Annotated in this window: 45 protein-coding genes and 2 pseudogenes; 28 read left to right on the forward strand and 19 right to left on the reverse strand. The window is 67.8% G+C overall.

The features are described from left to right. The 3 genes from KW83_RS17285 to KW83_RS17295 form a co-directional block, all read left to right on the forward strand. The coding region (locus KW83_RS17285) for an IS630 family transposase (RefSeq protein WP_036181455.1) at positions 1 to 295 on the forward strand (295 nt) is incomplete at its 5' end. A 125-nt stretch (positions 296 to 420) separates the two neighbouring features. After that, positions 421 to 744, forward strand: a complete 324-nt coding sequence (locus tag KW83_RS17290) for a 2Fe-2S iron-sulfur cluster-binding protein (RefSeq protein ID WP_036181457.1) — start codon at positions 421 to 423, stop codon at positions 742 to 744. Then, a complete protein-coding gene (locus tag KW83_RS17295; protein ID WP_036181458.1) occupies positions 744 to 1,427 on the forward strand; it encodes an FG-GAP repeat domain-containing protein in 684 nt (227 codons plus the stop codon). Before KW83_RS17290 ends, KW83_RS17295 begins: the two co-directional genes overlap by 1 nt. 2 nt (positions 1,428 to 1,429) lie before the next feature. Here the strand turns inward: KW83_RS17295 and KW83_RS17300 are convergent, their stop codons facing one another. The 4 genes from KW83_RS17300 to gloB all read right to left on the reverse strand — a co-directional run bounded on the left by KW83_RS17300 (position 1,430) and on the right by gloB (position 8,403). Continuing rightward, positions 1,430 to 3,334, reverse strand: a complete 1,905-nt coding sequence (locus KW83_RS17300) for an alpha-amylase family protein (protein WP_036181461.1) — start codon at positions 3,332 to 3,334, stop codon at positions 1,430 to 1,432. A 61-nt stretch (positions 3,335 to 3,395) separates the two neighbouring features. Beyond that, entirely contained in the window at positions 3,396 to 4,565 is a 1,170-nt protein-coding gene (locus KW83_RS17305; protein ID WP_036181463.1) for an alpha-hydroxy acid oxidase, read from the reverse strand. Between the two features lie 537 nt (positions 4,566 to 5,102). After that, positions 5,103 to 7,424, reverse strand: coding sequence for an ATP-dependent Clp protease ATP-binding subunit ClpA (gene clpA / locus KW83_RS17310; RefSeq protein ID WP_036181464.1), 2,322 nt, complete (start codon positions 7,422 to 7,424; stop codon positions 5,103 to 5,105). Positions 7,425 to 7,611: 187 nt separating this feature from the next. Further along, entirely contained in the window at positions 7,612 to 8,403 is a 792-nt protein-coding gene (gloB, locus tag KW83_RS17315) for a hydroxyacylglutathione hydrolase (RefSeq protein ID WP_036181465.1), read from the reverse strand. 67 nt (positions 8,404 to 8,470) lie between these two features. On the opposite strand from gloB, the gene KW83_RS17320 reads away from it, so the two are divergent. The 6 genes from KW83_RS17320 to KW83_RS17345 all read left to right on the forward strand — a co-directional run bounded on the left by KW83_RS17320 (position 8,471) and on the right by KW83_RS17345 (position 14,359). Beyond that, positions 8,471 to 9,214 (forward strand): methyltransferase domain-containing protein, encoded by a 744-nt coding sequence (locus tag KW83_RS17320; RefSeq protein ID WP_036181466.1) that lies wholly within the window; start codon positions 8,471 to 8,473, stop codon positions 9,212 to 9,214. A 188-nt stretch (positions 9,215 to 9,402) separates the two neighbouring features. After that, positions 9,403 to 9,969 carry a F0F1 ATP synthase subunit delta gene (locus KW83_RS17325; protein ID WP_081904680.1) on the forward strand — a complete coding sequence of 189 codons (567 nt, stop codon included), beginning with the start codon at positions 9,403 to 9,405 and terminating at the stop codon, positions 9,967 to 9,969. Beyond that, positions 9,969 to 11,507 (forward strand): F0F1 ATP synthase subunit alpha, encoded by a 1,539-nt coding sequence (gene atpA, locus KW83_RS17330; protein WP_036181469.1) that lies wholly within the window; start codon positions 9,969 to 9,971, stop codon positions 11,505 to 11,507. The genes KW83_RS17325 and atpA overlap by 1 nt, the downstream gene beginning before the upstream one ends. 28 nt (positions 11,508 to 11,535) lie before the next feature. Continuing rightward, the gene (locus tag KW83_RS17335) at positions 11,536 to 12,417 is read left to right on the forward strand and encodes a F0F1 ATP synthase subunit gamma (RefSeq protein ID WP_036181472.1); all 882 of its coding nucleotides are present in this window, start codon (positions 11,536 to 11,538) and stop codon (positions 12,415 to 12,417) included. Between the two features lie 19 nt (positions 12,418 to 12,436). Then, complete coding sequence (gene atpD, locus KW83_RS17340; protein ID WP_036181477.1) at positions 12,437 to 13,858, forward strand: F0F1 ATP synthase subunit beta; 1,422 nt, start codon at positions 12,437 to 12,439, stop codon at positions 13,856 to 13,858. 63 nt (positions 13,859 to 13,921) lie between these two features. Continuing rightward, a complete protein-coding gene (locus tag KW83_RS17345; protein ID WP_036181479.1) occupies positions 13,922 to 14,359 on the forward strand; it encodes a F0F1 ATP synthase subunit epsilon in 438 nt (145 codons plus the stop codon). 41 nt (positions 14,360 to 14,400) lie between these two features. Here the strand turns inward: KW83_RS17345 and KW83_RS17350 are convergent, their stop codons facing one another. Next, positions 14,401 to 15,210, reverse strand: coding sequence for a division plane positioning ATPase MipZ (locus KW83_RS17350; protein ID WP_036181487.1), 810 nt, complete (start codon positions 15,208 to 15,210; stop codon positions 14,401 to 14,403). A gap of 158 nt (positions 15,211 to 15,368) precedes the next feature. Continuing rightward, positions 15,369 to 15,521 (reverse strand): transposase, encoded by a 153-nt coding sequence (locus KW83_RS21040; RefSeq protein ID WP_161785524.1) that lies wholly within the window; start codon positions 15,519 to 15,521, stop codon positions 15,369 to 15,371. A 924-nt stretch (positions 15,522 to 16,445) separates the two neighbouring features. On the opposite strand from KW83_RS21040, the gene uppS reads away from it, so the two are divergent. The 10 genes from uppS to lpxB all read left to right on the forward strand — a co-directional run bounded on the left by uppS (position 16,446) and on the right by lpxB (position 27,002). Then, the gene (uppS, locus tag KW83_RS17360) at positions 16,446 to 17,171 is read left to right on the forward strand and encodes a polyprenyl diphosphate synthase (RefSeq protein ID WP_036181491.1); all 726 of its coding nucleotides are present in this window, start codon (positions 16,446 to 16,448) and stop codon (positions 17,169 to 17,171) included. Then, positions 17,168 to 17,953, forward strand: coding sequence for a phosphatidate cytidylyltransferase (locus KW83_RS17365; RefSeq protein WP_036181492.1), 786 nt, complete (start codon positions 17,168 to 17,170; stop codon positions 17,951 to 17,953). The genes uppS and KW83_RS17365 overlap by 4 nt, the downstream gene beginning before the upstream one ends. A gap of 3 nt (positions 17,954 to 17,956) precedes the next feature. Beyond that, positions 17,957 to 19,129 (forward strand): 1-deoxy-D-xylulose-5-phosphate reductoisomerase, encoded by a 1,173-nt coding sequence (gene dxr, locus KW83_RS17370; RefSeq protein WP_036181493.1) that lies wholly within the window; start codon positions 17,957 to 17,959, stop codon positions 19,127 to 19,129. A 10-nt stretch (positions 19,130 to 19,139) separates the two neighbouring features. Then, positions 19,140 to 20,489, forward strand: a complete 1,350-nt coding sequence (gene rseP / locus KW83_RS17375) for an RIP metalloprotease RseP (RefSeq protein WP_036181494.1) — start codon at positions 19,140 to 19,142, stop codon at positions 20,487 to 20,489. A 319-nt stretch (positions 20,490 to 20,808) separates the two neighbouring features. Continuing rightward, on the forward strand, positions 20,809 to 23,145 hold the full coding sequence (gene bamA / locus KW83_RS17380; protein WP_051928625.1) for an outer membrane protein assembly factor BamA: 2,337 nt from the start codon (positions 20,809 to 20,811) through the stop codon (positions 23,143 to 23,145). Further along, entirely contained in the window at positions 23,120 to 23,743 is a 624-nt protein-coding gene (locus KW83_RS17385) for an OmpH family outer membrane protein (RefSeq protein WP_081904681.1), read from the forward strand. Before bamA ends, KW83_RS17385 begins: the two co-directional genes overlap by 26 nt. A 61-nt stretch (positions 23,744 to 23,804) precedes the next feature. Next, positions 23,805 to 24,257, forward strand: a complete 453-nt coding sequence (gene fabZ, locus KW83_RS17390) for a 3-hydroxyacyl-ACP dehydratase FabZ (RefSeq protein WP_036181496.1) — start codon at positions 23,805 to 23,807, stop codon at positions 24,255 to 24,257. Beyond that, positions 24,254 to 25,048: an acyl-ACP--UDP-N-acetylglucosamine O-acyltransferase gene (gene lpxA, locus KW83_RS17395; protein ID WP_081904682.1), complete on the forward strand. Its 795-nt coding sequence runs from the start codon at positions 24,254 to 24,256 to the stop codon at positions 25,046 to 25,048. The genes fabZ and lpxA overlap by 4 nt, the downstream gene beginning before the upstream one ends. Further along, positions 25,045 to 25,857: an LpxI family protein gene (locus KW83_RS17400; RefSeq protein ID WP_235191460.1), complete on the forward strand. Its 813-nt coding sequence runs from the start codon at positions 25,045 to 25,047 to the stop codon at positions 25,855 to 25,857. Before lpxA ends, KW83_RS17400 begins: the two co-directional genes overlap by 4 nt. Next, positions 25,854 to 27,002, forward strand: a complete 1,149-nt coding sequence (lpxB, locus tag KW83_RS17405) for a lipid-A-disaccharide synthase (RefSeq protein ID WP_036181558.1) — start codon at positions 25,854 to 25,856, stop codon at positions 27,000 to 27,002. The genes KW83_RS17400 and lpxB overlap by 4 nt, the downstream gene beginning before the upstream one ends. Positions 27,003 to 27,170: 168 nt before the next feature. Here lpxB and mnmA read toward each other — a convergent pair whose 3' ends face one another. Next, positions 27,171 to 28,310, reverse strand: a complete 1,140-nt coding sequence (mnmA, locus tag KW83_RS17410) for a tRNA 2-thiouridine(34) synthase MnmA (RefSeq protein ID WP_036181499.1) — start codon at positions 28,308 to 28,310, stop codon at positions 27,171 to 27,173. 132 nt (positions 28,311 to 28,442) lie between these two features. Between mnmA and sciP the strand changes: the two genes are divergently transcribed. The 4 genes from sciP (at position 28,443) to recG (ending at position 33,818) form a co-directional block, all read left to right on the forward strand. After that, complete coding sequence (gene sciP, locus KW83_RS17415; protein WP_036181502.1) at positions 28,443 to 28,721, forward strand: CtrA inhibitor SciP; 279 nt, start codon at positions 28,443 to 28,445, stop codon at positions 28,719 to 28,721. A 100-nt stretch (positions 28,722 to 28,821) separates the two neighbouring features. Continuing rightward, a complete protein-coding gene (gene ctrA, locus KW83_RS17420) occupies positions 28,822 to 29,541 on the forward strand; it encodes a response regulator transcription factor CtrA (RefSeq protein WP_036181504.1) in 720 nt (239 codons plus the stop codon). A gap of 66 nt (positions 29,542 to 29,607) precedes the next feature. Next, positions 29,608 to 31,740 (forward strand): NAD-dependent DNA ligase LigA, encoded by a 2,133-nt coding sequence (gene ligA / locus KW83_RS17425; RefSeq protein ID WP_036181565.1) that lies wholly within the window; start codon positions 29,608 to 29,610, stop codon positions 31,738 to 31,740. Next, complete coding sequence (gene recG / locus KW83_RS17430) at positions 31,737 to 33,818, forward strand: ATP-dependent DNA helicase RecG (protein ID WP_036181505.1); 2,082 nt, start codon at positions 31,737 to 31,739, stop codon at positions 33,816 to 33,818. The genes ligA and recG overlap by 4 nt, the downstream gene beginning before the upstream one ends. A 343-nt stretch (positions 33,819 to 34,161) precedes the next feature. On the opposite strand, the gene KW83_RS17435 is transcribed toward recG, so the two are convergent. Further along, the gene (locus KW83_RS17435; protein ID WP_036181506.1) at positions 34,162 to 34,614 is read right to left on the reverse strand and encodes an iron-sulfur cluster assembly scaffold protein; all 453 of its coding nucleotides are present in this window, start codon (positions 34,612 to 34,614) and stop codon (positions 34,162 to 34,164) included. Positions 34,615 to 34,689: 75 nt separating this feature from the next. Here KW83_RS17435 and hisI point away from each other — a divergent pair, with 75 nt between their 5' ends. Next, positions 34,690 to 35,049 (forward strand): phosphoribosyl-AMP cyclohydrolase, encoded by a 360-nt coding sequence (hisI, locus tag KW83_RS17440; protein WP_036181567.1) that lies wholly within the window; start codon positions 34,690 to 34,692, stop codon positions 35,047 to 35,049. Here the strand turns inward: hisI and gluQRS are convergent. The 3 genes from gluQRS to gyrA form a co-directional block, all read right to left on the reverse strand. Further along, positions 35,030 to 35,869 (reverse strand): tRNA glutamyl-Q(34) synthetase GluQRS, encoded by an 840-nt coding sequence (gluQRS, locus tag KW83_RS17445; protein WP_036181507.1) that lies wholly within the window; start codon positions 35,867 to 35,869, stop codon positions 35,030 to 35,032. The genes hisI and gluQRS overlap by 20 nt on opposite strands. Next, a complete protein-coding gene (trmFO, locus tag KW83_RS17450) occupies positions 35,866 to 37,215 on the reverse strand; it encodes a methylenetetrahydrofolate--tRNA-(uracil(54)-C(5))-methyltransferase (FADH(2)-oxidizing) TrmFO (RefSeq protein WP_036181511.1) in 1,350 nt (449 codons plus the stop codon). The genes gluQRS and trmFO overlap by 4 nt, the downstream gene beginning before the upstream one ends. A 113-nt stretch (positions 37,216 to 37,328) precedes the next feature. Continuing rightward, entirely contained in the window at positions 37,329 to 40,100 is a 2,772-nt protein-coding gene (gene gyrA, locus KW83_RS17455) for a DNA gyrase subunit A (protein WP_081904684.1), read from the reverse strand. Between the two features lie 193 nt (positions 40,101 to 40,293). Here gyrA and KW83_RS17460 point away from each other — a divergent pair, with 193 nt between their 5' ends. Next, positions 40,294 to 40,557: an usg protein gene (locus KW83_RS17460; RefSeq protein ID WP_036181513.1), complete on the forward strand. Its 264-nt coding sequence runs from the start codon at positions 40,294 to 40,296 to the stop codon at positions 40,555 to 40,557. Between the two features lie 3 nt (positions 40,558 to 40,560). On the opposite strand, the pseudogene KW83_RS17465 reads toward KW83_RS17460, so the two are convergent. The 6 genes and pseudogenes from KW83_RS17465 to KW83_RS17490 all read right to left on the reverse strand — a co-directional run. Continuing rightward, a pseudogene (locus tag KW83_RS17465) lies at positions 40,561 to 40,755 on the reverse strand (septum formation initiator family protein); the annotation flags it as partial. A 6-nt stretch (positions 40,756 to 40,761) separates the two neighbouring features. Continuing rightward, positions 40,762 to 41,064: an FtsB family cell division protein gene (locus KW83_RS17470; RefSeq protein WP_036181519.1), complete on the reverse strand. Its 303-nt coding sequence runs from the start codon at positions 41,062 to 41,064 to the stop codon at positions 40,762 to 40,764. A gap of 153 nt (positions 41,065 to 41,217) precedes the next feature. Continuing rightward, complete coding sequence (locus tag KW83_RS17475; RefSeq protein ID WP_036181521.1) at positions 41,218 to 42,147, reverse strand: class I fructose-bisphosphate aldolase; 930 nt, start codon at positions 42,145 to 42,147, stop codon at positions 41,218 to 41,220. Between the two features lie 110 nt (positions 42,148 to 42,257). Further along, entirely contained in the window at positions 42,258 to 43,037 is a 780-nt protein-coding gene (locus KW83_RS17480; RefSeq protein WP_036181524.1) for an SDR family NAD(P)-dependent oxidoreductase, read from the reverse strand. Beyond that, on the reverse strand, positions 43,034 to 43,465 hold the full coding sequence (locus tag KW83_RS17485) for a nuclear transport factor 2 family protein (protein ID WP_200879709.1): 432 nt from the start codon (positions 43,463 to 43,465) through the stop codon (positions 43,034 to 43,036). The genes KW83_RS17480 and KW83_RS17485 overlap by 4 nt, the downstream gene beginning before the upstream one ends. Continuing rightward, on the reverse strand, positions 43,462 to 44,640 hold the full coding sequence (locus KW83_RS17490; RefSeq protein ID WP_036181527.1) for a phosphoglycerate kinase: 1,179 nt from the start codon (positions 44,638 to 44,640) through the stop codon (positions 43,462 to 43,464). Before KW83_RS17490 ends, KW83_RS17485 begins: the two co-directional genes overlap by 4 nt. Before the next feature lie 136 nt (positions 44,641 to 44,776). Here KW83_RS17490 and KW83_RS17495 point away from each other — a divergent pair, with 136 nt between their 5' ends. Next, positions 44,777 to 45,283 (forward strand): peptidylprolyl isomerase, encoded by a 507-nt coding sequence (locus KW83_RS17495; protein ID WP_036181530.1) that lies wholly within the window; start codon positions 44,777 to 44,779, stop codon positions 45,281 to 45,283. Next, complete coding sequence (locus tag KW83_RS17500) at positions 45,276 to 45,824, forward strand: peptidylprolyl isomerase (RefSeq protein ID WP_036181540.1); 549 nt, start codon at positions 45,276 to 45,278, stop codon at positions 45,822 to 45,824. Before KW83_RS17495 ends, KW83_RS17500 begins: the two co-directional genes overlap by 8 nt. A gap of 277 nt (positions 45,825 to 46,101) precedes the next feature. On the opposite strand, the gene KW83_RS17505 is transcribed toward KW83_RS17500, so the two are convergent. Continuing rightward, positions 46,102 to 47,526: a protein adenylyltransferase SelO gene (locus tag KW83_RS17505; RefSeq protein WP_036181541.1), complete on the reverse strand. Its 1,425-nt coding sequence runs from the start codon at positions 47,524 to 47,526 to the stop codon at positions 46,102 to 46,104. 233 nt (positions 47,527 to 47,759) lie between these two features. Next, on the reverse strand, positions 47,760 to 48,185 hold the full coding sequence (locus KW83_RS17510) for an acyltransferase family protein (protein ID WP_036181544.1): 426 nt from the start codon (positions 48,183 to 48,185) through the stop codon (positions 47,760 to 47,762). A 122-nt stretch (positions 48,186 to 48,307) separates the two neighbouring features. On the opposite strand from KW83_RS17510, the pseudogene KW83_RS17515 reads away from it, so the two are divergent. After that, positions 48,308 to 48,636 (forward strand): annotated as a pseudogene (locus KW83_RS17515) (IS481 family transposase); the annotation flags it as partial.

Genomic DNA, 48,636 nt, shown 5'->3' on the forward strand with positions numbered 1-48,636 from the left:
GAGACAGACCCTGCGCCCGGGCGATGTGGTGGTTATGGACAATCTGGGCAGCCACAAAGGGCAAGCCGTGCGGCAGGCGATCCGTAACGCGAAAGCGCATCTACTTTTTCTGCCGCCCTACAGCCCCGACCTGAACCCGATTGAACAGGTCTTCTCGAAGCTCAAACACATGCTCCGCAACGCAGCCGAGCGCACAATGGAGGCAACGTGGCGCAGGATCGGGACACTGCTCGACCGCTTCAGCCCACAGGAGTGCGCGAACTACCTCGCCAATACTGGATACGCTTCAAGCTAATCTCATCATGCTCTAGAGATAGGGCCGGAACCGTGGACGAAATGTCGCCGCGGTCCGGCCAATCCCGCTGGCATCCCCGGAGGATAGGCCCTAGCTAAGGCGCGGAGACGACAGAGGAACGTCAGATGGCCAAGATCACCTACATCGAACATGGCGGCACTGAACATGTGGTGGACGTGCCCAACGGGCTGACCGTCATGGAAGGCGCGCGCGACAACGGCATACCCGGGATCGAGGCCGATTGCGGCGGCGCCTGCGCGTGCTCTACGTGCCACGTCTATGTGGCCGAGGACTGGGTCGAGAAGCTTCCGGCGCGCGAGGAGATGGAAGAGGACATGCTCGACTTCGCCTATGAGCCGGACGCCACCCGGTCCCGCCTGACCTGCCAGCTGAAAGTGACGGACGCGCTGGACGGCCTGGTGGTGCAGATGCCCGAAAAGCAGATCTGATGCTGCGGCTGGCGGCGGCCATTTGGCTGGCGCTGGCCCTGCCTGCCGGGGCGGGGGTGGTCGCCGCGGACTATGCCGATCCGACCACGCGCTACGGTCACGGCGTTCTTGGCGATGCGGTGGAATGGGGGACGCTGACGCTGCGCGAGCGATCGGGGCGACAGCTGTCGATCCGCCTTCCGCAGACCCGCGTCTTCGAGGACACCGCCCCAAGGCTGGCGGATGTGGACGGCGACGGCGAGGCGGAGGTCATCACGGTCGAGACCGACCTGGCCCTTGGCGCGCGGCTGTCGATCTACGGGCCGCGCGGTCTGATCGCCGCGACACCCTTCATCGGCCGTCCCAACCGCTGGCTCGCCCCCGCCGGCGCGGCGGATCTCGATGGCGATGGCCGGGTCGAGATCGCCTATGTCGATCGGCCGCATCTGGTCAGGCGCCTGCGGATCTGGCGGCTGGAGGGCGCGGCGCTGCGCGAGATCGCCGCGCTGGATGGCGTGACCAATCACCGCATCGGCGACCCGCAGATCTCGGGCGGCGTGCGCGACTGCGGCGCCGGGCCGGAACTGGTGCTGCTGTCGGCCGACTGGACGCGTGTGGTCGCCGTAAGGATGCCGGGTCCGGTGTTGCGCGACCTGGGACCGAACGGACCGGGCGCGGTGGCACGGGCGCTGGATTGCGGCTGACCCTACCAGACCGGCCGGTGCAGCCAGAGCGGGGCATAGGGCGGCAGGACGATGCGATCGGCCTCTGTCACGGGCTGGTGGCCCGTCAACAGATCCACGGGTAGGTCGCGCGCGTCCATGTCGAGCCGGTGCGCCTCGATCTGCTGGAGATGGGCCGTCATGTTGCAGACCATGGTCAGCGTACCCTCCAGCCCCGGGCGCAGCACACAGAAGAGCCGGTCGTGTCCGGTTCGCAGGATCCGGGACGGCACATCGCCCCTGAGCGCGGGGGTCGCGGCGCGCACCGACAGGATATGGCGTGTGCCGCGCAGGATCCGGCCCGCTGGCGTCTCTGCCGTCGCGGCCCTCTCCGCAGCCTCCCAGTCCATCCGGGGCCGGTGCATCCAGCGCCCGTCCCCGGCAAGGTCCGGATCGTCCAGATAGCTGGGATCGTTGACCAGCCCCAACTCGTCGCCCATGTAGATGAGCGGCAGCCCCCCGAAGCCTGCAATCAGCGCATGACCCAGCAGGATTCGCTGCTCGGCCATGTCGATCAGGACCGGGTCGCGGGCCTCCAGCGCCGCTTCAAGCCCGGCCAGAGACGCGAACGACCCGTTCGTGCGCGCGTCGCCGGTGTCCGGGTTGACCTGGAAATCGGCACCGCGTGCGAAGCTGCCCTCGAACCGGCCGGCGAAGAAATCGCTGAGGAATGTCCGGTGTCCGGGGCCGGTGACGCCCGCCGCCTCAGCGTCCTCTTCGGTGATTGCCCAGCCGATGTCGTCATGACAGCGAATGTAGGTCGCCCATTGCGCGTCCTGGAACCGGTCGGGGAAATGCCGGGCCAGGGTGTCGGACATCAGATGCGTCCGGCCCGACGCCAGGGCTGACCAGAACTGCACCATCAGCGAGTTGTGATAGGCCAGGTTCGACACCTTTCCGGTATGCCGTCCCGCGCCCAGATAGGGCACAAGCTGATGCGGACCGACGATGGCCTCTGCCTTGAAGATCGTGGCCGGTGCCGCGACCGACGCGGACTGGTTGATGGCTTGCAGGATGTCGTGGACCTCCGGCTCGTTCTGGCACTGGGTGCCCATGCGCTTCCACATGAAGGCCACGGCATCCAGTCGCAGAACCTCTGCGCCCGCGTTGGCCAGGTCCAGAATGACCCCGAGGATCGCCAGAAACACCTCTGGATTCGCCCAGTTCAGGTCCCACTGGAATGTATTGAAGGTCGTCCAGACCCAGGACTGCATGTCGGCGTCCCAGGTGAAATTGCCCGGGGCCTGAGTCGGAAACACGTCCAGCAGAAAGCGTTCGTAGGCACGGGGAAGCGTCTCATCCTCGAAGATCAGGTAGAAGTCGCGATAGACGGGATCGCCGGCCCGCGCCTTTTCCGCCCAGGCGTGTTCGCGTGCGGTATGGTTCAGCACCATGTCGATGCAGGGGCTGATTTCGGCGGCGCGCATCTGCGCAGTGACGTCGCGGAAATCGTCCATCGTGCCCAGGCGCGGGTCGATCTGTCCGTAATCCATCACCGCATATCCGCCATCGGAGTCGCCGGGACGCGGCTTCAGGCAGGGCATGAAATGGGCGTAGGTGATCCCGAGGTCGGTGAGATACGGGATGCGCGCACTGACGCCGGCCATGGAGCCGGCGAAGCGGTCCACATAGAACACGTAGCCGGCCATCTTCTGGCTGAGGAACCAGGAGGGATCGAGATCGCGTGCCAGGTCGAGCCGCCGCAGATCCGCCGGCCGCTCCGCCCATTTCCGCGCCAGAAGGGCGCGGAGCCGGTCGCGCAGGACGGCAGCCTCGATGACCCCGCCGTAGAGCCGCATGAGCGGAGTCATCAGATCCGTTTCGGCCCGGGCCCAACGCATCTCGAACAGGTCGGCATCGGTGACCCCTGCGCCTTGGGTGCTGTCCATGGAAAGTCCTTCGTCGGGTTCGGGCGATTCTGGCCGGTGCGGTCCGGGTCGCAAGGGCCGGTCACGCATAGGGGCGATAGCGGCCGAATTCCGGCCCGACCAGCAGGATCTCCGGCCCCAGATCCTCTATCCGGCGGCGACCGCACAGCGCCATGGTGATGTCGAGCTCCCGGTGGACGATCTCCAGCGCGCGGGTCACGCCGGCCTCTCCCATCGCGCCCAGCCCATAGATATAGGCGCGCCCGATATAGGTGCCCTTGGCGCCCATCGCGACGGCCTTGAGCACGTCCTGCCCCGAGCGGATGCCGCCGTCCACGTGGATCTCGACCCGGTCGCCCACCGCGGCGACGATCTCCGGCAGGACCCGGATCGACGACAGCGCACCGTCGAGCTGCCGCCCGCCGTGGTTCGACACCACGATCGCATCGCAGCCGAGATCCGCGGCCCGGCGCGCGTCCTCGGCATCGAGGATCCCTTTCAGGATCAGCGTCCCGCCCCACATCTCCTTGATCTGTCGAACTTTCTCCCAGTCGAGCCGGGGGTCGAACTGTTCGGCGGTCCAGGCCAGCAGAGACGAAGCGTCGCCGACGCCCTTGGCATGGCCGACGATGTTGCCGAACCCGCGGCGCCGGGTGCGCAGCATCCCCAGACCCCAGCGCCATCGCCACGACAGGTCCGCGACCGTGGCGGGTGACAGTTTCGGAGGGGCAGAGAGCCCGTTCTTGAGGTCGCGATGGCGCTGTCCCAGAATTTGCAGATCCAGCGTCAGCACCAGCGCCGAACAGCCCGCCGCGCGCGCCCTTTCGACGATCGCCTCCAGGAACGCCTGGTCGCGCATGACGTAGAGCTGGAACCAGAACGGCCTGTCGGTGGCCGCGGCCACGTCCTCGATCGAGCAGATCGACATGGTGGACAGCGTGTAGGGCACGCCGAACCTTTCCGCCGCGCGGGCGGCCAGGATCTCTCCGTCGGCATGTTGCATCCCGGTCATCCCCACCGGGGCCAGCGCCACCGGCATCGCCACGTCCTGGCCGACCATGGTGGTCCGGGTGGAGCGGTCCTCCATGTCCACGGCCACCCGCTGGCGCAGCCGGATCAGGTCGAAGTCGTCGCTGTTGTCGCGGAACGTCTGCTCGGTCCAGGATCCGCTTTCGCAGTAGTCGTAGAACATCCGCGGCACGCGATTACGGTAGAGGCGCTTCAGATCCGCGATTTCGGCAATGACCGGCATGGGGGCTCCTGTCGTTCCGACCGATCTAGCAAGCGGCGGAGCGGGCGTCTATCCGGGTCGCCCGCCTGCTGCGATCGGCGTGTTTCGGTGGAACAGCACCGGTCCGGCAAAACGGATCCGGCGACGGGCACAGGCACATCCGCCGCAACCGAAAACCGGCGCAGGCTGTCTGGCCGGGTTCGGGTGGCATCCATCGCGCGATGGTGAGCCCGAAAGAATCGATATGGAGCGCGCCTGCCGATGGAACCGACCCGCCGTACCGGCGACGAGAACACCGCAATGTGCCAGGAGGGCGGAAGAAACTCTGACGGCGATCCCATCCGGCAAGGCGTTCGGTGCCGCCCGACCGTGGAGAGCCGAAGACGGTGGACCGACCCGCCGTACCGGCGACGAGAACACCGCAATGTGCCGGGAGGGTGGAAGAAACCCTGACGGCGATTCCATCTGGCAGGGCGTTCAGTTCCGCCCAACCTTGGAGCGCCGAAGACGGGCGGTTTGCCGTGGTCGCCGCCGGGCCCCGGGCCCGGCGGCGGAGACTCACTCCGCGGTGAGAAGAGGCGGCTTCTTGGAACTCAGGCGCCGCGTTTCGGGCGGGTCGATGCGCAGGTCGATCTTACCGTCCTTCACGCCGACCAGGACCACGCCGCCCTTGGCGAGCTTGCCGAACAGCAACTCCTCTGCCAGCGGTTTCTTGATGTACTCCTGAATGACCCGGCCGAGCGGGCGGGCCCCCATCTTGTCGTCATAGCCCTTGTCCGCCAGCCATTCCGCGGCGGGCTGCGTCAGCTCGATCGACACGTTGCGGTCCATCAGCTGCGCCTCGAGCTGCAGGACGAACTTTTCGACCACCTTCATGATGACGTCCTTGGGCAGCCCGCCGAAGGAAATCACCGCATCCAGCCGGTTGCGGAACTCAGGCGTGAAGGTGCGCTCGATGGCGGCGGTATCCTCACCCTCGCGCTTGTCGCGGCCGAAGCCGATGGCCTCCTTGGCCATGTCGGAGGCGCCCGCGTTGGAGGTCATGATCAGGATCACGTTGCGGAAATCCACCGCCCGGCCGTTATGGTCGGTCAGCTTCCCGTGGTCCATCACCTGCAGCAGGATGTTGAACACGTCCGGATGCGCCTTCTCGATCTCGTCGAGCAGCAGCACGCAATGGGGATGCTGGTCCACGCCGTCGGTGAGCATTCCGCCCTGGTCGAACCCCACATAGCCGGGAGGCGCGCCGATCAGCCGGCTGACCGCGTGCTTTTCCATGTATTCCGACATGTCGAAGCGCAAAAGTTCCACGCCCAGCGTATCGGCCAGCTGCTTGGCGACCTCGGTCTTGCCGACGCCGGTGGGTCCGGCGAACAGATAGTTGCCGATGGGCTTTTCCGGTTCGCGCAAGCCGGCGCGCGCCAGCTTGATCGCGGCCGAGAGCGCCTCGATCGCCTGGTCCTGACCGAACACGACGCGCTTGAGCGTGCCGTCGAGGTCCTTGAGCACCGCCGCGTCGTCCTTGGAGACGTTCTTGGGCGGGATCCGGGCGATCTTGGCCACGACGGTCTCGATCTCCTTGGTCCCGATGGTCTTGCGCCGCTTGGATTCCGACACGAGATGCTGGGCCGCCCCGGCCTCGTCGATGACGTCGATCGCCTTGTCCGGCAGCTTGCGGTCGTTGATGTAGCGCGCCGACAGCTCCACCGCGGTGCGGATCGCGTCATGGGTGTAGCGGATATCGTGGTGATCCTCGAAATAGGGCTTGAGACCCTGGAGGATCTTGACGCTGTCCTCGACCGAAGGCTCGTTCACGTCGATCTTCTGGAACCGGCGCGACAGGGCGCGATCCTTTTCGAAGTGCTGGCGGAACTCCTTGTAGGTGGTGCTTCCCATGCAGCGCAGCTTGCCGCCCTGGAGCGCGGGCTTGAGCAGGTTGGAGGCATCCATCGCGCCGCCGGAGGTTGCGCCGGCGCCGATCACGGTGTGGATTTCGTCGATGAACAGCACCGCGTCGTCATGCTCTTCCATCTCTGACATCACGGCCTTGAGCCGTTCCTCGAAATCGCCGCGATAGCGGGTGCCGGCCAGAAGCGCGCCCATGTCGAGCGAATAGATCGTGGTGCCGGCAAGGACCTCCGGCGTCTCGCCCTCGACGATCTTCTTGGCCAGGCCTTCCGCGATGGCAGTCTTGCCGACGCCGGGGTCGCCCACCAGAAGCGGGTTGTTCTTGCGACGGCGGCACAGGACCTGGATGCAGCGTTCGACCTCATGCTCGCGCCCGATCAGCGGATCGACATCCCCCTTCTGGCTCTTGGCGTTCAGGTCCACGCAATATTTGGCAAGGGCGGAGTCCTTGGCCTCTCCCTCTTCGACCTGGGTGGAGTCCATCTCTTCCTCCGGCGCGCCGGTGACCGATCGGTTCTCGGCGTGGGAGGGGTCCTTGGCGACGCCATGGGCGATGAAATTGACCGCGTCGTAGCGGGTCATGTCCTGCTCCTGCAGGAAATAGGCGGCGTTCGACTCGCGCTCCGCGAAGATGGCGACCAGGACGTTGGCGCCGGTCACTTCCGTCCGGCCGGAGGACTGGACGTGGATCGCGGCGCGCTGGATGACGCGCTGGAACGCGGCGGTCGGCACCGCCTCGTTGCCCTCGACCTCCGTCACCAGGGTCGACAGGTCGTCGTCGATGAAATCGACCAGGGTCTGCTTGAGCTCTTCCAGATCGACCGAACATGCCTTCATCACCTTGGCGGCGTCGGGTTCGTCCGTGAGGGCAAGGAGCAGATGTTCCAGCGTCGCAAGCTCATGGCGACGGGTGTTGGCCAGCGCCAGGGCCTGATGGATGGCTTGCTCGAGCGTAGTGGAAAACGACGGCACAGGCGTGCTCCTTATCTCTCTGGCGGGATGCGCGGGACGCTCTCTCCACCGTGGCCTCATGGTGTTAAAGTCTGGTTGTTGTGGCCCAGTCTTCAAGCAATTTTTGGACGCGGTTGAACACAATTGTCGTGAGTGATCGCCATGCGCCATCGGGTCGATGAATTTTTCGCCCCATCCGGAACGGTCATCAGAACGAATCCTTGCGCGATCTGATCTCGGCAAAAACGGAAACGTCGTCGGCCTGGGTCATAGATATGGCCTCTTTGACCTGCCGCAAGCCTGCGCGGAGGAAGGGGTTGGTGGCTTTCTCTTCGGCAAGGCTGGATGGAACGGTGGCACGACCGTCCTTGCGGGCCGATTCCACCTCCTTCGCGCGGCGTGAGAGCGCGTCGTTTGCAGGCTCGACGGTCAGGGCGAAGCGGGCGTTCGTCTCCGTATACTCGTGGCCGGAATACACGATCGTGTCGTCGGGCAGTGCGGCGAGCCGCGACAGGGAGTCCCACATCATCGCGGGGGTCCCCTCGAATAGCCGCCCGCAGCCCAGCGCCATGAGGCTGTCGGCGGTGAAGACGGCGGCGGCGTCGGGCAGGTGGAACGCGATATGGCCGACCGTGTGGCCCGACACGTCGAGGACATGGACCGCGTGGCCGGCGAACTGAAAGCTGTCGCCGTCCGAAACCTCCCGGTCCAGGGGCGGCAGGCGGTGCGCGTCGCGGGCGCCGCCGGTGACCGTTGCATCGGGGAAGCGGTCCCTGAGGCCGGCCAGCCCCTCCACATGGTCGGCGTGGTGGTGGGTGATCCAGACCTCGTCCAGTGCCCAGCCGCGGTCGTCCAGGGCCGCCAGGACCGGCGCGGCCTCAGGCGCGTCCACCAGCGCGGTCTTTCCGCCGGCGCGGACCAGGAAGGCGTAGTTGTCGGTCCGGCAGGCGACGGTGACGATTTCCGGCGCGGAGTCCGGCGCGGGGGACGGGTTGTTCATTGGCTTGGCTCTCTGATCGGATAAGGTTCGGGTCAGGCACACCCTAAGGCGAGCGGAGGCCGCGGCAATGCATCTCGACGTCCAGGAACTGCGGACGTTCTACTACCGCACGGCGCTGGGGCGGGTGGCGCAGCGGGCGATGCGCGAGCGTGTGCGGCGGTTCTGGCCCGATGTGACGGGCGAGACCGTGGTGGGCATGGGCTTTCCCGTGCCGCTGCTGCGCCCGTTCCTCGACCCCGCGGAGCGGACCATCGCGCTGATGCCCGGCGCGCAGGGGGTCATGCCCTGGCCTGCGGATCGCAACAACGTATCGGTCCTGTGCGAGGAAACGCTCTGGCCCGTGCAGACGGAGCATGCGGACCGGCTGCTGCTTCTGCACGCGCTCGAAACCTCCGAGACGCCGGGACGGCTGCTGCAGGAGGCCTACCGGGTGCTGGCGCCGGGGGGCCGCGCGCTCTTCGTCGTCCCGAACCGGGCCGGTCTGTGGGCCCGCAACGACAAGACGCCCTTCGGATTCGGCCGTCCGTACAGCGTGACCCAGCTTGAGGTGCTGCTCAGGGAACACGACTTCAAGCCGCAGGGCCATGCCGCGGTGCTCTATCAGCCGGTGTCGGAGCGGGCGTTCTGGATGAAGACGGGCCGGCTGGTGGAAAGCTGGGGACAGTCGATCACCGGACGGTTCGCCGGCGGCGTGCTGATGGTCGAGGCGACCAAGCAGGTGCCGGCCCGCTATGGCGGGCTGGGCGCGCGGCGCCGCCGGCCGCTGCGGGTGCTCGGACCGGTGTCGCAGCCTGCGGCGAGCGGCGCCTGAGCCTGGATGCGCCGCGCGGCGATGCGGCGGTGCGGTACGCGCATCCGAACCCTGTTGCGGCCCCGGGAACCCTCTGCTAGATCGGGCGCGATTTCGACGGAGGGGCTCTCTGGGCCTCGAAAAAACCCGGTACCCTGTTCCTCGCGCCCAATCGGACGCGGGTTCGGGGTGCGAGCAACATCGAAAGGGTGGACGTGTCCGAACCGGCCTCGATCTCTTCCGGCATCGCCGAGCGCTATGCCACCGCCATCTTCGAACTCGCCCGGGAGGACGGGTCTCTCGACAAGATCGCCGATGACGCCGACACGCTGACCGCGGCCCTGTCCGAGAGCGAGGCGTTCCGCGACCTGGTCCATTCGCCGGTCTATCCGCGCGACCAGCAGCAGGCCGCCATCGGCGCGCTGGCCGACAGGATGGGGCTGCACGACATCACCGCGAACACCCTGCGGCTGATGGCGTCCAAGCGCCGGCTCTTCGTGCTGCGCGACCTGGCCCGCCAACTGCGCGAGATGATCGCCCGCGAGCGCGGCGAGGTGACCGCCGAGGTGACGTCGGCCAGCGAACTCAGCGACGCGCAGCGCGACCAGTTGTCCCAGGCGCTGAAAGAGGCCGTGGGCCGCGACGTCAACATCAACCTTTCCGTCGATGAGAGCCTGATCGGCGGTCTCGTCGTCAAGGTCGGCTCGAAGATGATCGACACGTCGATCCGCTCCCGGCTCGACTCCCTCCAGAACAGCATGAAAGAGGTCGGATAATGGGCATCCAAGCTTCCGAAATTTCCTCGATCCTCAAGGATCAGATCAAGAATTTCGGCCAGGAGGCCGAGGTCGCGGAAGTCGGCCGGGTGCTGTCCGTCGGCGACGGGATCGCCCGCGTCTATGGCCTGGACAACGTCCAGGCCGGTGAGATGGTCCAGTTCCCGGGCGGCATCATGGGCATGGCGCTGAACCTTGAAAGCGACAACGTCGGCGTCGTGATCTTCGGCACCGACCGCGACATCAAGGAAGGCGACACGGTCAAGCGCACGAATTCGATCGTGGACGTGCCGGTGGGCGACGCGATGCTGGGCCGGGTCGTGGACGGTCTGGGCAACCCGATCGACGGCAAGGGCGACATCGAGGCCGCCGAACGCCGCGTGGCGGACGTGAAGGCGCCGGGGATCATGCCGCGAAAATCCGTGCATGAGCCGATGGCGACGGGGCTGAAGGCCATCGACGCCATGATTCCCATCGGCCGCGGCCAGCGGGAGTTGATCATCGGCGACCGCCAGACCGGCAAGACCGCCGTGGCGCTGGACACGATCCTGAATCAGAAGAGCTACAACGACGAGGCCGGGGACGACGAGTCCAAGAAGCTCTACTGCATCTACGTGGCGATCGGCCAGAAGCGCTCGACCGTGGCACAGCTGGTCAAGAAGCTCGACGAGAGCGGTGCCAGCGCCTATACGACCATCGTGTCGGCCACCGCCTCCGAACCCGCGCCGATGCAGTACCTGGCGCCCTATTGCGCGACCGCGATGGCGGAGTACTACCGCGACAACGGCCGCCACGCCCTGATCATCTACGACGACCTCAGCAAACAGGCCGTGGCCTATCGCCAGATGTCGCTGCTGCTGCGCCGCCCGCCGGGGCGCGAGGCCTATCCGGGCGACGTGTTCTACCTGCACTCGCGCCTGCTGGAGCGTTCGGCCAAGATGGGCGACGACTACGGCGGGGGATCCCTGACCGCGCTGCCGATCATCGAGACGCAGGGCGGCGACGTGTCGGCCTTCATCCCGACCAACGTGATCTCGATCACCGACGGGCAGATCTTCCTTGAGACGGACCTGTTCTACCAGGGCGTCCGCCCGGCGGTGAACACCGGCCTGTCGGTGTCGCGGGTGGGTTCGTCGGCGCAGACCAACTCGATGAAATCGGTGGCCGGACCGGTGAAGCTGGAACTGGCGCAATACCGTGAGATGGCGGCATTCGCGCAGTTCGGATCCGATCTGGACGCGGCGACCCAGAGGCAGCTGAACCGCGGCAAGCGCCTGACCGAGCTCATGAAGCAGCCGCAATACTCGCCCCTGACCAATGCCGAGATCGTCTGCGTGATCTTTGCCGGCACCGAAGGGTACCTCGACGATATCGCGGTGGACGACATCAAGCGCTACGAAGAGGGGCTGCTGTCCTACCTGCGCGGCAAGGAGAAAGAGACGCTGGACTGGATCACCTACGAGGACCCCAAGATCAAGGGTGACGCCGCCGACCGGCTGAAGAAGGTTCTCGACGCCTACGCCGCCGACTTCGACTGACCCGACATCCGAAGGAGGGCTAGCCCAGATGGCGAACCTGAAGGACCTCAAGAACCGGATCTCGTCGGTCAAGTCGACCCGGAAGATCACCAAGGCAATGCAGATGGTCGCGGCGGCCAAGCTGCGCCGCGCGCAGGAGGCCGCCGAGAATGCGCGCCCCTACGCCGAGCAGTTCGCCGCGGTGATGAGCCAGCTGGCGAAATCCGTGGGTGACAGCGATAGCGCGCCCCGGCTGCTGCGCGGAACCGGGCGGGAGCAGACGTATCTGCTGGTGGTGATGACGGCCGAAAAGGGTCTTTGCGGCGGGTTCAACACCAACATCGTCAAGCGCGCGATCCAACGGATCAAGTCGCTTCAGGCGGATGGCAAGACGGTCAAGATCATCACCGTGGGCAAGAAGGGCCGCGCGGTCCTGCGCCGCGCCTACGGCGACCTGCTGATCGACCATGTGGACATGACCGACGTGAAACGGGTGGGATACGGCGACGCGCAGGAAATCGCCCGCGATGTGCTCAACCGCTTCGACGAAGGCGAATTCGACGTGTCGTACATCTATTACGGCGAGTTCGAGAACACGATGACGCAAGTCCCGACAGAGCAGCAGATCATCCCGGCAACCTTCGAGACCTCCGAGGAAGAGCAGAAGGGCGCCGGCACCGTCTATGAATACGAGCCCAGCGAGGAGGCGATCCTGGCCGACCTGCTGCCGCGCGCCGTGGCCACGCAGATCTTCGCCGCGCTGCTGGAGAACGCGGCATCCGAACAGGGCGCGCGGATGACCGCCATGGACAACGCCACGCGCAACGCCGACGACATGGTCGAGGACCTGAACCGCGAATACAACCGCACCCGCCAGGCCGTGATTACCAACGAGCTGATCGAGATCATTTCGGGCGCCGAAGCGCTCTAGGACGAACCGGAGAGACAATATGGCTGACGCAAAAGGCAAAGTGACCCAGGTCATCGGCGCCGTGGTCGACGTGCAGTTCGACGACGACCTGCCCGCGATCCTGAACGCGCTCGAAACCGACAACCACGGCAACCGCCTGGTGCTGGAAGTGGCCCAGCACCTGGGCGAAAACACTGTCCGCACCATCGCCATGGACTCCACCGAAGGCCTGGTCCGCGGTCAGTCCGTGACCGACACCGGCGGCGCCATCCGGATGCCCGTGGGCAACGCGACCCTGGGCCGGATCATGAACGTCATCGGCCAGCCGGTGGACGAGGGCGATCCGATCGAGACCGACGAGTACCGCGAGATCCACCAGCAGGCGCCCGAATTCGCGGCCCAGGCCACCAGTTCCGAGATCCTGACCACGGGCATCAAGGTCATCGACCTTCTGGCGCCCTATTCCAAGGGCGGCAAGATCGGCCTGTTCGGCGGTGCCGGCGTTGGCAAGACGGTTCTGATCATGGAGCTGATCAACAACATCGCCAAGGTGCACTCGGGCTATTCGGTGTTCGCCGGCGTCGGCGAGCGCACGCGCGAGGGCAACGACCTCTACCACGAGATGGTCGAATCCAACGTCATCAAGCCCGACAACCTCAGCGAGTCCCAGGTGGCGCTGGTCTACGGCCAGATGAACGAGCCGCCGGGCGCGCGGATGCGCGTGGCCCTGTCCGGCCTGACGCTGGCCGAGCATTTCCGCGACCAGTCCGGGTCTGACGTGCTGTTCTTCGTGGACAACATCTTCCGCTTCACCCAGGCCGGCTCGGAAGTCTCCGCGCTGCTGGGCCGCATCCCCTCGGCCGTGGGCTACCAGCCGACGCTGGCCACCGACATGGGCACCATGCAGGAGCGGATCACCTCGACCAAGGGCGGCTCGATCACCTCGATCCAGGCGGTCTATGTGCCGGCCGACGACCTCACCGACCCCGCGCCCGCCACGACCTTCGCCCACCTCGACGCGACCACGGTGCTGGACCGGGCGATCTCGGAAAAGGGGATCTACCCGGCGGTGGACCCGCTGGGATCGACCTCGCGGCTGATGGATCCCCAGATCCTGGGCGAGGAGCACTACCAGGTCGCGCGCGACGTCCAGGGCATCCTGCAGCGCTACAAGGAACTGCAGGACATCATCGCCATCCTCGGGATGGACGAGCTGTCAGAGGACGACAAGGCCGCCGTGTCCCGCGCCCGCAAGATCGAGCGCTTCCTGTCGCAGCCCTTCGACGTGGCCAAGGTGTTCACCGGCTCCGACGGGGTGCAGGTGCCGCTGGAGGAGACGATCTCTTCGTTCAAGGCGGTGGTCGCGGGCGAATACGATCACCTGCCCGAGGGCGCCTTCTACATGGTCGGCGGCATCGACGACGTGAAGGCCAAGGCCGACAAGATGAGCGAAAAGGCCTGAGCGCAGGTCTGACCGGGGCCGCCGCGGCGGTGGCCCCGATCCCGAACCCGAAGGACGCATGACATGGCAGACACGATGCAGTTCGACCTGGTCAGCCCGGAGCGCCGCGTGGCGTCCTACAAGGCGACCGCTGTCAGGATTCCGGGGGCAGAGGGAGAGCTGACCGCGATGCCGCTCCACGCGCCGCTGATCACCACACTGCGGCCCGGTGTGCTGCATGTGGAGGGGGAGAAGGGGACGGAGGAGTACATCGTCACCGGGGGGTTCGCGCAGATCGGCGCAGAGGGGATCTCGGTCCTGGCCGAGGAAAGCTACCACCGCGACGAGATGAGCCAGGAGATCCTGGACCGGATGATCGACGCCGCTGCGGAACGCCAGCGCAAGGCGGTCGAGGCGTCCCACAACGACCCCGGACCGGTGGACGACGCGGCCAAGCTGCTGTCGGACATGGTTGCGATGGGCAACCACATCGGCCTGTCGTCGAAGCAGCCCTCGCTCTGACGGGCGGGGCGGGATCCGGGAAAGCCGGCGGTTGAGGCCGGTTAGAAGGAGACCGTGACCCCGGGCAGGTTGAGTGCCTTGATCAGGTCGCGGACTTCCTGGCGGGCGGCGATGCTGGACAGGTTGAGCCCGCCGACGCCGATATCCTTCAGATCGAGGAGCGTCAGGCCGCGCGGGAACAGTTCGCGAAAGATCACCCGTTCCGAAAACCCGGGGGCAACGCGGAAACCGATGCGCCGGGACAGGTTCTGCAACGCCTCTCCCACCTTGCGCTTGTTGTGCATGTGCTGGCTGCCCAGCCGGTTGCGGACAACGATCCAGTCGATCGGCGCCACGCCCGCCCGGATCCGCATCTGCCGGGCCGACCAGACCATTTCCGAATAGACCGACGGGCCGAGGACCTTGTTCGTTTCGCCGTCCACATGGGCCAGCAGGTCGAAATCCACGAAACTGTCATTGAGCGGGGTGACAAGGGTGTCGGCCATCGAATGGGCCAGCTGGCTCAGACGCGTGTGCGATCCCGGGCAGTCGATCATCACGAAATCCATCCGCGCCGCCAGATCCGACACGGCCCCGGACAGGCGCAGGTCCTGGAGGTTCTCGCCCTCCGGCACGTCCTCCGGCGCGATGTCGGGCAGAAGCCGGTATTCCGGCACCGGCAGATCCTGCCCGGACTTGCGCAGATAGGCGGTGCGGTTCTCGATATATCTTCCGAAGCTCCGTTGCCGCAGGTCCAGATCCACGGCGCCCACCTTGTGACCCATCCGCACAAGCGCCGTGGCCACGTGCATCGACGTTGTGGACTTGCCGGAGCCGCCCTTTTCGTTCCCGACCACGATGATATGCGCCATTCCGCCCGGTCCCGACTCTTGCTTGCCGCGCTTATATGGATGGCACGGCTCCGGCGAAAGGCGCGGCGTTCCCCTAGGGCGAGCAACCGGCTTGCACCTTACGCGGATCTGGAAAGTTTTGCGGCCGATTTGGACTGCGCCCCTCGGGGTGGACGGGATCACGCGGGGGTTTTGACTGGTGCGCGGGCGCTGCGGTCCTCGAACGGGGCGGGGCCGAGATATTCCGGGGCTGAATGCGGGCGACGGGTGTTGTATGAAGCGATGAAGCGGGGCACCCCCTCAGCCACATCGTCGAAGGTTTCGCAGTCCATCGGAGAGGGATCCTCCACCGTCAGTGGAAAGGCCGACGGGCCCGTTGTCATGGACGCAGGCGCGTTTTCTGCAAGGGTCCGGAGCGTGCCGCCGCTTTGGAAACCCGATCTTAAGCGCCTGCCGTCCGACGCGGCGCTCAAGGGCCGCGATGCGCGCCCCACGATCCGCGAGCAACCCGACCGCAGCCGCGTCTTCATCCGATACACCGGCCTCCGCCTTCCCGATCCGGATCGGGTTTCTCGACAGCTCGTGGCGGCGGCCGAGAGCATGCAGGGTGTCGCCGGCATGATATTCGGCAACGACCGGACGCTTGATCCCGGTGCGACGATTGCAATGGCGTTCCGGCATGGGTTGTCCGCCTCTGAAAGCCCGCTCCCGGTCAATTCAACCCGCTCAATTGGTCCACCCCGAGGGGCGCGCTCCAATTTCAGGACATACTGGGCCTATTGTCGGACGGTTGCCTGCCATTTCCTTCCGCAGTGGACAGCCTCAGACTGCTCGTTCGGGATCCATCCCCGATACGGCAACGCCGAAACCGATGTCACCGCAGTGTTCCGATCGTGCGAGTCCTTGCATGGGGACACATTGGCGAACCTACACCGCATTGGAGGCAGGCTGCCGTTGGCCTTCATGGCGATACCTGTCGCCGCATCGCGGCCCGCGGGGACAACCGCCGGCCGCATCCGGTGTACTCGACCGCACTCGCCGCTTCTGTGCGGCGGCGACGGGGCGAAGCATCGGAACCGCCTTGCCGCGGAACCGTTCCCATCGGCGATGTCTCTGGAACGCGCCGGGCCTTTCCAGGCTGTGGGTGTCTAAAATCGGCCGGAATTGGGTCATTTGGTCAGGATTCTGTGTGACGACTGGACCTTGAGCCCGCGAGAGGGCAAAACGACGCGACCGTAACCGACCCGGAGACCGCGATGACCGCTCCTGCCAAGATCACCTCCGGCCCGCGACATGTCGCCTGCATCATGGACGGCAACGGGCGCTGGGCACAGGCGCGGGGCAAACCAAGGCTCTTCGGTCACCACGCCGGTGCGCAGCGGGTCAAGGAAGTCGTGCGGGCCTGTCCCTCCCTGGGTGTGAAATATTTGACGATTTTCGCGTTTTCGACGGAGAACTGGAAACGCACGCAGGCGGAAGTGGCCGGGCTGATGAAGCTTTTCCGCCGCTACATCCAGGCCGAGGCCCGCGAACTTCTGGCAGAGGGCGTGCGTGTCCGCTTCATCGGCGACCGCGTTCAACTGGACCCCAAGCTGGTCAAGCTGATGGATGAGCTTGAGCTTCTGACCTCGGTCAACGACCGGATCCATGTCACCGTGGCGCTGAACTATGGCGGCCGGGACGAGATCGGGCGCGCGACCAAGCGTCTGGCGCTGGAAGTCTCCGCCGGACGGCTTGATGCCGCGGACGTCGATGAGACGACGCTGGCGCGGTTTCTCGACACGCATGTGCTGCCTGATCCGGATCTGGTGATCCGCACCAGCGGAGAGGCGCGGATCTCCAACTTTCTTCTGTGGCAATCTGCCTACGCGGAATACGAATTCATCGACACCCTCTGGCCCGATTTCAATGCCGCGTGCTTTGCCGACGCGGTCCGGCGGTTCGCGGCACGCGAGCGGCGGTTCGGTGCTGTCCCCGCATGATCAAGGGCCGCTGGAGCGACCTTGGCGAAAGAATTGGCGTAGGCGCCGTGGTCGCCGCGGTCGGCCTGGTGTGCGTCTGGCTGGGCGGGTTCGTCTTTTCCGCGCTGACCGTGATCGCCGCGGGGGTGATGGTTTGGGAACTGGTGCGGATGCTCGACCCGGAGGCGCCGGCCGTGGCGCTGGCGGGGGCGGCGGCGGCCTCCCTTGCGGTGGCCGAAATCCTGCCCGCGGCCTATGCCCTTCCGATCCTGATCGCGCCGGTCTTCGTGGGGATCGGGCAGCTCCGGCATCGGCGGGTGACCTATTCGCTCTTCACCGTGCTGATCGTTCTGGCGGGGCTAGGTCTCAACATCCTGCGTTCTGAACACGGATTTGTCTGGATGTTGTGGCTGGCTTCCGTGGTCATCGTCACCGACGTGTTCGGCTACATCTTCGGGCGACTGATGGGCGGGCCGAAGCTCTGGCCGCGCGTCAGCCCCAACAAGACCTGGTCCGGGACGCTGGCCGGCTGGGGCGGGGCGGCGCTGGTGGGCCTGGGCTTCAGCGTCGCGACCACGGCGGGACCGGAACTCATCCCCGTCTCCATCGCGCTCTCCATGGCCGGGCAGATGGGCGATATCGCCGAATCCGTGGTCAAGCGGCGGGCGGGGGTCAAGGACAGCTCGTCCCTGCTGCCCGGGCACGGAGGGCTCTTCGACCGGTTCGACGGGATGCTGGGCGCGTCGGTGTTTCTGCTGCTGGCGACGCCGATCATCGGGTTCCCGCCGGGTACGATCGGCTGAGCCATGGCGCGGCGGATCACGGTCTTCGGCGCCACCGGCTCCATCGGGTGCAACACGCTCGACCTCATCGCGCGGCAGCCCGAGGCGTTCGAGGTGGTCGCCCTGACCGGCGGGAGCAACGTCGCGCGCCTGGCGGAGCAGGCGCGGGCGGTCGGCGCGGAACTGGCCGTCACGGCGCATGACGACCGGCTGGGGGACTTGCGCGCGGCGCTGGCGGGGAGCGGAATCGAGGCAGCGGCGGGCCGTGCGGCGCTGCTGGAGGCCGCGGCACGCCCGGCGGACTGGATCATGTCGGCCATCGTCGGCGCGGCGGGGCTGGAACCGGGGCTGGAGGCGCTGAAACAGGGCACCACCCTGGCGCTTGCCAACAAGGAGAGCCTGGTCACCGCCGGGCCGCTCATGCTGGCGACCGCACGCGCGCATGGCGCCAGGATCCTGCCGGTGGACAGTGAGCACTCTGCCGTCTTTCAGGCGCTGGTCGGAGAGGACGTGGCCGCGGTCGAGCGGGTCATCATCACCGCCTCCGGCGGCGCGTTCCGGGACTGGCCCGCGGAGCGCCTGGCCCGCGCGACGCCCCGTGAGGCGGCACGCCATCCGAACTGGGACATGGGGCAACGCATCACGATCGACTCGGCCTCTCTATTCAACAAGGCGCTGGAGCTTATTGAAACGCGGGAGTTTTTCGGCATCGACCCACACAAGATAGACGCGCTGGTCCATCCCGAAAGCCTGATCCATGCCATGGTCGGCTTTGCCGATGGCGCGCTCATGGCCCATATCGGCCCGCCCGACATGCGCCATGCCATCGGCTTTGCGCTGAACTGGCCGGAGCGGCGCGCGCTTCCCGTGGAGCGGCTGGATTTCGCGGCCATCGGGCAGCTGACGTTCCGCGCTCCGGACGACGCACGCTATCCCGCTCTGAGGCTTGCGCGCGGCGTGATGGAGACGCGCGGCCTGTCGGGCGCGGTCTTCAACGGCGCCAAGGAGCGCGCGCTCGACCATTTCATCGCCGGACGGATCGGATTCGTGCAGATGGCCGAACTGGTAGAGCGGGTTCTGAACACGATGACGTCGCAGCGCCTTGGAATCGCCGCGCCGGATCTCGATATGGTGCGCGATGCCGATGCGCGCGCGCGGTCAGAAGCCGACGCCGCGCTCGCCCACCTGACGAGCTGAAGGATACGCGATGGATCTTGTGGGAATGATCCCCGATTTCGGTTCTCTGCTGTGGACGCTTCTGGCGTTCGTGGCCGCGCTCAGCATCATCGTCGCGATCCATGAGTACGGCCACTACATCGTCGGCCGCTGGTCGGGCATCCATGCGGACGTCTTCTCGATCGGCATGGGTCCGGTCGTGGCCAGCCGCGTGGATCGGCGCGGCACCCGCTGGCAGGTCGCGGCCTTCCCGGTGGGCGGCTACGTGAAGTTCCGGGGCGACGCGAACCCCGCCAGCGTCGGGCAGGCGGACACCCCGGGGCTGGATCCCGCCACGGCGCGCACCACGATGGCCGGCGCGCCGCTCTGGGCGCGGGCGGCGACCGTCGCGGCCGGGCCGGCGTTCAACTTCGCGCTCTCTATCCTGGTCTTTGCCGCGGTGATGATGGTCCGCGGCGTCGCCAGCGACCCGATCACCGTGGATGAGGTGCGGCCGCTGCCCCTGTCGCAGGCCGCGGCGCTGGAACCCGGTGACCGGCTGCTGGCGATCGACGGCCGTCCGGTGCCCGAGGTCTCTGAACTGGCCGCCTTCATGGCCGACCTTCCGGTGACGCCGGTTCTGGACTACACGATCGAGCGTGACGGCCGCCGCACCGAGGTTGCCGGCCCCTATCCCTATCCGACGGTCGTGGGCAGCGTGACCCCCCAGACGGCGGCGGCGGACTCCGGCCTTCGGCAGGGCGACGTCATCACTGCCATCGACGGACAGGAGGTGTTTGCCTTTTCGCAGCTGCGCGACGTCGTCGGCAGGTCCGACGGCGGCGCGCTGGACCTGACGGTCTGGCGGCCCGGGACCGGCGACGGCGAGACGCTGGACATGACGCTGACGCCGCGCCGGATGGACCTGCCCCTGTCGGAGGGCGGGTTCGAGACGCGCTGGCTCATCGGCGTCACCGGCGGGCTCTACTTCACGCCGCAGACGCGAACGCCGGGGCCGGTGGCGGCGCTGGGGTACGGGGCGGACCAGACGCTGTTCGTGATCCGGTCCAGCCTGTCGGGCCTTTACAACATGGCGATCGGCGCGATCTCGTCGTGCAACCTGCAAGGTCCGGTTGGCATCGCCCAGACCTCCGGGGCGGCCGCCAGCGCCGGGGCATTGAGCTTCGTGTGGTTCATCGCCGTGCTTTCCACGGCGGTAGGGCTGATGAACCTGTTCCCGATTCCGGTGCTGGATGGCGGGCACCTGGTCTTTCACGCGTATGAGGCAGTGCGTGGGCGCCCACCGTCGGACAAGGCATTGAACGTGGCCATGGCGGCTGGGCTGGCGCTGATCCTGACGCTCATGGTGTTCGCGATCGGCAACGATTTTCTCTGCCCCTGAGGCGACTGCCGGAATGATCCGTCGCGCGGGTCCGATGGCGAGACGGTGCCGGCATGGAATGTCGCATCGCGGATCGATCCGACCCCGCCCCGATGCGCCGCCCCGCCCGGACCGTTCAAGCGGTCTGCCGTTTCCCGCTGACGGCGGCAAGCCGTGCGTCGCGGTGCTGTCGGCACGACAGGAACGATTTGCAAGTCGCTGAATATACAGCGTGAAACCATGTTGCCACACTGTCGGCGCAAGGGGTTGATGTCATTTTGACAAGCCCCCCCAATCCCGATACTCACGAAGGCGGGATAGCTTTGATGGAAGTGTTTTCATGCAAACCGGGAACGGTCGCTTCGCGCGTGGTGTCGGACTTGCGGCGCTCATGCGGTCCGCAAGCATGTTCGGATGCCTCGCCGTCGGCCTGGCGGTGGTGCCGACCGTCGTCCAGGCGCAGACGTTCCAGTTCAATCAGGTCGCGGTGCGCGGCAACGACAGGGTCGCGACCGGCACGGTCCTGGGCGCCCTGGCCATCCAGCCGGGGCAGGCGCTCAGCGCTGGCGATCTGAACGCCGCCTACCAGCGGGTGGTCGGACTGGGTTTGTTCGAGACGGTCGCGCTGGAGCCTCAGGGCGGCACTTTGATCGTCACGGTGGCGGAATGGCCGACCGTCCAGCGGATCTCGATCGAGGGGAATTCCCGGATCGGAGACGAGGAGTTGGCAGACCTCATCGGCTCGGTCCCCAACCGCGTCTACAACCCCAGCCAGGCAGAGGCGGACGCCCGCGCCATCGCCGCGGCCTATGAGCAGCGCGGCCGCCTCGCCGCGACGGTGGTGCCGCGGATCATTCGACGCGACGCCAATCAGGTGGATCTGGTCTTTGAGGTGGCAGAGGGCCGCGTGGTCGAGATCGAGCGGCTGTCATTCGTCGGCAACCGCGCCTATTCCGACCGCCGCCTGCGCCGCGCCCTGGCCACCAAGCAGGCCGGGATCCTGCGCCAACTGGTCCAGCGCGACACGTTCGTGGCAGACCGGCTCGACCTGGACCGTCAGCTTCTCACCGATTTCTACCAGTCCCGGGGATATATCGATTTCCGCGTGGAAAGCGTGACCAATGAGTTCTCGCGGGAGCGCAGCGCCTTCTTCGTGCAGTTCAACGTCCAGGAGGGGCAATCCTGGGAATTCGGCCGCGTGACCGCCAGCACCAATGTCGCCGGGGTGAATGCGCAGGACTATCTGGCCGTGGCGCAGATCCGGCCGGGCGAAACCTACAGCCCCCGTGCCGTGGACAACGCCGTTGCCCGCATGGAACGTCTTGCGACCCAGCGCGGACTGACTTTCATCCGCGCCACCCCCCAGATCGAGCGGGACGGACGCAACCTGCGGCTCGACATGAACTTCCTGATCGAGCGGGGGCCGCGGATCTTCGTCGAGCGGATCGACATCGAGGGCAACCAGTCGACGCTCGACCGGGTGATCCGACGCCAGTTCCGCACCGTGGAGGGCGATCCGTTCAACCCGCGTGAGATCCGCGCCGCGTCCGAACGGATCCGGGCGCTCGGCTATTTCGCCGATGCGCAGGTCGAAACCCGCGAGGGCACGTCGCCCGATCGGGTGATCGTGGACGTGGACGTGGAAGAGCAGCCGACAGGCTCTCTGTCGTTCGGCGGGTCCTACTCGACCGATAGCGGCGTCGGCGTCAACGTCGGGTTTTCGGAGCGGAATTTCCTGGGCCGCGGCCAGTTCCTTGCCGTCAACGTGGCCACCGGGACAGACGCCAACAGTGCCTCTCTGACCTTCGGAGAGCCGGCGTTTCTGGGCCGCGATCTCAATGCGCGGATAGAACTGTTCTACCGGACGACCGATTTCGATCAGGCCGACTACAATACCCGCAGCGTAGGCATCAGCCCCTCCCTGAGTTTTCCGATCAGCGAAAACGGGCGCCTCACGCTCAGCTATCGTCTTGCCGAGGACAAGATCTTCGACGTCACCGCCAGCAGCTCTCCGATCCTGCAGCGCGACGATGGCACTGCGATCACCTCTGCTCTGGGCTATAGCTACACCTACGACAATCGCCGCTCCGGGCTGGACATCAACAGCGGCGTGGTGCTGCGGTTTGGTCAGGATTTCGCGGGTCTGGGCGGCGACATCACCAATGTAGAGACCACCGCGCTGGCCGGCTACCAGACACAGGTCTACAACGAAGAGATCACCCTGAGGGCGACGATCGAGGGCGGGGCGGTCAACTCGCTCGACGGTCAGAACACCCGGATCACCGACCGCTACTTCCTCAGCTCCCGTCAGATGCGGGGGTTCGAACCTCTGGGCCTGGGCCCGCGGGATCTGGCCGCGCCGAACCAGGACGCCCTGGGCGGCAATTACTACGCGGTCGCCCGGCTTGAGGCGGAGTTCCCCCTGGGGCTGCCGGAAGAGTACGGACTGCGCGGCGGTTTGTTCTTCGACGCGGGCTCTGTCTGGGGACTGGACGACACGTCGGGCTTTGACGGTGTGGAAGTGGACGACAGCTTCAAGCTGCGCTCCGCGGTCGGCATATCGCTGTTGTGGGACTCGCCCCTTGGACCGCTCCGGTTCAACTGGGCGGAGACCTTGCAGGCCGAGGAATTCGACAACACCCGCAGCTTCAATGTCACGCTGTCGACGGAATTCTAGGGGCGGCCTTGCCGCCGCCGTGATCCTGTCGCTCTGCGTGGCGCTGCCTGCTGCGGCGTCCGCCCAGGAGGCGGGCATCGTGATCGTCGATCAGGAGCGGATGTTCCAGCAGAGCCTCTACGGGCAGCGGATCCTTGACGAGATCGACCGCAGAAGCGCGTCGCTCGCGTCGGAGAACCGCGAGATAGAGGCCGAGCTGGTCGCCGAAGAGCGCGCGCTGACCGATCTGCGCTCGACGCTCGAAACCGAGGAATTCCGCCTTCGCGCCGCCGCGTTCGACGAAAAGGTGACCCGCATCCGCGCGTCCCAGGACGCCAAGGCGCGCGCGCTGTCGCGGGTCCAGGAAGAGGCGCGGCAGGAGTTCGTCCGCCTGGTTGAGCCGATCCTGTCGCAGATGCTGGACGGGATCGGCGCGTCGATCCTGCTCGACCGCCGGGTGGTCCTTTCGGCAGGGCCTGAGGCCGACATCACCGATCGCGCCATCGCGCGCATCGACACGGCGATCGGCCCTGGAGAGGATCTGCCGCATCTCGATCCCGCGCCCGGCGACGGCCCCCCCGAACCGTCCGCGCCCGATCTCGGCGGCGCGTCGGACTGAGCGTTCCTTGCCAGCGCGGGGCGGAGCGGCTAAATCCCCGGAACCCCAAGCGAGAGATCCCATGTCCGATCTGAAGAGTGCCGACATCGAGCTGATCCAGCGGCTGATCCCCCATCGCTACCCGTTCCTGCTGGTGGACCGTGTGCGGGACATCGACGGGTCGAAATCCGCCGTCGGCATCAAGAACGTCACCTTCAACGAGCCGCATTTCATGGGCCATTTCCCGGGCATGCCGATCATGCCCGGCGTCACCATCGTCGAGGCGATGGCGCAGACGGCGGCAGTGATGGTGGGCGTGGCGGAGGATCTGGCCGACACCAATACACTGGTTTATTTCATGGGCATCGACCGAGCTAGGTTCCGCCGCAAGGTCGTCCCCGGCGATGTGCTGGAGATGAAGATCACGACCAGGCGCGGCGGCGGCAAGGTGTGGAAATTCGAAGGCCGCGCCGAGGTCGCGGGAGAGCTGGCCTGCGAGGCCGAGTTCACCGCGATGATGGACCGGCCCAAGTGACGGTCCACGCCGATGCGCGGATCCATCCCATGGCGGTGGTCGAGGACGGCGCGGAGATCGGCGCGGGCACGGTGGTCGGCCCGTTCTGTATCGTCGGCCCGCAGGTGCGCCTGGCCGCCGGCGTCACGGTCAAGAGCCACGCGGTCATCAGCGGAGAGACCACCGTCGGAGAGGGGACGACGGTCTTTCCCTTCGCGGTGCTGGGCGAGGTGCCGCAGGACCTGAAATTCTCCGGCGAGCGGACCCGGCTGGAGATCGGCGCGCGTTGCCGCATCCGTGAGCATGTCACCATGAACCCGGGCACCCGCGGCGGCGGCGGCGTGACCCGCATCGGCGACGATGGCCTGTTCATGGCCGGCAGTCACGTGGCCCATGACTGCCTCATCGGCAACCGGGTCATCATGGTGAACAACGCCGCGCTCGCCGGGCACTGCCATGTGGGCGACGGAGCGATCATCGGCGGGCTGTCGGGGGTGCACCAGTGGGTGCGGATCGGGGAGGGCGCGATCATCGGCGCGGTCACCATGGTAACCGCCGACGTGATCCCGCACGCGCTGGTGCAGGGGCCTCGGGGCCATCTGGACGGGTTGAATCTGGTGGGGCTCAAGCGCGCGGGCGTCGCGCGCTCGGACATCACCGCGTTGCGGGCCGCCCTGCAGATGCTGCGGCAGGGAGAGGGGGCCTTTCAGGACCGCGCGCGGCGTCTGGGCGAAGAGACCGACAGCGACTATGTACGCTCCATCGTCGCGTTCGTCCTGGCCGACAGCGACCGCGGGTTCCTGACCCCGTGAACGGGCTGTGCCTGATCGCGGGGCAGGGGCGTCTGCCCGAAATCCTGGCGGCGGCGCATCCCGGAACCCACATCGCGGCAATGGACGGGTACTTTCCCGACGTTCTGGCCGTGCGAACGGCTTTCCGGATCGAGGCGTTGGGCAGTTTTCTGGCGGGGCTGCGGGCAGAGGGCGTGACGCGGCTGTGTCTTGCGGGTGCCATTCGCAGGCCCGCGATCGACCCGGCAAGGATCGATGCCGCCACGGCGCCCCTGGTGCCGCGGCTGATGCAGGCCTTGAAACGGGGCGACGACGGCGCTCTGCGGGTCGTTCTGGAGATCGTCGAAGAGGCCGGCTTCGCCGTTCTGGCGCCGCAGGATCTGCTGCCCGAACTTCTGCCGCCGGCCGGCGCTCTCGCGGGGCCGGCCCCCTCGGCGCGTCTGCAGGAGGACGCGCGCCATGCGCGGGAGGTTCTGCGCACGACCGGGCCGGCCGACATTGGTCAGGGCTGCGTGGTCGCGGCCGGGCAGGTGCTGGCCATGGAGGCATTGCCGGGGACGGACTGGATGCTGGCCAGCATGGCCGCGGCGCGGGGGCGGGGTCCGCTTGCGGCGGACCTGCCGTCCGGCGGCGTCTTTGCCAAGGCGCCGAAACCAAGCCAGGACCGCCGCGTGGATCTGCCGGCCATCGGTCCGGAGACCGTGGCGGGCGCGGTGCGGGCCGGGCTGGACGGAATCGTGCTTGAGGCGGGCGGGGTTCTCGTGCTCGACCGTGACGTATGCCGCGCGGCCGCCGACGCGGCGGGTCTGGCCCTATGGGCCGCGCCGTGAAGGTGTTCGTGGTCGCCGGAGAACCCTCCGGGGACCGGCTGGGCGCTGCCTTGATGGGCGGGCTGGCCGAGCTCTGGCCGCAGGTCCGGTTCCACGGCGTGGGCGGCGCGCTCATGGAGGCGGCGGGCCTGACCAGCCTGTTCCCCATGCAGGAGCTGTCGGTCATGGGCATCACCGAGGTTCTGCCGCGTTACCCGGCTCTGCGGCGGCGCATGGTCCAAACCGCGGAGGCGGTGCTGGCAGGGTCGCCGGATGTGCTCATCACCATCGACAGTCCCGATTTCTGCCTCCGCGTGGCGGAACGCGTGCGCCGCCGCGCCCGGATCCGCACGGTGCATTACGTGGCCCCTTCGGTCTGGGCATGGCGGCCCGGCCGGGCGGCGCGCATGGCGCCCCATGTGGAACAGGTTCTGGCGCTGTTGCCGTTCGAGCCGCCCTATATGGAGGCGGCGGGGATGCGCTGCGACTTCGTGGGCCATCCGGTGGTGTCCGAGCGGCAGGCGGATGCGGTCGAGATCGCTTCCTTCCGCAACGCGCACGATCTGGGCGATGCGCCGCTGCTCCTGGTGCTGCCGGGCTCTCGCCGGTCCGAGCTGAACCGGCTCGCGCCGATCTTCGGCGCCGCGCTGCGGGATCTGTCGGCGCGCAGGCCCGACCTGCGCTTGGTTCTGCCCGTCGCCCCGGGGCTGGAGGCCGCGGCACGCACGCTGACCGCCGACTGGCCCCCGACGCTGCTGCTGGAGCGTCCCGCGCCGCAGGCGAAAGCCGCGGCTTTCGGTGCGGCTGATGCGGCGCTGGCAGCCTCCGGCACCGTGTCGCTGGAACTTGCCGCTGCCGGCACCCCCATGGTCGTGGCCTATGACATGAGCTGGATCAGCTGGCAGGTCATGTCGCGGATGGCGCTGATCGACACGGTGACTTTGGTCAACCTGGTGGATGGATCGCGCGCAGTCCCGGAATTCCTCGGCCCCGCTTGCCGTCCCGGACCCATCGCGGATGCGCTGCACGGCGTTCTGGGTGCGCCGGACGCACAGGCACCCGCGCTGGAACGGACCATGGCGGCACTGGGGCGGGATGGCGCGCGGCCGGGTGTCAGGGCGGCGCGCGCCGTTCTAGAGGGGTTGAATCTGGCCGGACCAGGTTGAGTGCGTCGTTGCTGCCTGCCTGACCTTTTTGCCCGGCGTCCCATGCGGCCGGGTCCGGCGATCGCCGCGGGGGTCTGCCACGCCGGGCCCGGTCAAGAGACGGCGCAGAACCCTCTTCTTCGCGTGGGTCCGCGACCGTTCCGCGCCGCCGCAGTGGACCCTCCGACGTTAGCCTTTGTGGATCCAGCCGCCGCCGAAGACGCGGCTGCCCTCCGGCGCGTAGAACACGCAAGCCTGCCCGGCGGACACGCCGTCTTCGGCCACGATGAGCTCGACTTCCGCCTCTGTCTCCGACAGGGGCCGCACGATGGCGTCGCGCGGCGGCCGGGTCGAGCGGACCTTCACCCCCATGTGCCATTCGGGACGAGAGGTGAAGGGCGTGTCGCCCAGCCAGTTGATCTCTCGCACCGGGACGGTCCGGGTGGACAGCAGAGCGCGCGGGCCGACGACCACCCGCCGGGTTTCCACGTCCAGCTTCACCACGTAGAGCGGATCGGACAGCCCTCCGATCCCCAGTCCGCGGCGTTGGCCGACCGTGTAGTGGATCACCCCGCGGTGGCTGCCCAGGACACGGCCATCGACATGGACGATGTCGCCGGGATCGGCGGCGCCGGGGCGCAGTTTCTCGATCACAGCGGCGTAGTCGCCGTTCGGTACGAAGCAGATGTCCTGGCTGTCGGGCTTGTCGGCTACGCTCAGGCCATGCCGCGCGGCGAGGGTCCGGGTCTCGGCCTTGGTCGCCAGGCCGCCCAGGGGAAAGCGCAGGTAGTCGAGCTGTTCGGCCGTCGTCGAGAACAGGAAATAGCTCTGATCGCGGTCGGGATCGACGGCCCGGTGAAGTTCCGGACCGTGGGTGCCGATGTTGCGGCGGATATAATGACCCGTTGCCATGCAGTCGGCGTCGAGATCCTTCGCCGTCTCCAGCAGGTCCCGGAACTTCACCCTTTCGTTGCAGCGGATACAGGGCACCGGGGTCGCGCCGGCCAGATAGCTGTCCGCGAACTCGTCGATCACGGCCTGCTTGAAGGTATTTTCATAGTCGAGCACGTAGTGGGGAAAGCCCATCGCCTCGGCCACGCGGCGCGCGTCGTGAATGTCACGGCCCGCGCAGCAGGCGCCTTTCTTGGCCAACGCGGCCCCGTGGTCGTAAAGCTGGAGCGTCACGCCCACGACGTCGTAGCCCTCTGCGGCAAGCTCTGCGGCCACGACGGAGCTGTCCACGCCGCCCGACATGGCCACCACCACCCGCGTCCTGGACGGGGGTTTGGCGAAGCCGAGCGAGTTCACGGGATGCGCGTCGAGCGCCATGGCAAAGATCCTTGAGGGCCGTTAAACGCCCGCAATATAGGAAAATCAGCGACATTCTCAAGACGTCGTTTCACCCCTCCTTAAGCGCGACGGGGCATGGTGAAGAGAGTGAAAGGAATGGGGTGTAAGACAATGTATCTGAAAAAAATCCAGGGCCCGCGCTCGGTCACTCTGCCGGGGGGGCAGATCATGACCCGCGCCGACCTGCCCGACACGGGCACAACGCGGTGGGTGGCCAGCAGAAAGGCCGCTGTGGTTCGCGCAATTCGCGGCGGGCTGATCACACGCGACGAAGCCAAGGAGATGTACACGCTTTCCGACGAGGAGCTGGAGAGCTGGACCTCCGCCGTGAGACGGCATGGCGAAACGGCGCTCAAGACCACGCGGCTTCAAAAGTATAGACAACTTTAGCGTGTTGCGCATAACTCGCTTCTGGAGGGCAAGGAAGGTAACCGCGGGTTAACCTTTCTCGCGCAAAGTGATTTTGAACAAGTCATGAGTGGAGAGAGCGATGCGCGTACTACTTGTCGAGGATGATCCCACGACCTCGCGCAGCATCGAGATGATGCTGGGTCATGCCAACCTGAACGTGTATTGCACGGACATGGGTGAGGAAGGCATCGACCTCGCAAAGCTCTACGACTACGATCTGATCCTGCTCGACCTGAACCTGCCGGACATGCACGGCCACGAAGTGCTCCGGCAGCTGCGGCTGAGCAGGATCGACACGCCGATCCTGATCCTCACCGGCTCGGACGACACCGAGATGAAGATCAAGGGGTTCGGCTTCGGCGCCGACGATTACCTGACCAAGCCCTTCCACCGGGAGGAACTGGTCGCGCGCATTCACGCCATCATCCGCCGCTCCAAGGGCCATTCCCAGTCGATCATCCGTACCGGCCAGATTGTCGTCAACCTCGACGCGAAATCGGTCGAAGCCAACGGTCAGCCGGTGCATCTCACCGGCAAGGAATACCAGATGTTCGAACTCCTGAGCCTGCGCAAGGGCACCACGCTGACCAAGGAGATGTTTCTGAACCATCTCTACGGCGGCATGGATGAGCCAGAGCTCAAGATCATCGATGTTTTCATCTGCAAGTTGCGCAAAAAGCTCAGCCAGGCCACAGAAGGCGCGAATTACATCGAAACCGTCTGGGGCCGCGGCTACGTGCTGCGCGATCCGGAGGCCGAGACCGCGCCCGCAGCGCTGCCGGTCGCAAAGGCCGGCTGACCCCGGCTGGACGGGCCGGGGCAGGGGCCCTAGAACAACGCTCACGACCAGCCGGACGAGGTGGATGTGAGCGGGACGGCGGAGGATACGGCGATCGAATCGCTGGACCGCAAGGCGGCCGCGGAAGAGCTCGAACGGCTCGCGGGGCTGATCGCCGCCGCCAATGCCGCCTACCACCGGGATGACGCGCCCGAACTGTCGGATGCCGAATACGACCGGCTGAAACGGCGCAACGCCGCGATAGAGGCACGGTTTCCCGATCTCAAACGCGACGACTCTCCGTCGGACCGGGTCGGCGCGTCGCCGTCGCCGGGCTTTGCCAAGGTGCGCCATGCCCAGCGGATGCTGTCCCTGGGCAATGCCTTCGACGCGGAGGATGTTGCCGATTTCATCCGTTCCGTCCGCAGCTATCTGGGGCTGGAGCCCGCTGCGCCGCTGACCTTTACTGCCGAACCGAAGATCGACGGCCTGTCGCTGTCGCTCCGCTATGAGGATGGCCAGCTTGTCCAGGCCGCCACGCGCGGCGACGGCGCGGTGGGCGAGAACGTTACCGCGAATGCCCGCACCATCGACGACATCCCCGCACGGATCCACGGCGCGCCGGACGTTCTGGAAGTCCGGGGTGAGGTCTACATCTCCCATCCCGATTTCGCGGCGCTGAACGCGCGTGCGGAGGCCGCCGGCACCCGGACCTTCGCCAACCCCCGCAACGCCGCCGCCGGGTCGCTTCGCCAGCTCGACCCCGCAATCACCGCAAGCCGCCCGCTGCGGTTCTTCGCCTATGCCTGGGGCGAGGTCTCGGCGCCCCTGGCCGACAGCCAGTTGGGCGCGGTCGAGCGATTGCGCGGCCTGGGCTTTGCCACCAATCCGCTGACCGTCACCGTCGACACGACCGAGGCCATGACCGCCTATCACGACCGCATCGCCGCGGAGCGGGCGGGACTTGGCTACGATATCGACGGGATCGTCTACAAGGTGAACGACCTTGCGCTGCAACGCCGGCTCGGCCTGCGCGCGACAACGCCGCGCTGGGCCATCGCGCACAAGTTCCCGGCCGAGCTGGCCTGGACCCGGCTCGAAAAAATCGAGATCCAGGTCGGCCGTACCGGCGCGCTCAGCCCCGTCGGACGGCTGACTCCGGTGACGGTCGGCGGGGTGGTCGTGTCGAACGCGACGCTGCACAATGAGGACTACATCGCCGGCCGCGACGCGCGCGGCGCTCCGATCCGCGGCGGCCGCGACATTCGTGAAGGCGACCGGGTCCAGGTCTATCGCGCCGGCGACGTCATCCCCAAGATCGCCGACGTGGACCTTTCGGCCAGGCCCGACGGCACGCAGCCCTTCGAGTTTCCGGCGCTCTGCCCGCAATGCGGCTCCGACGCGCTGCGCGATGAAGGCGATTCTGTACGCCGCTGTTCCGGCCGGCTGATCTGCCCGGCGCAGGCTGTCGAACAGCTCAAGCACTTCGTCTCTCGCGCCGCCTTCGACATAGAGGGGCTGGGCGCGAAACTGGTCGAGGAACTCTACGCCGACGGCTGGATCCGGGAGCCTGCCGACATCTTCACCCTCCGGGACCGTCACGGCCCCGGCCGGCCGACCCAGCTGAAGAACCGCGAAGGGTGGGGGGAAACATCGGCCCGCAACCTCTTTGCCGCCATCGACCGGCGCCGCACGGTTCCGCTCGACCGGCTGATCTTCGCCCTCGGGATCCGCCATGTGGGCGAGACCAACGCCCGTCTTCTGGCGCGCCGCTACGCCAGCTGGGACGCGTTCGAAACCGCCATGAGCGCCGCGGCGGATCGCGGCGGACCGGCCTGGGAGGATCTGCTGGCCATCGACGGCGTGGGCCAGGTGCTGGCGACGTCGCTGGTGACCACCTTCGCGCAAGGGGCAGAGCGTGCCTCCATGGAGCGGCTCATTGCCCATCTGGAGATCAAAGACGCCGCGCGTCCCGCGACCGAAGGCAGCCCCGTCGCCGGCAAGACGGTCGTTTTCACCGGCACGCTCGAAAAGATGACGCGGGCCGAGGCCAAGGCGCGGGCCGAATCGCTCGGCGCCAAGGTCTCGGGGTCGGTCTCGGCGCGCACCGACCTGCTGGTGGCCGGTCCGGGGGCGGGGTCGAAGGCCCGAAAGGCGGCGGAACTCGGCATCGAAACGCTGGATGAGGATGGCTGGCTCTCGCTCATCGGGGACGGATGAGCCGCCCCGAACCGCTCTGGCCGCTGTTTGCGGAACTGGTCAACCTGCGGGGCGTCGGCAAGAAGAGCGCGCAGCTCTTCGAGCAGATGAAGATCCTGACGCCGCGCGACCTTCTGTTCACGTTGCCCCATTCCGGGATTGACCGCCGCCGCCGCGCATCGATCCGCGAGGTGACGCCCCCCGCCACGGCCACGGTTGAGGTGACGGTGGTCCGCCATCGTCCGTCCGCCGGTCGCGGTCCCGCCCGGGTCGAGGTCGAGGACGCGGAGACGGGTTTCCAGCTGGTCTTTTTTCACGCTCGCGGCGACTGGCTGCAAAAGGCGCTGCCCACGGGCGCCCGGCGTCTGGTGTCCGGCCGGGTGGAGCTTTTCGACGGGATCGCCCAGATGGTGCATCCCGACCACGTCCTGCCGGTCGAGGAGGCGGCGGAGATCCCGCCGTTCGAGCCGGTCTATCCCCTGACCGCCGGCCTGTCCCAGCGTGTCATGTCCCGCGCCGCCAAGGAGGCCGTGGCGATCGCCCCCACCTTGGCCGAATGGATCGACCCCGGCTTGCTGGCGCGGGAGGGCTGGCCGGGATGGTCGGATGCCGTGGCCGCAGCCCATGCGCCCGCGTCGGATGCGGATCTGTCCGCCCAGGCACCGGCGCGGGCGCGGCTGGCCTATGACGAGCTCTTCGCCCACCAGCTGACCCTGGCGCTGATCCGCGCCGAACGGACGGCCGTCAGGGGACGGGCATCGCGCCCGGACGGCCGGCTCAGCGGCAAGGTGCGCGCGACGCTCGGCTACGCGCCGACCGGGGCGCAGGAACGGGCCATCGCGGAGATTGTCGCGGACATGGCGTCCGACCGGCGGATGGGCCGGCTGCTGCAGGGTGATGTGGGGTCCGGCAAGACCCTGGTGGCGTTCATGGCGCTGCTGGCCGCGGTCGAGGCGGGCGGGCAGGGCGCGCTGATGGCCCCGACCGAGATTCTGGCGCGCCAGCACCTTGAGGGGCTGCACCCCTTGGCCGAACGCGCCGGCGTGGTGCTGGAAATCCTCACCGGTCGCGACAAGGGGGCGGAACGCGCGGCAAAGCTGGCGGCCCTGGGTGCGGGCGACATCCAGATCCTGGTCGGCACGCACGCGGTGTTCTCCGGCGACGTGGTGTTCGCGGATCTGCGGCTTGCCGTCGTGGACGAACAGCACCGTTTCGGCGTCAGCCAGCGGCTGGAGCTGGGACGCAAGGGCGCGCGGACCGACATGCTGGTGATGACCGCGACGCCGATTCCGCGCTCGCTCAGCCTTGCGCAATACGGTCATATGGACGTCTCCGTGCTGGATGAAAAGCCGCCCGGCCGGACGCCTGTCCGCACGGCGCTGGTCACCTCTGCCCGCTATGACGAGGTGGTGGAACGGCTCCGGCAGGCGGTTGCCGAGGGGCGGCAGGCCTACTGGGTCTGTCCGCTGGTCGAAGAAAGCGAGATCACCGACCTTGCCGCGGCCGAGGACCGTTTCCGGCACCTGCGCGCCGTCCTGGGCGATGCCGTCGGGCTGGTCCACGGTCAGATGCCGCCGGCGGAAAAGGACGCCGCCATGGCGCGGTTCGTCTCCGGCGGCACGGGGGTGCTGGTGGCGACGACGGTGATCGAGGTCGGCGTGAACGTGCCCAACGCATCCATCATGGTAATTGAACGCGCTGAGGCGTTCGGACTGGCGCAGCTTCATCAGTTGCGGGGCCGGGTCGGGCGCGGCACCGCCGAATCGACCTGCCTGCTGATCTACGGCGCCGACCTGACCGCAAGCGGTCGCCGCCGCCTGGAGATCCTGCGAGAGACCGAGGACGGGTTCCGCATCGCCGAGGAAGACCTGGCCATGCGCGGGGCGGGGGACGTTCTGGGGCACGCGCAATCGGGCCTGCCGCGTTTCCGGATCGCCGACCTGGAGCGGCAGGCCGGCCTGATGGCGACCGCGCAGGCCGACGCGCGGCGGCTTCTGGACGGCGATCCGCGCCTGAACGGACCGCGTGGACAGGCCGCGCGGGTGCTGCTGTGGCTGATGGAGCAGGACCGGGCCATCGGCTTGATCCGGGCGGGATAGACATTCCAGATGTTCACAGAAAGTTCTTGCAAGATGGTGAATAAAGTGTGAACAAATGAGTAACGAAAGAGGATGGAGGATGCGATGCGACAGCGGGTCAAGAAACACTTCGAACGATTCGACTGCTTGGCAGAGGATATCCTGGGATGTCTTGCGCTGACCGTGATCCTTGTCGGGTCCCTGTACCTGCCGCTTTTGTGACGATTTCTGCCTGCGCATGAGGGCCGTCCCGCCCGCCCGGCACCGCTGCGGCCCTCGGTCAGGATCTGCCTCGGTCCCGATCGTCTCTGCGCCACTCCACCGCCGCCATCCAGTCGGATGCGCGGCGGTTTTTTTCGTCCGGTCAGGCGTGGGAACGCGCGTCCTCGGCCTGACGGAACGCCTCGTTCGCCGCGTCCAGCGCCAGCATGATGGAGGCATGGCGGTTCTTGTAGTCCCGCGCCGGCAGCAGCACTTCCAGCCCCTCGAAGGGGGCCGCGGGAACCGGGCCGTCCGACTTCAGCATCGCGCGCAGCTCGTCTCTCGCCCGCTCCAGCTCGGCCCGGGTGCGGCCCAGGATCGCGCCGCCGACCACCGCGGCCGAGGCCTGTCCAAGCGCGCAGGCCTTCACGTCCTGTCCGAACCGCACCACGCGCCCGTCCTCCACATCGAGATCAACCGCGACGGTCGATCCGCACAGCGGCGAGCGCTTCTTGACGCTGGCCTGCGGATTTTCCAGTCGCTGCGCCAGCGGGATCGCCGCGGCGAGCTCCAGGATCCGCCCGGAGTAGAGCTTGATGAGGTCGCTGTCGGCCATGACTTTTCCTTTGCGGTCGTTGCCCCTAGATAGGGCTGCCCGCCGCCGGCGCAAAGACCTCCGAAAGGCCCAATGATGACGTTCGATCCCGCGACGCTCAGATACGACCCGAACGGCCTGGTGCCCGCCATCGCCCAGGACCACGGGACGGCGGAGGTGCTCATGCTGGCCTGGATGACGCGCGAGGCGGTGGAGCGCACCCTCGCCACCGGTCGGGTGACCTACTGGAGCCGTTCGCGGCGGGCGTTCTGGGTCAAGGGAGAGACCAGCGGGCACCTGCAGCACCTTGTCGAGATGCGCGTCGACTGCGACCGGGATTGCCTGCTGCTCCTGGTCCGGCAGGAGGGACCGGCCTGCCACACGAACCGGCGGAGCTGTTTCTACACCGCACTGAGGGACGGCGAAGAGGTCGAGATCATGGCCCCGGAGGGCTGAGGCCGACCAGGCGCCGCAGGTCGGCGGGGCTGACGCCTTCCGCCCTGTAGGCCGCGATGGCGCGGGCATCGTCGCGCTTGGCCAGGCGTTTCCCGGCATCGTCGCGGATCAGGCGATGGTGGTGATACGCCGGTGAGGAAAGGCCCAGAAGCCGCTGGAGGCAAACGTGAATCGGTGTCGCGTCGGCCAGGTCCGCCCCCCGGGTGACGCAGGTCACCCCCTGTGCGGCGTCGTCCACGGTGACCGACAGATGATAGCTCGTGCCCATGTCGCGGCGGGCAAGGACGATGTCGCCGATGCCGTCGATCATCTCCTGCGCGCTGCGGGTCACCGTGCGGTGGCTGCCTGCGGTCTCCCGGTAGGCGATGTCCCCCGTCAGGGTCAGGGCGCGGTCCATGTGAAGGCGTATCGCGGCGCCGGAATCCCCATGGCCCGCGTGCTTGCAGGCGCCCGGATAGATGAGCCCGTCGGGACCGTGGGTCGCGCCCTCTTGCGGCGCCGATGCGGCTTCGGCGATGTCGCGCCGGGTACAGGTGCAGGCATAGGTCAGGCCCATATCGCGCAGGCGGGCAAGCGCGGCGCGATAGGCCGGCAGGCGTTCCGACTGGCGTATCACGGGACGCGGCCAGCCAAGGCCGAGCCAGGCCAGGTCGTCGAATATCGCCTGTTCCCAATGGGATCTGGCGCGGGATCGGTCGATATCCTCGATCCGCAGCAGAAAGGTGCCGCCGTTCCGCGCCATGTCATGGGCCACCATGGCCGAAAAGGCGTGCCCCAGGTGCAGCGGGCCTGTCGGCGACGGCGCGAAGCGGGTGATCACGCCGGTTCGGACACCGGGGTGAGCCACGCCCGCCAGTCGGCCTTGGCGCGGTCGGTATAGGCCTTGTAGCGGGCGGGCCGGTTGCGGCGGCCGCCCTTCAGATCGACCGGCGGAAACAGTCCGAAATTCACGTTCATGGGCTGGAACGTCCTGGCGTCGGCGCCGCCGGTGATGTGGGTGACCAGCGCGCCGGTGGCGGTGGTCGGCGGTACGGGCGGCAGGGCCGTGCCGCGGATCTCCGCGGCGGCGAGGCGGCCGGCGAGCAGACCCATGGCGGCGGATTCGACATAGCCCTCGACCCCGGTGATCTGGCCGGCGAAGCGGATGTTGGGCCGGGAGCGCAGGCGGAGATGCGCGTCCAGCAGCGTCGGCGCGTTCAGGAACGTGTTGCGGTGGATCCCGCCGAGCCGCGCGAAACGGGCATCTTGCAAGCCTGGAATCATGCGGAAAACATCGGTTTGCGCACCGTACTTCATCTTGGTCTGGAAGCCGACGATATTGTAGAGCGTGCCCAGCGCATTGTCGCGGCGCAGTTGCACGACGGCATGGGCCTTGACCTGCGGCTGGTGCGGATTGGTCAGGCCGACGGGTTTCATGGGTCCGTGGCGGAGGGTCTCGCGTCCGCGTTCGGCCATCACCTCTATGGGCAGGCAGCCGTCGAAGTAGGCGGCCGTTTCCCCTTGTTTGAATTCGGTTTTTTCGGCGGACAGGAGCGCGTCGACGAAGGCCTCGTACTGGTCGCGGTCCATGGGGCAGTTGATGTAGGCGGTGCGCTCTTCCTCTGTCGCGCCCTTGTCGTAGCGGGACTGCATCCAGGCCCGCGACATGTCGATGGAATCGAAATGGACGATGGGCGCGATGGCGTCGAAGAAAGCGAGGCTGTCGGCGCCGGTCTCTGCGCGGATCGCCTCTGCCAGCGCGCCGGAGGTCAGGGGCCCGGTGGCGAAGATCCAGTGGCCGTCCTGCGGAAGATGCGTGATTTCAGAGCCTTCCACGGTGATCTTCGGGTGCGCACGGAGACGCTCTGTTACCGCCCGTGCGAAGGCGTCGCGGTCCACGGCCAGCGCACCGCCGGCCGGCAGGCGGTGGCGGTCGGCCATGTCCATGATCAGCCCGCCGGCCTGGCGCATCTCCCAGTGCAGCAGGCCCACGGCGTTCTGCTCATGGTCGTCGGAGCGGAAGGAGTTCGAGCAGACCATCTCTGCCAGATCGCCGGTGCGGTGGGCGAAGGTGCCCACGGCGGGGCGCATCTCGTGGATCACCACGTCGAGGCCGAGACCCGCCGCCTGCCACGCGGCCTCTGACCCGGCCATGCCGCCGCCGACGATATGCAGTCGCTTGTCCATCACGCGTCCTTTCAGAGCGGCCTTGTACGAAACAGGGTCCCGTCGCGTACGCCGCGAGTCATTCTATCGGCCGTTTCGAACGTCCTGCGTCCGTTTTCGGGCCATTTCGTCCGTCACGCGTCGGGTGCTGGGTCGCCCGCGGCCCCATCGGCCAGATCGTCGCCGTTCTGCTCCGCGATCCAGGCGACGGTCACGACCTCTTCATCCTTGCCGGTGTCGAACACCTTCACGCCACCCGCTCCGCGCGAGCGGAAGGAGATGCCGTCGATGGGCACGCGGATCGATTGACCGCGGGAGGTGGCGAGCATGATCTGGTCGTCCATGTCCACCGGGAAGGACGCGACCAGGGGGCCGCCGCGCATCGCCTTGTCCATGGCCATGACCCCCTGTCCGCCGCGGCCCCGCACCGGGTAGTCGTGGCTGGACGACAGCTTGCCGGAGCCCTGCGCGGTGACGGTCAGGATCAGATCCTCGGCCGCCGACATCTCCGCGTAGCGCTCCTGGGTGAACTCGGTCGCCTCGGTCGCGGTCTCTTCGTCCTCGTCGGCCTCCGGCTCCTCGGTCAGCCCGGCCATGGCGCGGCGCATCTTGAGGTAGGTGGTCCGCTCCTGGGGGCTGGCCTCGAAATGGCGGATGACGGCCATGGACACGACGCTGTCCCCGGCGGCCAGGCGGATGCCGCGCACGCCCAGCGACGCGCGGGAGTTGAACACCCGCACATCGGTGGAGGGGAAGCGGATCGCGCGCGCGCCCGCCGTGACCAGCATCACGTCCTCGTCGGGAGAGGCGATGCGCGCGTTGATGAGCCGCACGCCCTCGTTCTCGGCCTCGAACTTCATGGCGATCTTGCCGGCGCGGTTGACGTTGGTGAAATCCGACAGCTTGTTGCGGCGCACCGTGCCGGCGGAGGTGGCGAAGACGATCTGTAGCTCGTCCCAGTCCTCTTCCGGGCGGTCCACGGGCATGATCGCGGCGATCGAGACGCCCTGGGCGATGGGCAGCACGTTGACCATGGCCTTGCCGCGCGCGGTCCGCCCGCCCAGCGGCAGGCGCCAGGTCTTGAGCTTGTAGGCCATGCCATCGGTGGTGAACACGAGAAGCGGCGTGTGGGTGTTGGCCACGAACAGGGTGGTCACCACGTCCTCATCCTTGGTGGCCATGCCCGACAGGCCCTTGCCGCCGCGCCGCTGGGAGCGGAATTCGGCCAGCGGCGTGCGCTTGATGTAGCCGGTGGCGGTGACGGTCACGACCATGTCCTCACGCTCGATGAGGTCCTCGTCCTCCATGTCGCCGGCCCAGTCGACGATCTCGGTCCGGCGGGGGACGGCGAACTGGTCCTTCACCTCGCGCAGCTCGGCGGAGATGATGGCCATGATCCGGTCGCGCGAGCGCAGGATGTCGAGGAAGTCCTTGATCTTGCCGGCAAGCTCTTCCAGCTCATCGGTGACTTCCTTGACGCCCAGCTGGGTCAGCCGTTGCAGCCGCAGCTCCAGGATGGCGCGGGCCTGGGCCTCTGACAGGTTGTAGGTGCCGTCGTCGTTCATGGTGTGGCTGGGGTCGTCGATCAGCCGGATGAAGGGCGCGATCTCGGCCGCGGGCCAGCGGCGTTCCATGAGCTTCGCGCGGGCTTCGGGCGCATCGGCGGAGGCGCGGATGGTGGCGACCACCTCATCGACGTTGGACACCGCCACGGCGAGACCGCAGAGCACATGGGCGCGCTCTCTGGCGCGGCGCAGCTCATGGGCGGTGCGGCGGGCGACGACTTCTTCCCGGAAGGCGATGAAATGGGTGAGGAAGTCGCGCAGGGTCAGCTGCTCCGGCCGGCCGCCGTGCAGCGCCAGCATGTTGCAGCCGAAGGACGTCTGCATCGGGGTGAATCGGAACAGCTGGTTCAGCACCACGTCGGCGGTGGCGTCCTTTTTCAGTTCGATCACCACCCGCACGCCGACCCGGTCGGATTCGTCCTGCACGGCGGAGATGCCTTCGAGCTTCTTTTCCTTGGCCAGATCCGCGATCCGTTCGACCAGGCTGGCCTTGTTCACCTGATAGGGGATCTCATCGAGGACGATGGCCTCACGGCCGCGGGCGATTTCCTCGATCCGGGTGCGGGCGCGGATGATGACCGATCCGCGGCCCTCAAGATAGGCCTTGCGGGCGCCGGAGCGGCCCAGGATGATCCCGCCGGTGGGAAAGTCCGGGGCGGGGATGATCTCCATCAGCGCCTCCGTGGACAGGTCCGGGTCGTCGATCAGCGCCAGCGTGCCGTCGATGACCTCTCCCAGATTGTGGGGCGGGATGTTGGTGGCCATGCCGACGGCGATGCCGCCCGCGCCGTTGACCAGCATGTTGGGAAAGCGCGCCGGCAGGACCGTGGGTTCGCGGTCCTTGCCGTCGTAATTGTCCTGGAAGTCCACCGTCTCCTTTTCGATATCGGCCAGGAGGGACTGTGCGGGGCGGTCCATGCGCACTTCGGTGTAGCGCATGGCGGCGGGGTTGTCGCCGTCCATGGAGCCGAAGTTGCCCTGCCCGTCCAGCAGCGGCAGGGACATGGAGAAGTCCTGCGCCATCCGCACCAGCGCCTCGTAGATCGCGCTGTCGCCGTGCGGGTGGTACTTGCCCATGACGTCGCCCACGGGGCGGGCGGACTTGCGGTAGGCCTTGTCGTGGGTGTTGCCGGCCTCATGCATGGCATAGAGGATCCGGCGGTGCACCGGCTTCAGCCCGTCGCGCAGGTCCGGGATCGCGCGGGAGACGATGACCGACATGGCGTAGTCCAGGAACGACGCGCGCATCTCATCGGAGATGTCGATGGTCGGGCCGTCGTGGCGCGGCCGTTCCGGTCCGTCGCCGTCCAGCGCCTGGGGGGGGTCTGGGGTGTCTGACACCGGGGCCGCCTTTATGCTAGAAAATCGCAGATCTTGCCGGCCGGACTATACCCCGACACGACCCCTGGGGGCAATGCGAAGGCGTGTCGCTGGCAGCCAGGGCCCGTGAGTGACAACATACTGTTTTCGTTGATTTTTAACTTTGACGTGGCAAGGTCGTGTCCAGGGGGTGTCGCGGACACGAGGAACGGCGATGACCGAGACCGAGATGATGCTGAAGGGATACGGGCTGACCACGGCGGAATTCTTCTACCGGATGCCCGATTACACGCATGTGCTGAACTGCTTTCTGTGGCAGGACTACGACATCGCGCCGGACCATCCCAGGCTGCTGGGCTTCGTGGAGTTCTGGCAGAAGGAGATCGACGGGCCGCTGCATTCCGTGCGCTTCACCCATCGCAAGATGATCGCGCCCGGCGAATGGCGGCATGTGACGGGCGAATTTCCGCTGCACTGAGCGTCAGCGCAGGACGATCTCATCGGCGCGGACATAGCCCAGCACGTCGCGGGTCTGCTCGTCCAGCAGGTCGAGGTCGAGGTAGTCGTCCGACAGGCGGCGGGTCTTGTTGCGGTAGGCGGCCACTTCCGCGCGCAGCGTGTCCAGTTGCGCGGCCAGGATGTCGCCCTCCGCGTCGATCTGGATGCGGCGCTGCACTGAGCGTCAGCGCAGGACGATCTCATCGGCGCGGACATAGCCCAGCACGTCGCGGGTCTGCTCGTCCAGCAGGTCGAGGTCGAGGTAATCGTCCGACAGGCGGCGGGTCTTGTTGCGGTAGGCGGCCACTTCCGCGCGCAGCGTGTCCAGTTGCGCGGCCAGGATGTCGCCCTCTGCGTCGATCTGGATGCGGCGCAGCAGGCCGTAGTCTCCCTGCACGCTGGCAAAGGTGAAATAGAGCCCGGCCAGCACCGTCAGGGCGACGTAGATCCCCAGGCCGAGCGCGGGGCGTTTTTCTCTGTGGGTCATGCCTGTCCGGTCCGCCTGTTGAACGGTGCCCCTTTCAGGGGTCCGGCGGCAGGATGGCAAAGCCGGGGCGCGAAGGGAATTGCCGATCCGCCCCGGAGCCGTCCTCTGCGCGGAGTGTGGCCGATTTATTGCCCCCCCCCGCGCCGGGGCCGGTCAGTCCTTGCCCTTGTAGATCGCCACCAGCTTGTCGAACATCGCCAGCGCCTCCGAGCGCTCGCGCTGGAACGAGTTGCGCCCGATGATCGAGCCGTTGCCGCCGCCGTCGCGGATCGCGCGGGCGTCGTCGTAGATGGAATCCTCACCCTTCTTGGCGCCGCCGGAAAAGACCACGATCCGCCGCCCGTCGAAGGCCGAGCGCATGCATTCGGCGACGCGGGCCGCCTGGGTCGAGATGTCGATCTTCTGCGCCTCGAACACCTTCCTGGCCTCAGGCACCTCCAGGTGGTCGGTGGAGAGCTTGATCTTGATGATGTGCGCGCCGATCAGCGCCGCGATCTGGGCGGCATAGGCGGCCACGTCGACCGCCGTCTCACCGTCCTTGGACACGGCTTCTCCGCGCGGGTAGGACCAGATCACGGTGGGGATGCCGACCGACGCGGCCTCTCGCCGCAGCTCCACGATCTCCTCGTACATGTTCAGCTGCTGGTCGGAGCCGGGGTAGATGGTGAAGCCGATCGCCGTGGCGCCCAGGCGCAGCGCGTCGTCCACGGAGGCGGTGACCGCCTGATCCTTGCCGGCGGTGTCCGACATCAGCGAGTTGGCCGAGTTCATCTTGAGGATCGTGGGGATCTGGCCGGCGAAGGTGTCGGCGCCGGCCTCCAGCATCCCCAGCGGGGCGGCGAAGGCGTTCAGGCCGGCGTCGATGGCCAGCTGGTAGTGGTAATGCGGATCGTAGGCCGGCGGGTTGGGCGCGTAGGTGCGCGCGGGCCCGTGCTCGAACCCCTGGTCCACGGGCAGGATGATCATCTTGCCGGTGCCCCTGAGGCGGCCGTGCATGAGCATCTGGCAGAGCTTGCCCTTCACGCCGGGCGTGTCGCCCTCATATTTCGAGATGATCTGCTGGACTGTCCGCGACGCTTTCATGCTGCGCTCCTTTTGGCTCTGGGTGGCTCTGGGTGGCTCTGGGTGGCTCTGGGTGGCTCCGGGTCGGGCATGGGTTATTCGCCCGGCGGGCCGGTGGCAAACCCTTTGCGCTAACGCGGTGTACGACGGGCGGGGCGATGGTTCAGCACCCGCGCGGCCAGCGGCAGCAGCAGCGCGCGCGGCAACAGGCCGCAGAGCAGCGCGACCGCCCTGTAGCGCCGGCCCGGCACAACCACGCGGCGACCCCTGTGCATCGCGTCCCAGCCGTCCCGCGCCACGCGGCCGGCCGGCAGCATGGCCCGTCCGCCGCCCAGACCCCCGGCGGCGAAGAAATCCGTGTCCACAGGACCGGGGCAGAGCGCGGTGACGGTGACGCCACGGCCGCGGGTCTCCTGCCAGAGCGCCTCGGACAGGGAGCGCATCCCCGCCTTGGTGGCGAAATAGACCGCCATGTTGGGCCCCGGCAGGAACCCGGCAAGGGAGACCACGTTGAGGATCCGGCCCTGTCCGCGGGCGATCATCGACGCCGCGGCCAGCTTGGCCAGGGTCGCGGCGGCCACGAAGTTGACGGCGATCATCTGCCCGTCCCGCGCGCGGGTATCGCGCCGGGCGACGTCGCCCGACCCGCCCAGTCCGGCGTTGTTCACAAGGATATCCACAGGCCCCGCGGCGGCCCACAGACGCTCCGCCGCGCCGGGTTCCGACAGATCGCAGGCCACAACCTGGACCTGTATGCCGTGCAGGGTCCGAAGCGCGTGGGCCATGCGGTCCAGGTCGGGCCGGGTGCGGGCGGACAGGACCAGATCGCAGCCGTCCGCCGCCGCGATCCGGGCGAAGGCCGCGCCCAGCCCCCGCGACGCGCCGGTGATCAGCGCGCGGGACCCGGTCACGGGGTGGACCGCGGATCCGGCAGGGGCCCGTGGACGTTCCACCCGTCCGGGATCGGGGCGGCACGGGGGCGGTCCGCGGGGACCGGCGTGGGTTCGGGCCAGTATTCGACGATGCGGGCGATCCGGTCGTCGCGGAGCGTGAAGAAACTGATGACGCGGTCGGTGCGCCGGCCGTCCGAGACCGCCACGTCGGTCACGACCTCATCGGCAGCGGCCACCAGCTTGCGGATGTCAAAGCGCCAGCGCCCGGTGGCGGGGTAGGCGGCGTTGAAGGCCGCGACGGCGTCGGGTCCGACGATCATCTCCCCGCTCAGGGGCATGACCACCACGGCCTCCGGCGCCAGGTGGCGGGCGGCGGCGGCGAAGTCGTTGGTGCCCATGGCGGCCCAGAACGCCCGCACCGCCGCCGCCGCGTCGCCGGGCGTCACCCGCCGAGCGCCGCGACGCCGGGCAGGGTCTTGCCCTCCATCCACTCCAGGAACGCCCCCCCGGCCGAGGAGACGTAGGTGAATCCCTCCGCCGCGCCCGCCCGGTTCAGCGCCGAGACCGTGTCGCCGCCGCCCGCCACCGACACGAGCCGTCCGTCGCGGGTGCGCTCCGCGGCATGGGACGCGGCGGCGTTGGTGGCGGCGTCGAAGGGCGCGATCTCGAACGCGCCGAGCGGTCCGTTCCAGACCAGCGTGCGGCAGCCGTCCATGGTCCGGACGATCCGCCGCACGCTGTCCGGCCCGGTGTCGAGGATCATCGCGTCGGGCGGGCAGGCGGTGGCGGCGACGGTCTGGCTTTCGGCGCCGGCCCGGAACTCCCGCGCGACGACGACATCGTGGGGCAGGATGATCCCGCACCCCGCCTCGTCCGCGTCGGTCAGGATCTGGCGCGCGGTGTCGGCCATGTCGTGCTCGGCCAGGCTCTTGCCCACGTCGAGCCCCTGGGCGGCCAGGAAGGTATTGGCCATGCCGCCGCCGATCACCAGATGGTTCACCTTGCGCACCAGGTTGGCCAGAAGGTCGAGCTTGGTCGAGACCTTGGCGCCGCCGACCACCGCCATCAGCGGGCGGTCCGGTTTGCCCAGCGCGGCCTCCAGCGCGCGCAGCTCTTCGGCCATCAGGCGGCCGGCGAAGGCGGGCAGGCGGCGGGCGATCCCTTCGGTGGAGGCATGGGCGCGATGCGCGGCGGAGAACGCATCGTTGCAGTAGAGATCGCCGAGCGAGGCGAGGAAATCGGCCATCGCGTCGCCGTTCGCCTCTTCTTCGGGGGAAAAGCGCGTGTTCTCGACCAGCACCACGCTGTCGGCGGGCAGGGCGGCGAGGTCCCGGGGGTTGGGACGTTCGACGAAGGTCACCTCGCGGCCCAGGGCGCGTTCCAGCGCCGGGACGACCTGGCGCAGGGACAGGCCGGGATCCGGCTTGCCCCTGGGGCGGCCGAAATGGGCCAGCAGGATCGGCGTTCCGCCGCCCTTCAGGATGTCGCGGACCGTGGGCACGATGCGTTCGATCCGGGTGGCGTCGGTGACCTTTCCGTTCTCCACCGGCACGTTGAGGTCCACGCGGGTCAGGACGCGCTTGCCGTCCAGGTTCATGTCGTCCAGCGTCTTCCAGCCCATGTCAGGCCCCTTTTCGGTTGTCTTGCCGGTCGTTCATCGCGCGATCCGCGCGCACGCGCAAGCGAGCGGGCCTTTCCACCGGCGCATGGGCGCCCTAGGGTCCCGCCGACGCAAACCGCCCAGAGCAGGAGGCACCATGGCCGAGATCACCGACCCGGAGAACACCGTCATCATCGAGCTGAAGGACGGCCGCGTCGTCGTCGAGCTGATGCCCAAGGTCGCGCCGGAACATTCCGCGCGCATGAAGGAGCTGGCCCGTGCGGGCGCCTATGACAACGTGGTGTTCCACCGCGTGATCGAGGGCTTCATGGCGCAGACCGGCGACGTGTCGAACGGGAATGCCGAAAAGGACTTCAACATCCGCATGGCCGGCACCGGCGGGTCGGACATGCCGGACCTGCCGGCGGAGTTCTCCAAGATCCCGCACGACCGGGGCACGCTGGGGGCGGCGCGCTCGTCCAGCCCGAATTCGGCCAATTCGCAGTTCTTCATCAACTTCGGCGACAACCATTTCCTGAACGGGCAGTACACGGTCTATGGCCGGGTGATCGAGGGCATGGACCATGTCGACAAGCTGGCGCGCGGAGAGCCGCCCGCCGATCCCGACCGGATGCTGTCGGTGAAGGTGGCCGCCGATGCGTAGCCTGGCCCTGCTGCTTGCCGTTGCGGCAGGCCCCGCCCTGGCCACCGGGCTGGACATAGAGATTTCCGGCGGCACCTCCGGCACGGTCCATGTGGAGCTGTTCGAGGACGTGGCCCCCGAGCATGTCGCGCGGCTGACCGACCTGGCCGAGCGCGGCGCCTACGACGGGGTGGTGTTCCACCGGGTGATCGACGGGTTCATGGCCCAGACGGGAGACGTGCAATACGGCGTCGCGGGCGCCGACCTGAGCCGGGCGGGGACCGGGGGATCGGACCTGCCGGACCTGGCGCAGGAGTTCTCCGACCTGCCGTTCGAGCGCGGCACCGTGGGCATGGCCCGCTCCGGCGCGTCGGTGGACAGCGCCAATTCGCAGTTCTTCATCATGTTCGACGCGGCGCCGCATCTGAACGGGCAATACACCGTGGTGGGCGAGGTGACCTCCGGCATGGAGATCGTGGACGCGATCAAGCGTGGCGACGGCCGTTCGGGCAGCGTCTCCGGCACGCCCGACGTCATGGAGCGCGTGACCGTCACCGAATAGGCGTAGGCCCCGGGGGGCGTCGGGGCAGGGCGCGTCCGGAGGGGCGCGCCGTTCGTGCATGCGCCGCCCGGCTTGCGGCGGGCCGGCGGTCCGTCCTGCGCGGCTTGCGCCCCGCGCCGGGGGGGGCGTCCGGGACGGCGGCGCGGTGGCCCGGGGCGACACGCCGATCCGGCCGCGGCCGCCGGGCGGATGGGACCGTCCGGCACCGGGCGGGCGGGCCGCGGGCCGTGGGCGCGCCGGGGGGGTCCGGATCTGCCGGGCCGCGGGACGGCCGCGATCAGGTGCCGCAGAAGGTGGCGGTGACCTCCTGGCCCGCGGCGGGCGGGTCGGCAAAGGGGGGCGTGTCTTGCCAGGGCGTCGAAAGCGCCTCGTGCAGGGCGCCGAACGGGCCGAGGTCGCCCTGGGTGGCGGCGGCGATGGCCTCTTCCACGCGGTGGTTGCGGGGGATGACGGCGGGATTGGTGCGGCGCATCAGCGCCTCCTGGGCCGCGGGCCCGGCCCCGTCGCGGGTGCGCCGCGCGGACCACAGCGCCGACCACTGGTCGAACGCGGGGCGGTCGGTGACGTGATCGGCGGCGGTGCCGTCGGCAAGGCCGCGGAACGTTCGCGTGAAATCGTCCCGGTTCGCGGCCATGATGTCGAGAAGGCGCCGGGCCAGGCCGGCGTCGTCGTCCTCGGATGTCGCAAGGCCCAGCTTGGCGCGGAACACCGCCAGCCACGCGGCCTGGAAACGGTCGCCGAACCCGTTGACGAGGGCGGTGAACCGCCCTACCGCCGCGTCCCGGTCGGGCATCAGCGGCAGCAGCGACGTGGCGAACTGCGCCAGGTTCCAGACCGCCACGCGCGGCTGGCTGGCATAGGCGTAGCGCCCGTAGCTGTCGATGGAAGAGAACACCGTGTCGGGGTGATAGCCGTCCAGGAAGGCGCAGGGACCGTAGTCGATGGTCTCACCGGCGACGGACATGTTGTCGGTGTTCATCACGCCATGGACGAAGCCGACCCCCATCCAGGCCGCGATCAGCCGGGCCTGGCGGCCGATGACCGCGTCCAGCAGGTCCTCGGGCCCGGCGGCGTCGGGATAATGGCGGGCGATCACATGGTCGGTCAGGGCGCTGAGCCCGTCCGTGTCCTGGCGGGCGTAGAGGTACTGGAAGGTGCCGACGCGGATGTGGCTGGCGGCCAGCCGGGTCAGGACCGCGCCGGGACGGGGCGCTTCGCGCAGGACCGTCTCGCCGGTGGCGACGGCGGCCAGGGCGCGGGTGGTGGGGATGCCGAGGGCGTGCATCGCCTCGCTCACCAGATACTCGCGCAGCACCGGCCCGAGCCAGGCGCGCCCGTCGCCCGCGCGCGAGAACGGCGTGGGTCCGGCCCCCTTCAGCTGCAGGTCCACCCGGCCTGTCGCGGTCGCCAGTTCGCCCAGCAGGACCGCGCGCCCGTCGCCCAGCTGCGGGACCCAGCCGCCGAACTGATGCCCGGCATAGGCCTGGGAGATGGGCGTGGCGCCGGCGGGAACCTCGTTGCCGGCCAGGGCCGCGACGCCGTCGGGCGCGGCCAGGGCGTCGGGATCCAGACCCAGCGCCGCCGCCAGCGGACGGTTCAGCGCCAGAAGGCGCGGCGCGCGTACGGGCGTGGGACGCTGGGCCGCGAACAGGCGGTCCGGCAGGCGTGTGTAGCTGTTGTCGAACGGCAGGGCGAGGGTCATGGGCGCTCCTTCTGCCCTACAGGTAGGCGCGGCCGCGCGGATTTGCACCTTTGCGGGGACCGTCGGGGGAGGGGTTTCGGACGACGGGGCGATGCAGGAGGCCCCATGCAGGCCCGGGACCGGCCGGACATGCGGCGCGCCGGGACGGCCCGGTATGCGGCAGCGCCGGTCGCGGTACCGCGTCGGGGGCGGAGCGACTGTCCGCTGGTTGTCCCGAACGCCCCGGGGTCCGTTCAGTGCGCGCTCGGCTCAGTTGTCAGCCGCCTGCGCCGGATCTGTCCCCGGATCAGCGCGATGACCGGTTTTTCCACCAGAACATGTGCGACGGCCCCGGCCAGAACGGCACTCGCCGACAGCACAATGGCAAGCAGATAGGGCGGCAAGCTGTCGAACGCGACCATCTGCAACAGCCGCGCGGCGACGCCCATGGCCGTGATATGCACCAGATAGATCGCGTAGGACGCGTCCCCGAGAAAAGCGAGCCATCGCGGAACGCTCAGACGTCCCCGCGCTTCCCATGAGACCAGCGCCATGACCACGGCAGCGGCGCCGATACCGAACAGGACGGTCCGAAGGGGCTTGTAGAACGCATGCCCGCCGATCGCTTCGGCAAAGATGGAGTAGGCGAGCGGGTCCGCGCAGACCATCATCAGTTCCATCTATTTTGAAAACCCGGAGAAAAGGCTATGTGTTCAGTCCCGGACGATCACATAGACTCTCGCCGGTCTGCGCTCTTCATGGCAAGGTCGTTTCTGCGTGAGGTTCGGGATGGGGGACGATCATGCTGATCTCTCTTCACAAGCAGGCGACGACGACACCCAGGATCAGAGCTGCGATGCAGGCGAGCGATGAGCCGGCGTGGATGGTTGCGGAGCGCTACAGCATCTCCGAACAGACGGTCTGGAAGTGGCGCAAGCGGGATGGCGTTCACGACCACAGCCACACCGCGCACAGGCTGCAGACGACGCTGACCCCTGCCCAGGAGGCGGTTGCCGTAGCGTTGCGGAAGGCTCTGCTGTTGCCGCTCGACGACCTGCTGTCCGTCGTTCGCGAGTTCCTGAACCCGAACGTCTCGCGCTCCGGGCTGGATCGCTGTTTGCGGCGACATGG

The sequence above is a fragment of the Palleronia rufa genome, assembly GCF_000743715.1.
GTDB classification, from domain to species: Bacteria; Pseudomonadota; Alphaproteobacteria; order Rhodobacterales; family Rhodobacteraceae; genus Palleronia; species Palleronia rufa.

Excerpts from the sequence above, each read along its gene's own strand:
- KW83_RS17290 (WP_036181457.1), top strand. The coding sequence starts at position 421 with ATGGCCAAGATCACCTACATCGAACATGGCGGCACTGAACATGTGGTG.
- KW83_RS17295 (WP_036181458.1), top strand. The coding sequence starts at position 744 with ATGCTGCGGCTGGCGGCGGCCATTTGGCTGGCGCTGGCCCTGCCTGCC.
- KW83_RS17300 (WP_036181461.1), bottom strand. The coding sequence starts at position 3,334 with ATGGACAGCACCCAAGGCGCAGGGGTCACCGATGCCGACCTGTTCGAG.
- KW83_RS17305 (WP_036181463.1), bottom strand. The coding sequence starts at position 4,565 with ATGCCGGTCATTGCCGAAATCGCGGATCTGAAGCGCCTCTACCGTAAT.
- gloB (WP_036181465.1), bottom strand. The coding sequence starts at position 8,403 with ATGAACAACCCGTCCCCCGCGCCGGACTCCGCGCCGGAAATCGTCACC.
- KW83_RS17320 (WP_036181466.1), top strand. The coding sequence starts at position 8,471 with ATGCATCTCGACGTCCAGGAACTGCGGACGTTCTACTACCGCACGGCG.
- atpA (WP_036181469.1), top strand. The coding sequence starts at position 9,969 with ATGGGCATCCAAGCTTCCGAAATTTCCTCGATCCTCAAGGATCAGATC.
- KW83_RS17335 (WP_036181472.1), top strand. The coding sequence starts at position 11,536 with ATGGCGAACCTGAAGGACCTCAAGAACCGGATCTCGTCGGTCAAGTCG.
- atpD (WP_036181477.1), top strand. The coding sequence starts at position 12,437 with ATGGCTGACGCAAAAGGCAAAGTGACCCAGGTCATCGGCGCCGTGGTC.
- KW83_RS17345 (WP_036181479.1), top strand. The coding sequence starts at position 13,922 with ATGGCAGACACGATGCAGTTCGACCTGGTCAGCCCGGAGCGCCGCGTG.
- KW83_RS17350 (WP_036181487.1), bottom strand. The coding sequence starts at position 15,210 with ATGGCGCATATCATCGTGGTCGGGAACGAAAAGGGCGGCTCCGGCAAG.
- KW83_RS21040 (WP_161785524.1), bottom strand. The coding sequence starts at position 15,521 with ATGGACTGCGAAACCTTCGACGATGTGGCTGAGGGGGTGCCCCGCTTC.
- uppS (WP_036181491.1), top strand. The coding sequence starts at position 16,446 with ATGACCGCTCCTGCCAAGATCACCTCCGGCCCGCGACATGTCGCCTGC.
- KW83_RS17365 (WP_036181492.1), top strand. The coding sequence starts at position 17,168 with ATGATCAAGGGCCGCTGGAGCGACCTTGGCGAAAGAATTGGCGTAGGC.
- dxr (WP_036181493.1), top strand. The coding sequence starts at position 17,957 with ATGGCGCGGCGGATCACGGTCTTCGGCGCCACCGGCTCCATCGGGTGC.
- rseP (WP_036181494.1), top strand. The coding sequence starts at position 19,140 with ATGGATCTTGTGGGAATGATCCCCGATTTCGGTTCTCTGCTGTGGACG.
- bamA (WP_051928625.1), top strand. The coding sequence starts at position 20,809 with ATGCAAACCGGGAACGGTCGCTTCGCGCGTGGTGTCGGACTTGCGGCG.
- KW83_RS17385 (WP_081904681.1), top strand. The coding sequence starts at position 23,120 with ATGTCACGCTGTCGACGGAATTCTAGGGGCGGCCTTGCCGCCGCCGTG.
- fabZ (WP_036181496.1), top strand. The coding sequence starts at position 23,805 with ATGTCCGATCTGAAGAGTGCCGACATCGAGCTGATCCAGCGGCTGATC.
- mnmA (WP_036181499.1), bottom strand. The coding sequence starts at position 28,310 with ATGGCGCTCGACGCGCATCCCGTGAACTCGCTCGGCTTCGCCAAACCC.
- sciP (WP_036181502.1), top strand. The coding sequence starts at position 28,443 with ATGTATCTGAAAAAAATCCAGGGCCCGCGCTCGGTCACTCTGCCGGGG.
- ctrA (WP_036181504.1), top strand. The coding sequence starts at position 28,822 with ATGCGCGTACTACTTGTCGAGGATGATCCCACGACCTCGCGCAGCATC.
- recG (WP_036181505.1), top strand. The coding sequence starts at position 31,737 with ATGAGCCGCCCCGAACCGCTCTGGCCGCTGTTTGCGGAACTGGTCAAC.
- KW83_RS17435 (WP_036181506.1), bottom strand. The coding sequence starts at position 34,614 with ATGGCCGACAGCGACCTCATCAAGCTCTACTCCGGGCGGATCCTGGAG.
- hisI (WP_036181567.1), top strand. The coding sequence starts at position 34,690 with ATGACGTTCGATCCCGCGACGCTCAGATACGACCCGAACGGCCTGGTG.
- trmFO (WP_036181511.1), bottom strand. The coding sequence starts at position 37,215 with ATGGACAAGCGACTGCATATCGTCGGCGGCGGCATGGCCGGGTCAGAG.
- KW83_RS17460 (WP_036181513.1), top strand. The coding sequence starts at position 40,294 with ATGACCGAGACCGAGATGATGCTGAAGGGATACGGGCTGACCACGGCG.
- KW83_RS17470 (WP_036181519.1), bottom strand. The coding sequence starts at position 41,064 with ATGACCCACAGAGAAAAACGCCCCGCGCTCGGCCTGGGGATCTACGTC.
- KW83_RS17475 (WP_036181521.1), bottom strand. The coding sequence starts at position 42,147 with ATGAAAGCGTCGCGGACAGTCCAGCAGATCATCTCGAAATATGAGGGC.
- KW83_RS17490 (WP_036181527.1), bottom strand. The coding sequence starts at position 44,640 with ATGGGCTGGAAGACGCTGGACGACATGAACCTGGACGGCAAGCGCGTC.
- KW83_RS17495 (WP_036181530.1), top strand. The coding sequence starts at position 44,777 with ATGGCCGAGATCACCGACCCGGAGAACACCGTCATCATCGAGCTGAAG.
- KW83_RS17500 (WP_036181540.1), top strand. The coding sequence starts at position 45,276 with ATGCGTAGCCTGGCCCTGCTGCTTGCCGTTGCGGCAGGCCCCGCCCTG.
- KW83_RS17505 (WP_036181541.1), bottom strand. The coding sequence starts at position 47,526 with ATGACCCTCGCCCTGCCGTTCGACAACAGCTACACACGCCTGCCGGAC.
- KW83_RS17510 (WP_036181544.1), bottom strand. The coding sequence starts at position 48,185 with ATGGAACTGATGATGGTCTGCGCGGACCCGCTCGCCTACTCCATCTTT.